42 protein-coding genes and 1 tRNA gene (2 of these 43 cut by a window edge) are annotated in these 57671 nt (G+C 70.6%); 20 read left to right on the forward strand and 23 right to left on the reverse strand.

The window, feature by feature from the left end:
- The 7 genes from KF837_05755 to KF837_05785 form a co-directional block, all read left to right on the forward strand.
- Nucleotides 1–828, forward strand: partial view of a hypothetical protein gene (locus KF837_05755; GenBank protein ID MBX3226794.1) — the final stretch only. Its footprint begins 3240 nt before the window's first position; the window shows 828 of its 4068 coding nt (coding positions 3241–4068); the start codon falls outside the window, past its left edge; its stop codon occupies nucleotides 826–828.
- Nucleotides 829–1129: 301 nt separating this feature from the next.
- Nucleotides 1130–4531: a DISARM system helicase DrmA gene (drmA, locus tag KF837_05760; protein MBX3226795.1), complete on the forward strand. Its 3402-nt coding sequence runs from the start codon at nucleotides 1130–1132 to the stop codon at nucleotides 4529–4531.
- Entirely contained in the window at nucleotides 4532–6427 is a 1896-nt protein-coding gene (locus KF837_05765) for a DUF1998 domain-containing protein (protein ID MBX3226796.1), read from the forward strand.
- Nucleotides 6424–7185 (forward strand): DISARM system phospholipase D-like protein DrmC, encoded by a 762-nt coding sequence (drmC, locus tag KF837_05770; protein ID MBX3226797.1) that lies wholly within the window; start codon nucleotides 6424–6426, stop codon nucleotides 7183–7185. Before KF837_05765 ends, drmC begins: the two co-directional genes overlap by 4 nt.
- A gap of 171 nt (nucleotides 7186–7356) precedes the next feature.
- Nucleotides 7357–7743, forward strand: a complete 387-nt coding sequence (locus KF837_05775) for a hypothetical protein (GenBank protein MBX3226798.1) — start codon at nucleotides 7357–7359, stop codon at nucleotides 7741–7743.
- Nucleotides 7744–7854: 111 nt separating this feature from the next.
- Nucleotides 7855–9972, forward strand: a complete 2118-nt coding sequence (locus KF837_05780; protein MBX3226799.1) for a M13 family metallopeptidase — start codon at nucleotides 7855–7857, stop codon at nucleotides 9970–9972.
- An 82-nt stretch (nucleotides 9973–10054) separates the two neighbouring features.
- On the forward strand, nucleotides 10055–10723 hold the full coding sequence (locus KF837_05785; GenBank protein MBX3226800.1) for a diheme cytochrome c-553: 669 nt from the start codon (nucleotides 10055–10057) through the stop codon (nucleotides 10721–10723).
- 8 nt (nucleotides 10724–10731) lie between these two features.
- Here the strand turns inward: KF837_05785 and asnS are convergent, their stop codons facing one another.
- Both asnS and KF837_05795 read right to left on the reverse strand, forming a co-directional pair.
- Nucleotides 10732–12105 carry an asparagine--tRNA ligase gene (gene asnS / locus KF837_05790; protein MBX3226801.1) on the reverse strand — a complete coding sequence of 458 codons (1374 nt, stop codon included), beginning with the start codon at nucleotides 12103–12105 and terminating at the stop codon, nucleotides 10732–10734.
- Nucleotides 12102–12572 (reverse strand): acyl-CoA thioesterase, encoded by a 471-nt coding sequence (locus KF837_05795; protein ID MBX3226802.1) that lies wholly within the window; start codon nucleotides 12570–12572, stop codon nucleotides 12102–12104. The genes asnS and KF837_05795 overlap by 4 nt, the downstream gene beginning before the upstream one ends.
- Before the next feature lie 27 nt (nucleotides 12573–12599).
- Here KF837_05795 and KF837_05800 point away from each other — a divergent pair, with 27 nt between their 5' ends.
- Nucleotides 12600–13664, forward strand: a complete 1065-nt coding sequence (locus KF837_05800) for a pyridoxal-phosphate dependent enzyme (protein ID MBX3226803.1) — start codon at nucleotides 12600–12602, stop codon at nucleotides 13662–13664.
- A gap of 23 nt (nucleotides 13665–13687) precedes the next feature.
- Here the strand turns inward: KF837_05800 and KF837_05805 are convergent, their stop codons facing one another.
- The 4 genes from KF837_05805 to KF837_05820 form a co-directional block, all read right to left on the reverse strand.
- Complete coding sequence (locus tag KF837_05805; protein MBX3226804.1) at nucleotides 13688–14896, reverse strand: S1 family peptidase; 1209 nt, start codon at nucleotides 14894–14896, stop codon at nucleotides 13688–13690.
- A gap of 149 nt (nucleotides 14897–15045) precedes the next feature.
- Nucleotides 15046–15930: a hypothetical protein gene (locus tag KF837_05810; protein MBX3226805.1), complete on the reverse strand. Its 885-nt coding sequence runs from the start codon at nucleotides 15928–15930 to the stop codon at nucleotides 15046–15048.
- Between the two features lie 17 nt (nucleotides 15931–15947).
- Complete coding sequence (locus tag KF837_05815; protein MBX3226806.1) at nucleotides 15948–16463, reverse strand: hypothetical protein; 516 nt, start codon at nucleotides 16461–16463, stop codon at nucleotides 15948–15950.
- 156 nt (nucleotides 16464–16619) lie between these two features.
- Nucleotides 16620–18065, reverse strand: coding sequence for a hypothetical protein (locus tag KF837_05820; protein ID MBX3226807.1), 1446 nt, complete (start codon nucleotides 18063–18065; stop codon nucleotides 16620–16622).
- A 94-nt stretch (nucleotides 18066–18159) separates the two neighbouring features.
- Here KF837_05820 and KF837_05825 point away from each other — a divergent pair, with 94 nt between their 5' ends.
- Nucleotides 18160–19863, forward strand: coding sequence for a hypothetical protein (locus tag KF837_05825; GenBank protein MBX3226808.1), 1704 nt, complete (start codon nucleotides 18160–18162; stop codon nucleotides 19861–19863).
- A 7-nt stretch (nucleotides 19864–19870) separates the two neighbouring features.
- Here KF837_05825 and KF837_05830 read toward each other — a convergent pair whose 3' ends face one another.
- Together KF837_05830 and KF837_05835 are read right to left on the reverse strand one after the other, a co-directional pair.
- Complete coding sequence (locus KF837_05830; protein MBX3226809.1) at nucleotides 19871–22006, reverse strand: putative metal-binding motif-containing protein; 2136 nt, start codon at nucleotides 22004–22006, stop codon at nucleotides 19871–19873.
- Nucleotides 22007–22022: 16 nt separating this feature from the next.
- The gene (locus tag KF837_05835) at nucleotides 22023–22166 is read right to left on the reverse strand and encodes a hypothetical protein (GenBank protein MBX3226810.1); all 144 of its coding nucleotides are present in this window, start codon (nucleotides 22164–22166) and stop codon (nucleotides 22023–22025) included.
- 47 nt (nucleotides 22167–22213) lie between these two features.
- On the opposite strand from KF837_05835, the gene KF837_05840 reads away from it, so the two are divergent.
- The 3 genes from KF837_05840 to KF837_05850 are packed head-to-tail and all read left to right on the forward strand — an operon-like array spanning nucleotide 22214 to nucleotide 26095.
- Complete coding sequence (locus KF837_05840; protein ID MBX3226811.1) at nucleotides 22214–23146, forward strand: arsenic transporter; 933 nt, start codon at nucleotides 22214–22216, stop codon at nucleotides 23144–23146.
- The gene (locus tag KF837_05845) at nucleotides 23136–24302 is read left to right on the forward strand and encodes an ArsA family ATPase (GenBank protein ID MBX3226812.1); all 1167 of its coding nucleotides are present in this window, start codon (nucleotides 23136–23138) and stop codon (nucleotides 24300–24302) included. Before KF837_05840 ends, KF837_05845 begins: the two co-directional genes overlap by 11 nt.
- Before the next feature lie 38 nt (nucleotides 24303–24340).
- Entirely contained in the window at nucleotides 24341–26095 is a 1755-nt protein-coding gene (locus tag KF837_05850; protein ID MBX3226813.1) for a hypothetical protein, read from the forward strand.
- Here the strand turns inward: KF837_05850 and KF837_05855 are convergent.
- The 4 genes from KF837_05855 to KF837_05870 form a co-directional block, all read right to left on the reverse strand.
- Nucleotides 26073–28403 carry a protein kinase gene (locus KF837_05855; protein MBX3226814.1) on the reverse strand — a complete coding sequence of 777 codons (2331 nt, stop codon included), beginning with the start codon at nucleotides 28401–28403 and terminating at the stop codon, nucleotides 26073–26075. The genes KF837_05850 and KF837_05855 overlap by 23 nt on opposite strands.
- Nucleotides 28403–29905 (reverse strand): hypothetical protein, encoded by a 1503-nt coding sequence (locus KF837_05860; GenBank protein MBX3226815.1) that lies wholly within the window; start codon nucleotides 29903–29905, stop codon nucleotides 28403–28405. The genes KF837_05855 and KF837_05860 overlap by 1 nt, the downstream gene beginning before the upstream one ends.
- A gap of 7 nt (nucleotides 29906–29912) precedes the next feature.
- The gene (locus KF837_05865) at nucleotides 29913–30962 is read right to left on the reverse strand and encodes a dipeptide epimerase (GenBank protein MBX3226816.1); all 1050 of its coding nucleotides are present in this window, start codon (nucleotides 30960–30962) and stop codon (nucleotides 29913–29915) included.
- Nucleotides 30963–31357: 395 nt separating this feature from the next.
- Nucleotides 31358–33505, reverse strand: coding sequence for a Zn-dependent oligopeptidase (locus KF837_05870; GenBank protein MBX3226817.1), 2148 nt, complete (start codon nucleotides 33503–33505; stop codon nucleotides 31358–31360).
- 104 nt (nucleotides 33506–33609) lie between these two features.
- On the opposite strand from KF837_05870, the gene KF837_05875 reads away from it, so the two are divergent.
- Complete coding sequence (locus tag KF837_05875) at nucleotides 33610–36534, forward strand: hypothetical protein (protein MBX3226818.1); 2925 nt, start codon at nucleotides 33610–33612, stop codon at nucleotides 36532–36534.
- Nucleotides 36531–37763 carry an outer membrane protein transport protein gene (locus tag KF837_05880; protein ID MBX3226819.1) on the forward strand — a complete coding sequence of 411 codons (1233 nt, stop codon included), beginning with the start codon at nucleotides 36531–36533 and terminating at the stop codon, nucleotides 37761–37763. The genes KF837_05875 and KF837_05880 overlap by 4 nt, the downstream gene beginning before the upstream one ends.
- Here KF837_05880 and KF837_05885 read toward each other — a convergent pair.
- The 5 genes from KF837_05885 to KF837_05905 all read right to left on the reverse strand — a co-directional run bounded on the left by KF837_05885 (nucleotide 37720) and on the right by KF837_05905 (nucleotide 41233).
- Entirely contained in the window at nucleotides 37720–39087 is a 1368-nt protein-coding gene (locus KF837_05885; GenBank protein MBX3226820.1) for a hypothetical protein, read from the reverse strand. The two genes, KF837_05880 and KF837_05885, sit on opposite strands and share 44 nt — an antisense overlap.
- 554 nt (nucleotides 39088–39641) lie before the next feature.
- Complete coding sequence (locus KF837_05890) at nucleotides 39642–39917, reverse strand: XRE family transcriptional regulator (GenBank protein ID MBX3226821.1); 276 nt, start codon at nucleotides 39915–39917, stop codon at nucleotides 39642–39644.
- A gap of 51 nt (nucleotides 39918–39968) precedes the next feature.
- Nucleotides 39969–40361: a type II toxin-antitoxin system RelE/ParE family toxin gene (locus KF837_05895; protein ID MBX3226822.1), complete on the reverse strand. Its 393-nt coding sequence runs from the start codon at nucleotides 40359–40361 to the stop codon at nucleotides 39969–39971.
- Between the two features lie 138 nt (nucleotides 40362–40499).
- Nucleotides 40500–40814, reverse strand: a complete 315-nt coding sequence (locus tag KF837_05900) for a hypothetical protein (protein ID MBX3226823.1) — start codon at nucleotides 40812–40814, stop codon at nucleotides 40500–40502.
- Nucleotides 40811–41233: a PD-(D/E)XK nuclease family protein gene (locus KF837_05905; GenBank protein MBX3226824.1), complete on the reverse strand. Its 423-nt coding sequence runs from the start codon at nucleotides 41231–41233 to the stop codon at nucleotides 40811–40813. Before KF837_05905 ends, KF837_05900 begins: the two co-directional genes overlap by 4 nt.
- Before the next feature lie 203 nt (nucleotides 41234–41436).
- On the opposite strand from KF837_05905, the gene KF837_05910 reads away from it, so the two are divergent.
- Nucleotides 41437–41613 (forward strand): hypothetical protein, encoded by a 177-nt coding sequence (locus KF837_05910; protein ID MBX3226825.1) that lies wholly within the window; start codon nucleotides 41437–41439, stop codon nucleotides 41611–41613.
- Nucleotides 41614–41980: 367 nt separating this feature from the next.
- On the opposite strand, the gene KF837_05915 is transcribed toward KF837_05910, so the two are convergent.
- Together KF837_05915 and KF837_05920 are read right to left on the reverse strand one after the other, a co-directional pair.
- Nucleotides 41981–45451 (reverse strand): UvrD-helicase domain-containing protein, encoded by a 3471-nt coding sequence (locus KF837_05915; protein ID MBX3226826.1) that lies wholly within the window; start codon nucleotides 45449–45451, stop codon nucleotides 41981–41983.
- Entirely contained in the window at nucleotides 45448–49341 is a 3894-nt protein-coding gene (locus KF837_05920; protein MBX3226827.1) for an exodeoxyribonuclease V subunit gamma, read from the reverse strand. The genes KF837_05915 and KF837_05920 overlap by 4 nt, the downstream gene beginning before the upstream one ends.
- Before the next feature lie 163 nt (nucleotides 49342–49504).
- On the opposite strand from KF837_05920, the gene KF837_05925 reads away from it, so the two are divergent.
- Nucleotides 49505–50182, forward strand: coding sequence for a DJ-1/PfpI family protein (locus tag KF837_05925; protein MBX3226828.1), 678 nt, complete (start codon nucleotides 49505–49507; stop codon nucleotides 50180–50182).
- A 232-nt stretch (nucleotides 50183–50414) separates the two neighbouring features.
- Here KF837_05925 and KF837_05930 read toward each other — a convergent pair whose 3' ends face one another.
- From KF837_05930 to KF837_05945, 4 genes are all read right to left on the reverse strand, one after another.
- A complete protein-coding gene (locus KF837_05930; protein MBX3226829.1) occupies nucleotides 50415–51434 on the reverse strand; it encodes an endonuclease/exonuclease/phosphatase family protein in 1020 nt (339 codons plus the stop codon).
- 148 nt (nucleotides 51435–51582) lie between these two features.
- Nucleotides 51583–53016, reverse strand: a complete 1434-nt coding sequence (locus KF837_05935; protein MBX3226830.1) for a hypothetical protein — start codon at nucleotides 53014–53016, stop codon at nucleotides 51583–51585.
- A 12-nt stretch (nucleotides 53017–53028) separates the two neighbouring features.
- Nucleotides 53029–54642, reverse strand: coding sequence for an SBBP repeat-containing protein (locus KF837_05940; GenBank protein MBX3226831.1), 1614 nt, complete (start codon nucleotides 54640–54642; stop codon nucleotides 53029–53031).
- A gap of 97 nt (nucleotides 54643–54739) precedes the next feature.
- Nucleotides 54740–54816, reverse strand: a tRNA-Arg gene (locus KF837_05945).
- Between the two features lie 85 nt (nucleotides 54817–54901).
- Here KF837_05945 and KF837_05950 point away from each other — a divergent pair.
- The 4 genes in view from KF837_05950 to KF837_05965 are tightly spaced (at most 8 nt apart) and all read left to right on the forward strand, a layout consistent with a single transcriptional unit that may run on beyond the window.
- The gene (locus tag KF837_05950; protein MBX3226832.1) at nucleotides 54902–55894 is read left to right on the forward strand and encodes a GDP-mannose 4,6-dehydratase; all 993 of its coding nucleotides are present in this window, start codon (nucleotides 54902–54904) and stop codon (nucleotides 55892–55894) included.
- Nucleotides 55891–57117 carry a class I SAM-dependent methyltransferase gene (locus KF837_05955; GenBank protein MBX3226833.1) on the forward strand — a complete coding sequence of 409 codons (1227 nt, stop codon included), beginning with the start codon at nucleotides 55891–55893 and terminating at the stop codon, nucleotides 57115–57117. Before KF837_05950 ends, KF837_05955 begins: the two co-directional genes overlap by 4 nt.
- Nucleotides 57114–57602: a dTDP-4-dehydrorhamnose 3,5-epimerase family protein gene (locus tag KF837_05960; GenBank protein MBX3226834.1), complete on the forward strand. Its 489-nt coding sequence runs from the start codon at nucleotides 57114–57116 to the stop codon at nucleotides 57600–57602. Before KF837_05955 ends, KF837_05960 begins: the two co-directional genes overlap by 4 nt.
- An 8-nt stretch (nucleotides 57603–57610) precedes the next feature.
- Nucleotides 57611–57671, forward strand: the start of a protein-coding gene (locus KF837_05965; protein MBX3226835.1) for an NAD(P)-dependent oxidoreductase. It continues 842 nt past the right edge of the window; only the first 61 of its 903 coding nucleotides appear in the window; it begins with the start codon at nucleotides 57611–57613; its stop codon lies beyond the right edge, outside the window.

The following is a 57671-nucleotide window of genomic DNA, read 5'->3' on the forward strand; positions in this document are numbered from 1 at the left end:
AAGCCGGAGCGAGACAAGCTGGCCGACAACCCCGACGGCCGTACACGGAAAGCGAACTGGTGGCGGTTTGGGCGTCTGACGCCTGCACTGGAGCGCGCGATCGCTCCGCTCAAGCGATGTCTCGTGAACTCCCAGGTCACGAAGCACTTGGTCTTCGCGTTCCAGCCGACGAACCGCGTCTTCTCGCACACGCTCTATGCGTATCCCTTCGATGACTACTCGCGCTTCGCCGTCGTGCAGTCGCGCGTCCATGAAGGCTGGGCGAGACTCCTCTCCTCTTCGATGAAGGGAGACCTTCGCTATGCGCCGTCTGACTGTTTCTCGACGTTTCCGTTTCCCGCCTTCCGGTCGCTCGAAGGCCCCGGCAAGGGCTTCTACGAAGCGCGTGCCGAGTACATGCGCACGGAGAACGTCGGCCTCACGACGACCTACAACCGCCTGAAGGACCCCGACGTCGCCGACGCGCGGATCGAGGAGCTCCGCGCGCTCACGCTCGCGATGGACCGCGCCGTGCTCGCCGCGTACGGCTGGAGCGACCTCGAGCCGCCGCCGTTCACGACGCCGCGGACCGACGAAGAGAAGAAGGCCGCGTCGCTCTTCGAGGACACGGTCGTCGACCGCCTCTTCGCGCTCAACGCCGAGCGCGCCGCCGCGCAGGGCTCCGCGGTGAAGACCTCCGCGTCCGCGGCCGGCGATCCGGCGACCGACACCGCTCCGAAGAAGAAGCGCGCGGCGAAGCGTCCCGCTGCGCCGGCGCGCGAAACGGACACGGCGGGAACCGTGACGGGCCGAAAGCAGGCGACCGCAAAGAAGAAGGCCGTCTCGTGATCTCTCCGCCGGTCCTCCTCTCCACGTCACGCGAGCCCGGACCTTCGACGTGCGCCGCGCCTCCACCGCGCGGTCTCTCTTCTTGGGCATGCGAGCCTCCCCGGCATTTCGCGCGCGCCGCGTCTCCGATCCGAGTCCAGGTGCGGGCGCTCTCTCCCGTATCCCCCGAGCCTGTCCGGCCTTCGGTGCGTCCGAGCATGCATTCGCTGCGTTCGACGTGCGCGGCGCCTCCCGTCCCACGCCGCGCCGACCTCGCGGTCGCGCGAGGCGCGCCCCTCTTCTCACGAAGGAGCACGATGCGATGAGCAGCGCTGTCCGCACCCACCTCGTCCACGCCCTCGAGGCCGATCTCGTCGGCCCCTTCGACCCCGCGCACCCCGACGAGCTCCTCCCGCTCGCTCCCTCGCGCTGGTACGTCACCGGCTTCCTCGTCCCACCCGCCGCGCGCGAAGCCGAGGAGGAGCCCGAGGACGACGAGATGACCGCCGGCCCCGACGAAGACGACGTCGAGACCGGCGGCGCCGCCGACGAGACCGCGCCGAAGCAGAAGGCGCTCCTCCCTTCGTCGGTCGGGCTCTCCGTGCTGCTCCCGCCAGGACCACCCAGCGACACGGTCGACGTCGAGCTCTCGTGGGCCGAGTACGCGCACGTTGAGGTCGCCAAGGCCGAGGGGAGGAAGCGCCCGAAGAAGGCGTTCAAGCGTGTCCCTCGTCCGCCCGTCGTCGTCCCGGTCCGCCTCGATCCGGACGTGCTCCGAAAGGGCGTCGACGTCACGGGCGCGCCCGGCATGCGCCTCACGGGCAAGCTCGAGACGACGTCGGACGTTCGCGGCCTCGATCCCGGCACGCGCGCGCTCGCGCTCTTCCTCGTCAACGATCGCGCCGTCGTCGATCCGAAGGACAAGTCCGAGCGTGAAGAGAAGATCGCGTTCCAGGTCGCGATGGAGATCCGCTTCGCCGCGGGCATCGTCGCGCGCACGAACCGAACCGGCGAAGGGGCCCGCGACTTCGACGATCGCGTCGCCGACCTCCAGTTCCGCGCGCGCTCGGAGTGCGGCGTCGGGCACGGCGTCTCCGTCGAGCCGAGCGGTCCAGAGGAGGGTGGCCGCGTGCCGGGCGTCCGCATCCGCTGGCTGCCGTGCGCGGTGGTCCGTCGCGTCGTGACGAACGACGACACCGGGCGTCCGATCGAAGTCCGGATGGAGCGGCTCGCCGAGCTCGGCAAGGGTGAGGATCCGTTCGCGCTCTCCGCCGCGCTCTCGCCGATCGTCGAAGCGTATGGCGACTGGATCGCGACGCAGCGCGCGATCGTCGTCGGCTCGTCGGCCGACACACCGCGAGACGCGACGAAGCACGCGCTGATGGATCAGGCCGAACGCGCGCGAGGGCGCATGCGCGAGGGGATCGCGCGGCTCGAGAAGGACCAAGCCGCGCGGCTCGCCTTCGCGTGGACGAACGAGGCGATGGCGATGCAGGCGCGGAAGGCGCGCCCGAACGACGAGCCCCGCTGGCGCCTCTTCCAGCTCGCCTTCGTGCTCCAGTGCATCGAGGGCGTCGTCGACGACCAGCACGTCGATCGCGACGTGGTCGACCTCATCTTCTTCCCGACCGGCGGCGGCAAGACGGAGGCCTACCTCGGCGTCATCGCCTTCACGCTCCTCCTGCGCCGGATCCGCGGCGCCTCGCGCCCCGATGGCGGCCTCGGCGTCGCGGTGCTCCTCCGCTACACGCTCCGCCTCCTCACGCTCGATCAGCTCGCGCGCGCCGCGCGCCTCGTCTGCGCGCTCGAGATCCTCCGCCGCGCCGATCCCGCGCGGCTCGGCGACGTACGCTTCGCGATCGGGCTCTGGGTCGGCAAGAGCGCGACCGCGAACACGTTCGCGGAGGTGAAGAAGAAGCTCGAGGAGTACAAGGCGTCCGTCGCGCGGAGCCCGCGCTCGCCGTTCCCGCTGACGCGGTGCCCGTGGTGCGACCGCCCGATCGACAAGGACAGCTTCCGTCTCGTCCCGAAGGACAAGCCCGCCGATGTCGTCGTCTCCTGCCTCGACCGTCGCGAATGCCCCTTCGGCGAGTCGCGATCGCCGGACGGGCTCCCCGTGCTCTTCGTCGACGAGCAGGTCTACGGCGAGCTCCCCGCGTTCCTCCTCGCCACGGTCGACAAGTTCGCGATGCTCCCGTGGCGCGGAGAGACCGGCCTCCTCTTCGGTCGCGCCACCGCGCGCAAGGAGCGCCGCTACTACGGGCCGCTCGCTCCGGCGCCGAAGGGCAGCGTCGTGCTCCCCGACGGTCTGCCGCCGCCGGAGCTCATCGTCCAGGATGAGCTGCATCTGATCTCGGGTCCGCTCGGGACGATGTGCGGGCTCTACGAAACCGCGATCGATGCGCTCGCGTCGCGACCTCCGCCGGCCGGCGCCGGGGGAGGTGCGCGCGTACGGCGGCCCAAGGTCCTCGCGTCGACCGCGACGGTGCGGCGCGCCCGCGAGCAAGTGCGCGCCCTCTTCGGTCGCTCGATGGCGCTCTTCCCACCGCCTGGCGTGAACGAGGGCGACACGTTCTTCGCGAAGGTCGTCGACGACGAGGAGTCGGGCCGTCTCTACGTCGGCGTCGCGGCGACGGGGCGCCCGCTGAAGCAGATCCTCATCCGCACCTACCTCGCGCTCCTCGCCGCCGCGCGCCACGAGTACGACGACTCCGGTCCGCCGAAGCAGACCGCGGACGCGTACATGACGCTCGCGGGCTACTTCAACAGCCTCCGCGAGCTCGGAGGAATGCGCCGCCTCGTCGACGACGACGTCCGCGCCCGCGCCTCCCGCATCGATGAGCGGAGGCCCGACGATCATCCAGGACCGCATCCGTGGTTCGGGCGCCGGCCGGAGCTCCGCGAGCCCGTCGAGCTCACGAGCCGCGAGCCCACCGCCCGCATCGCGCAGTCGAAGGCGCGCCTCGAGGCGCCGTGGGCGACGGAGGAGGCGCGCGTCGACGTCCTCCTCGCGAGCAACATGATCTCCGTCGGCGTCGACATCGATCGCCTCGGCGTCATGGTCGTCGCCGGCCAGCCGAAGACGACGAGCGAGTACATCCAGGCCTCGAGCCGCGTCGGGCGCAAGGTGGAGTATCCCGGGCTCGTCGTCACCTGCTTCAACATGGGCAAGCCGCGCGATCGCTCTCACTACGAGCGCTTCCGCACCTACCACGAGTGCTTCTATCGCTTCGTCGAGGCGCAGAGCCTCACGCCGTTCTCGGGTCCGGCGCTCGATCGCGGGCTCGCCGGGATGCTCGTCGCCATGACGCGGCTCGGAGCGGGGGCGCTCACGCCGCCGGAGGCGCTCCGTGACCTCCCCGCTCACCGTGCCTTCGCGGACGCCTGCGTCGAGGCGATCGCGACGCGCGGCTCCGCGTTCCGCGACGGCATGACGAAGGCGGAGCAGGAGCTCCTCCGCGACACGCTCCGGAGCCGCGGACGCGCGATCCTCGACGCCTGGCAGTCGATCGCCGCCGACGTCGCCGCGGGGAAGGGCGCGCGCGCCTACTCGCCGTACGACAAGGACAAGGGCGCCGGCAAGGCCGTCCTCTACACCGCGCTCGAGGGGAACGATCGCGACAAGGCGCCCGAGGAGAAGCTCTTCGCCGCGCCGACCTCGATGCGCGACGTCGAGCCCTCGGTGCATCTCTGGGTCGAGCGCAGGCAGTTGGGAGGACGCTGAATGGCCGCACGGAAGGGATGGGGAAAGAAGGAGGTCGTCCACCAGCCGGACGGCACGATCCGCCGGAGCCAGGTCGTCACCACCTTCGGGCCGGGCGCGATGGTCGACCTGATCGGCGACGCGATCCTCGTCGGCGGGCTCGACTACTGGCTCTACGGCGCGAAGACCGTGATCCAGGAGCCGCGGCTGCGCGACCACCTCGCCGAGCGCCTGCAGCGCATCGGTATCATGCTCAGCTTCGAGAACGCCTTCCGCGAGCCGCCCGCCTGCGACGACAAGGCGCCGTCCAAGCAGGTCGGCGTCTCGACGCTGGAGTTCCCGCAGTGGTTCGTTTGTCAGAGCCCGAGCTGCCGTTCGCTCGCGATGAACAAGGCGCTCGAGCTCAAGCGGCGTCCGGGGTCCGACGACAAGCACTACGTCCATCAGTGCAACCGCTCGACTACGTCGGAGGCGATTCCGGTCCGCTTCGTCGGCGCCTGCCGCCGCGGGCACGTCCAGGACTTCCCGTGGCTCTCGTTCGCGCACCTCGGCAAGGAGCGCTGCGGGATGCCGGACCTCGCGCTCGTCGAGGGCAAGACCGGCGACTTCTCCGAGATCAAGGTCGAGTGCCGCGGCTGCGGCGCGACCAGCTTCCTCGTCGCCGCGATGCGGAAAAACTCCGGCCTCACGTGCGACGGGCAGCGCCCGTGGCTCGGCGGCGATCACGAGGGATGCACCGAGGACCTCCGCCTCATCGTCCGCACCGCGAGCAACTCGTACTTCGCGCAGGTGACGAGCGCGCTCTCGATCCCGGACGAGAAGCGCGAGCTCGAAGAGGCGGTGCGGAAGCTCTGGCCGACCCTCGTCGCGGCGACCGCGGAGACGCTCCCTCACTTCCGCAAGATCCCCGAGGTGAACGCGGGCCTGACCGGGTACGGCGACGACGCGGTGCTCTCCGTCGTCGAGGCGATCAAGACCGGCGCCGCCCCGCCGCGCGAGCCGCTCCGCACTGCTGAGTACAAGCTTTTCGTCAACGCTCCGAAGGAGCAGCCCGGCGAGCTGCCGCCGCGCGAGGAGCCGTTCTGGGCCCGGCGTCACGATCCCGAGGACGGGCTCCCCGACGGGATCCACTCCCTCGTCGTCGCGCCGAAGCTCCGCGAGGTGCGCGCGCAGGTCGGGTTCACGCGCATCGTCCCGATGATGCCAGACATGCAAGGGACCTACGAGAGCGGCGTCCGCACCGCGCGGCTCTCGCTCGCGCAGGACTGGCTCCCGGCGACGACGATCCAGGGCGAGGGCGTCTTCGTCCGCCTCGACGAAGCGAAGGTCGCCGCCTGGGAATCGAAGGACGTGGTCCGCCGGCGCGAGGACGCGCTCCGCGCCGGCTACGACGTGTGGCGCCGCGATCTCGAGAAGCGAGCCGGGGAAGGGGAGGCCGTCCCGCCGTTTCCGGGCGCGCGCTTCTACCTCCTCCACTCGCTCGCGCACCTGCTCATCTCGGCGATCTCGCTCGAGTGCGGCTATGCCGCGAGCGCGATCCGCGAGCGGATCTACTGCGCGAGGCCGACGGACGAGACCGGCGTCGGACAGCTCCCGATGGCCGCGATCCTGCTCTCGACCGGCACGAGCGGGAGCGAGGGCACCCTCGGCGGGCTCGTCGAACAGGGCCGCGCGATTCGCTCGCACGTCGTCCGCGCCTGGGACCTCGGGGCGCTCTGCTCGAGCGATCCGGTCTGCGCGCTCCATTCGCCCGCGGACGATCCCGCCGAGCGGCACCTCGAGGGCGCGGCCTGTCATGGCTGCCTCTACGTCGCGGAGTGCTCGTGCGAGTGGTTCAACCGCTACCTCGATCGAGCGCTCGTCGTCCCGACGCTCGGCCACGACGCCGAGCTCGCGTTCTTCTCCGTCCGCCCGTGAAGGTCGCCGATCTCTCGACCGCGGACCTCGTGAAGCTGTGCGACCTCGTGCGTGCGGGAGCTCTCTCTTGCCCGCTCACCGAGACACCGCTCCGCGCGCACGGCTTCGGCGCGTTCGCGGCGTCGATCGCCGCGAGCCTCGCGTTCGAGTCGCGCGCTGGGCTCCTCTTGGCGCTCGATCTCCTGATCGAAGAGCGGACGCGCGCCGAGCGGCCGCCGCTCGAGCTGGTCTGGACGGGCCCCGATACGACGTCGCCGCAGACGCGCGACACCGCCGTCGTCCTCGCGGAGCTGTGCCGGCGCGCGCGGCGCCGCGTGCTCGTAGCGGGCTACGTGTTCGCGCAGGGTGAGAGCGTCCTTCGCCCACTCCATGACGCCCTCGTCCGCGGGCTCGACGTGCGCCTGTTCCTCCACGTGCCGGAGGGCGCCGCGAGCGAGGTCGACGTCCCCGCGCACGCGGCGCGCTGGGTCCGCGAGTTCGTCCGAAGGAACTGGCCCTTCGGCGAGCCGTTACCCGTCTTCTTCCACGATCCGCGTACGTCACGCCGCGACGGCAAGGTGTTGCTCCACGCGAAGTGCGCCGTCGCGGACGGCCGGCACGCGCTGGTCACCTCGGCGAACTACACGAGCTTCGGCCAGACCCGCCACATCGAGGTCGGCGTCCTGATCGACGACGTCGGATTCGCGGGACGGCTGGAGGGCCAGTTCAACGGTCTGGTCTCACAGGGGTTGCTGCAGGAAGTCGCGCTCACGGCTTGAACGACGACCGGATCATCCGTGCCGACTAAGGAGGACGAGCGGCGCCCCACCGGTGTTGCTAACTCGACGATTTCAGGAGCGCCTTCGCGTTGGGAGGGGCGGCACGAACCGTGCAGTCTGGCTGTCGTGCGTACCGTCTTTCTCGCCGGATGCCTTGGGCTGGTCTCTCTGGTGGGCTGCGCCGGTGGCAGCGAAGCGGTCGAGGAGCAGGGGGAGACGCAGAGCGATCTCGTCACGGTTCCCGGCGAGGGGAGGCTCTCCGTCCTGGTCGCGATCACGCAGGGGGCGACCGGGATCCCCGCCAGCGTGACCCTGAAGTGTGGCGGCGCCGGCGGGCGGGATGACCTCGCCGGGGAGGCCGACGAGGAAGGGATCCTCTTCCCGATCGTGCGTCCGGAGGACTGCGTCATCGTCGCCACGATCGCCGCGACGGAGCCTGAAGAGGAGGCTACGAAGATCGAGCTTCGCCATCCCGGAAAGGCCAGCGCGGAGACGGTGCTGAGCGGCTCGCTCGACGGTTACGAGGTCACCGCGACGTTCGGCGATCCCCTGCAGTAGCCGCTGGCGTCTGAAATTTCCGTTTGGGAGGCATCCTTTCCGAGACGGATACGCCGGTGTTCATGAACTTCGTATGGCGCGGGCGCGATCCCCGCGCTACGGCGTGCGCGCATGAACCGTCGCTCGCTTTCCCTGTGCGCCCTGCTCCTCGCAACCCTCGCCGCGTGCGCCGAGACGGCGCCGTCGGCAGGCACGACGGACACGACCGCCGCGAAGGTGGCGCCGAAGGAGACCGAGCGCGCGCGCACCGGACCCAAGCCGAAGCTCGGGAGCTTCGGCGTCGACACCGACGGCATGGACCTGTCGGTGAAGCCCGGCGATGACTTCTACAAGTACGCCGGCGGCAAGTGGCTCGCGCAGGCCAAGATCCCCGCCGACAAGACGCGCTGGGGCGCCTTCGACGCGCTCGGCGAGAAGTCGCGCGTCGACGTGCACACGATCCTCGACGAGGTCGCGAAGGGACAGCACCCGAAGGGATCGGTCGCGCAGAAGGTCGCCGACTTCTACGCCGCGTACCTCGACACCGACGCGATCGAGAAGAAGGGCATGAAGCCCGCGCAGGCCGATCTCAAGGCGATCCAGAAGCTCAAGACGTCGAAGGACGTCGCCCGCCTCATCGCGACCCCCGGCATCCCGCTCGCCGGTCCGATCGGGATCGGCATGACGATCGACGCGAAGGACCCGAACCAGTACGTCCTCGCCGCGGGCGCGGGCGGGCTCAGCCTCCCCGACCGCGACTTCTATTTGAAGGACGACGCGCGCTTCAAGGAGATCCGCGCCAAGTACGAGGCGCACATCGCGAAGGTGCTCGCCTTCGGTCACGACAAGAAGAAGAACGCCGCGCGCGACGCGTCGGACGCGAAGGCGATCCTCGCGCTCGAGACGAAGATCGCGGAGCACCACTGGGACCGCGTGAAGCGGCGCGACGCGGAGAAGCGCTACAACCCGAAGACGATCTCCGCGCTCGAGAAGGAGATCCCGAAGTTCCCGTGGCGCCTCTACGCCGACACGGCGGGCTTCAAGGGGCAGGACCGCGTCATCGTCGGTGAGCTCGACGCGATGCCTGCCCTCGCGGAGCTCTTCGCGTCGACGCCGGTCTCCACCTGGAAGGCGTACCTCACGTACCACTACCTCGTCGCCTCGTCGTCGATCCTGCCGAAGGCGCTCGACCAGGAGGTGTTCGAGTTCTTCGGCAAGACCGTCGGCGGCACCCCGCAGCAGGCCGAGCGCTGGAAGCGCGCCACCGGCGCCACCGGCGGCGTCCTCGGCGAGGCGGTCGGGCAGCTCTACGTCGAGAAGCACTTCCAGCCGCGCGCGAAGGAGCAGATGAAGGAGCTCGTCGAGAACATCCGCAAGGCGTACGCCGCGCGGATCGAGGCGAACGACTGGATGACCGCGCCGACGAAGAAGGCCGCGCTCGAGAAGCTCGCCGCGTTCCGCCCGAAGATCGGCTACCCCGACAAGTGGAAGGACTACTCCGCGCTCGACGTCCAGCCCGGTGACGCGTGGGGCAACCGTCGCCGCGCGAGCCTCTGGAGCCACGACCGCGCGCTCGAGAAGTTCGGCAAGCCCACCGACAAGGACGAGTGGGGGATGACGCCCCAGACCGTCAACGCGTACTACAACCCGCTCTACAACGAGATCGTCTTCCCCGCCGCGATCCTCCAGGCGCCGTTCTTCGATCCCGACGCCGACCCCGCCGTGAACTACGGCGGCATCGGCGCCGTCATCGGCCACGAGATGGGCCACGGCTTCGACGATCAGGGCGCGAAGTACGACGCGAAGGGCGTGCTCCGCAACTGGTGGGCGGAGGCCGACCTCGCGACTTTCAAGAAGCGCACCGATGCGCTCTCGGATCAGTACTCGCAGTACGAGCCGCTCCCCGGCGTGAAGGTCAACGGCAAGCTCACCCTCGGCGAGAACATCGGCGACCTCGGCGGCAGCAACGTCGCGCTCGAGGCCTACAAGATCTCGCAGCAGGGCAAGGAGCGCTACACCGTCGACGGCTTCAACAACGAGCAGCGCTTCTTCCTCGGCTACGCCCAGGTCTGGCGCGCGCTCTCCCGCGACGAGGCGCTCAAGAACCAGGTCATGACCGACCCGCACTCGCCGCCGATGTACCGGACCAACGGCATCGTCCGCAACCTCGACGCCTGGTACACCGCGTTCGACGTGAAGCCGGGCGACAAGCTGTTCATCGCGCCCCAGCAGCGCGTGAAGATCTGGTGATCGCTCGCGCTTAGGATCTTCTTAAGGGCGGCTTCGGATCGACGTAGGAACGAGCGCGGCGGTTAGGACGCATGGTCTTTCCATGCTCGACCGCGCCCGCTCGTTCCTCGCCGTCTCTCTCCTCCTGGTCTTCGCCGGCTGCACCGAAAAGAAGGAGACGAAGCCCGTCGCTCCGCCCGCCGACGCACCCGCCACCGTCGCGAAGGCAGAAAAGGTGAAGCGCGGCGGCTACCTCGTCGGCATCGGCGGCTGCGGCGACTGCCACACGCCGATGACGTTCGATCCTGCGCTCGGCATGCCGGTCCCGCAGATGGACCGCATGCTCTCCGGCCACCCCGAAGGCGCGCCCGATCCGACCGGCGAGCCGGGGAAGGGGGACCAGGCCGTCATCGGTCCGACCTTCACCTCGTTCAAGCTCCCGTTCGGCACCGTCTACACCGCCAACCTCACGCCCGACGCCGAGACCGGCCTCGGCCTCTGGAGCGAAGACGACTTCATCCGCGCGATGCGCACCGGCAAGCACCGCGGCGCGGAGGCGGGGCGTCCGATCCTGCCGCCGATGCCGTGGATGAACGTGGCGCAGGCCTCGGACGAGGACCTCAAGGCGATGTTCGCGTTCCTCCAGTCGATCCCCGCGATCAAGAACGCGGTCCCCGAGCCCAACGTCCCGCCGCCCGTCATCGCGGCGATCCAGTCGGGCTACGACAAGATCGCCGCGCAGCAGAAGGCCGCCGCGCCGCCGAAGCTCTGAGTCCGAAGCTACGGCGCGAGGCGGTTCAGCATGCGCGGGAACGGGATCGTCTCCCGCACGTGGGACAGGCCACAGATCCAGCTCACCGTGCGCTCGATGCCGAGGCCGAAGCCGGCGTGGGGGAAGGTGCCGTAGCGACGGAGGTCGAGGTACCAGTCGAAGGCCTCCTTCGGGAGCTTGTGCTCCTCGATCGAGCGCTCCAGCGCCGCGAGGTCCGTCTCGCGCTCGCCGCCGCCGATGATCTCGCCGTAGCCGTTCGGCGCGAGGACATCCATGTTCAGCGCGAGGTTGGGGCTCGCCTTGTCCTTCGCGAAGTAGAACGCCTTCAGCTCCATCGGGTAGCGATGCACGATGAGGGGGCGATCGAACTGCTTGGAGATCACCGTCTCCTCGTCGCCGCCGAAGTCGTCGCCGACCTTCGCCTCCGGGTGGCCGTTCTTCTGCAGGATCTCGATCGCCTGGTGGTAGGTGATGCGCGGGAACGGCGCCTGCACGTTGCGCAGCATCGCGAGGTGGCGCTCGAACCACTCGGGATCGTCGGCGCGGTCCTTCTTGTCGTCGGCGGCGAGCTGCTCGAGCTCCTTCTTCCGCACGTCGAGGACGCGCTGCACGACGTAGGAGAGGAAGCTCTCCGCGAGCTTCATGTCGCCCTCGAGGTCCATGAAGGCGACCTCGGGCTCGACCATCCAGAACTCGGCGAGGTGGCGGCGCGTCTTCGACTTCTCGGCGCGGAAGGTGGGGCCGAAGCAGTAGACCTTGCCGAACGCGGCGGCGCCGGCCTCCATGTAGAGCTGCCCCGACTGCGTGAGGTAGGCGGGCGAGCCGTGGTAGTCGGTCTCGAAGAGGGTGGAGGTGCCCTCGCACGCGTTGGGCGTGAAGATCGGCGCGTCGATGAGGGTGAAGTCGTTCTCGTCGAAGAAGTCGCGCACCGCCTTGATGATGGTGTGCCGCACGCGCATGATCGCGTGCTGCCGCTTCGAGCGGAGCCAGAGGTGGCGGATGTCCATGAGGAAGTCCGTCCCGTGCTCCTTCGGGCCGATCGGGTACTCCTTCGCCGGCTTCGCGAGGACGCGCACGTCCTTCACGTCGAGCTCGTAGGTGCCCTTGATCTTGCCGTGCTCCTTCACGAGCCCGACGACGTCGAGGCTCGACTCCTGCGCGATGTGGTCCGCCGCGGCGAACAGCTCCGGGCTCACGTTGCCCTTGAAGACGACGCCCTGCACGATGCCGCTGCCGTCGCGGATCTCGAGGAAGTGGAGCTTGCCGCTCGAGCGCTTGTTGTAGAGCCAGCCCTGGATGCGGACGGTCTCGCCGACGTGCTCGGCGAGCTTCTCGATGCGGACGACTATCGGTGAATCAGCGGGCGCGGCGGCCTCGGTCATGACCGTTTTCCTACCATGAGCCGCGCGTTGCGTCGCGCCTCGCCGGCGGCCTGCGAGACCTCGGTCTCCGGCGAATCGAGCAGGAGCGGCGGGATCGCGGTCGGCTTGCGCGCCTCGTCGATCGCGACGAACGTGAGGCGCGCGGTGACGCAGGGCCAGCGCTTTCCGCTCGCCGGGTGCTCGCCCTCGACCACGACCTCGATCTCCATCGAGGTCCGGAACGTGGCGGTGAGCCGCGCCTCGAGGCGCACGACCTCGCCGACGCGGACGGGGAGCTCGAACTTGAGGTCGTCGACGAAGGCGGTCACGCACATGCGCCCGGAGTGACGCTGCGCGCAGATCGCGGCGCACAGGTCGACCCACGCCATGATCTGCCCTCCGAACACGCCGCCGAGGGCGTTGGTGTGCTGCGGGAGGACGTATTCGGTCATCTGCGTGACGCTGGCGGACTGCGGTCGCGGTTCCATGAGGCGAGCAGGCTATCGTGAGGACCGATGCTCCGCACGCGGCCGCTGCTCTTCGACGCGTTCCCCGATCTCGAGGCGGGGACGCCGTGGATGCCGCTCGCGCACGTGCCCACCGCGGTCGAGAGCTGCGACGCGATCGCGCCGTGGCTCGGCCGCAGCGGCGTCTTCATGAAGCGCGACGACCTCGTCTCGCCCCTCTACGGCGGCAACAAGGTGCGGCGCTGGGAGTTCGTCCTCGCCGACGCGCGGCGGCGCGGGGCGCGGCGCATCGTCACGATCGGCGGCCTCGCGTCGACGCAGGCGATGGCGACGACGCTCTTCGGCAAGTCGCTCGGCTTCGACGTGACGGTGGTCCTCTTCGAACAGCCGGTCACCACCTTCGCGCGCGAGTCGCTCCGCGCGCTCGTCCACGCGGGGGCGGAGCTCGAGTACGCCGGCGGCTACGCGGCGACGGCGTGGAAGGCGTGGCGCGCCAAGCGCCGCGCGGGCGCGGACGGCTACTTCATCATGCCGGGCGCGAGCGGCGCGCTCGCGAACCTCGGCTTCATCGACGCGTCGCTGGAGCTCGCGCAGCAGGTCGAGCGCGGCGAGGCGCCGAGGCCGGACGTCATCGTCGTCCCCACCGGCTCCGCGGGCACCCTCGCCGCGCTCGCGCTCGGCTGCGCGCACCTCGGGTGGAGCACGGAGATCATCGGAGTACGAATTACGACCGCGCTCGCGACGAACCGCGCGATGGTGAAAGCGGTATTGCGAAATACCGACAAGGCACTGGCGGCGCGGGCGCGCGGGTGGCGGCCGCAACGTGGCAATGTCCGTTATGGCCTTTACGGAGCCGCGCTGGGGAAGGGATACGGCTATCCGACCGAAGCCGCGATCGAGGGCGCGGAGCAAGTGCGCGCGCTGACCGGCGCCGTGGGCGAGGTGACGTACAGCGGCAAGGCGCTCGCGGCGCTGCGCGAGATCGCGCGGACGCGCCCGCGCGCGACGATCCTGCTCTGGAACACGCTCTCGACCGCCCGCCCGCCGGCGCCGCCGGACGCGCCGGTGCCGGCGTCGCTGCGCTGGGCCTTCGAGGGCGACGTGCGCGTCTGATCCGATTCGATCCCGAGAGAGCCTTACTCGGGGCTCCGCTCGACGTTGCCCTCGACGTGCAGCTCCCACGGGGCGGCCGCGCAGCCCGCGTTCTTGTTGCGCACCTCGAGCGTGATCCACCGCGCGTCGTCGACGCTCATGAAGGACTCGTCGCCCCACGAGCGGGTCACGACGTCTTCCTCGTCGGCGGCCTCCTCGCTCCGCGCGGTGCTGAGACCGCAGGCGACGCGTCCGCCGTGGCCGCCCGTCCCGAACGGATCGAGCTTGAAGCGGCTCTCGTAGACGAAGAGGTCGAAGTCCTCGCCCGGCGGCGAGGTGAGCGTGGCCGTGAACTTGAGGGGCACGCGCTGGAGGCCGCCGTCGAGCTCCTTCACGCGGAACTGGACCGCGTCGTTGCAGGTGCCGCTCGCGGTGAGCTCGTCGCTCCCGCGATCGCCGGCGACGGCGCCGAGCTCGCGCGGCTCGCTGCAGCGATCCTCCTCCCACGAGGCGCGCATGCGGCCGATCCACGCGATCGTGAGGTCGACGCGCGCGAAGAAGTCGACGTCCCCGCGGCACGCGCCCACGCCGACGACGGAGTCGCCGCAGACGAGCGGCGCGCCGGAGTCGCCGGACGCGAGGCGGCCCGAGCCGCCGCGGAACGTGAACGCGTCGAGCCTGTCGCCCTGGTACTGCATCGAGGCGCTGCGCTTGGCGCCGATGGTCGTCGCGCCGTCGGCGTCGTGGCGGCCGAAGCCGACGACGGTGCACGTCTCGGAGGCGCGCGGCGCACGCGCCTCGAGCGAGAGCGGCGTGACGCCGTCGACCGGCGCCTTCAGCTTCACGAGGCCCACGTCGAGGTTGGGCAGCCGGCAAGGGTTGAGCAGCCCGATCTCGTGGAAGGGCCTGCGAGGGTTGTAGTCCGGGAAGACCTTGGCGCCTTCGACCGAGTGACGCGCCATGCCGGCGGTCGCCTCTTCGACCGTCGCGGCCGCCTTGCCGTCTCCGGTGTAGAACTCGGTGGGGGTGCCGTGCTGCCGCAGGCACTGCGCGGTGGTGAGGACCAGGTCCGGCGCCACCAGCGTCCCGTTGCACATCGAACCGCCCGGAAACACGAGCATTCCGACCGCCGCGAAGCCGTCCTCGGCCGAGCGCCCGGCCTGGATCGCGTCGGCGGAGGAGTCGGACGCCTCCTCTTCTACGGCGCAGGCGGCGAGCGAGAGGGCGAGGACGGTGGCGAGCAGGCGACGCATGCTTCGTTTCTGAAGCACGGTTGGTGCCGGCGACCCGACAACGGGCGAGCCCGGAATACATGGGTTTTCGCGGGGTCGGCGCCGGCGTTCCGGGCGGGGAGGACCGTCGTTTCAGATCCGGGACGATCGACGCGATCGTGATCCGGCGCTCAGATCTCGCCGTAGGCGCGGGTGACGAGGCGGCGCGCCACCGTCTGGATGCCGGTGTGCTCGTAGTAGTTGTTGCTGACGTCGAGGGCGGCGGCGACGAGATCGAGCTTGTCGTCGGCGACGTCGACGTACTCGCGCACCTTCGCGAGGATGCCGTCCTGGCTGATCGCGTTGTTCTGGATCTTGGCGTCGATCGCCGATTTTGCGCCGTCGAGCGTGGAGGTGACGAGCTGCTTCTTGTTCCCGATGTCGCCGGGGAGGTAGCTGGCGATCGTGCGGAAGACGCGGTTGTTCGCGAGCTCGCCCTCGGTGATGCCCTGCACCGCGCTGATGACCTTCGACACGCCGTCGGGGCCGAGCGGCAGGACGACGTCGAGCGCGATCCACGCCGAGAAGCGCATCGCGTCCTCTTTGCTCGCGTTCAGGAGCGAGCTCACGAAGTCGCCGACGCTGTCGCCGGGGAGGCCGTTCATCGAGCAGAACGCGGCGAGCTCGGCGGCGAGCTTCACGCCGGCGTCGATGGCCTGGACCGTGTCCGGCTTGGGCGTGATGTCCTTGAGGAAGCTGAGGAGCTCGAAGCGCTGGCCGGCGAGGCTCGCGAGCGAGGCGGCGCCGGCCATCGTGCTCTCTGAGTCGACGAGCTTGAAGATCGTCGCCGCGCGCTGGTAGCCGGTGCTCTCGTCGAACCAGAGCTGGAGCGCCTTCACGCCGACGGCCTGGACGACCTCGGGATCGGTCTCGCCGGTGACGGACTCCACCATCTTCTCGAAGCTGGTCACGTTCTGCCACTCGCCCGGGGCGAGGTAGTCGAGGACGCCGAGGACGCGCGTGGTGAGGCTCGTCTCGGGGAGCGCCTGCAGAAGGGTATGGATCGAATCGCTCATTGGAGTGGACCTCGTGCTCAGAGCGCGGACAGGCCGCGGAGATCGAACTTGGAGATGACGCCCTTGCGAGCGTCGTGATCGAGCGACTGGCTCGACACGCTGACCTGGTAGCGATCCTTGACGAGGATCATCGTCTTGTTCTTGCCGAAGGTGGCGACGGGGTGCGCGTCGACCTTGTCGGCGGCGCCTTCGAATTTCTTCTTGTCAGCGTCTTTCCCGTTGAGGTCCGTGACGGCGAGGAGCGCGATCTCCTTGCCGTCCTTGGAGAGCTTCGCCTCCGCGTACCCCTCCTTGTCGGCGGTGAACACGCGCGACGCGCCCTCGGTGCCGTCGGGCGGGAAGAACTTGTTGAAGCTCCCCGTCTCGGCCTTCGGCGCCGACGACGTGGGCGCCGACTCGGCGGCCTTCTGCGCGCTGGCCGCCGCCTGCTCCCAGCGGTCCTCTTTCTTCTGGCAGGCGCCGACCCCGAGGAGAACGACGAGCGCCGCGACGCCGAAGAGCCGCTTCGAAACTGCGTGAGTGATCGAGTGCATGCGAAGGGTCACGGCGCTCGCGCAAGCAGCCGCCATGCCACGCCGAGCGCTCGTCATCCCGCACACTTGGCGCCCCGTTGCTGCGTCGGCGCGACACCAACCATCGCTCGGAGGCGACGATAGACGACCGTGAGCTCAGTCTTCGTCGCGGCGAGGCTACGGGCCCCCGACGTGGTCGAACGTGGAGTCCTCGAAGAAGACGCGGTCGTCCTGCGGCGCCTCGGGGCGGAGGGTGACGCCCTTCGTCGTCCGCGTCGGCCATTCGTCGGGCGGCGTCGGCGGCACCACGTCCTGGAACCAGCCGACGATGACGCCGTTGTCCGCGATCCCGAAGAGCTGCTCCAGGCGCCATGCGCTCTCGCTGGGACGTGGAATCGGGAGGCGGACATAGGCAAAACCGCGCGTCGGGTGCCAGAGCGCTCCACGCATCCGATCGCTGATGGATCGCGGAACGTTCTCGCCGTCGGCGGTCGCCTTGACGGAGCCCACGATCATTCCCGCAGCGTTGACCCCACGGCAGTCGATCGCGTGAGGGTTGCTATCGGGACCCGGCATGATGGTGAACCCACGGGCGGTCGGGATACCGCCGTCGTCGTCCGGCGTCTGGATCGCGGGAACGCCGCGGAAGCAACGGCTCGGGCCCTCGTAGCCGCTCGACGAGGAGTCGACGATCCCGATGACCTCACCGTTCACACCGATCGCGCGGCCGAAATGGTTTTGGTAGCCGTCGATGTCGAGGAGCACGCGCGTCCCATCGGGCTCCCAGAGGAAGCCGCGCCACGTGGTCCAGTCGTAGAGCGTTCCCACGATACGTCCGCCCGAGTGCATTCGCTCGATGGAACAATCTCCTTCGTCGCCGGGATCGCACGTGCGCAGCACGGCGCCGTCCTTCCACGTGAAGCTGAGCCACTGCGACCGATCGCCGTCGAGGTACTGGGCGAGCACAGTTCCGTCCGCGGCGAGACCGCGAACGAGCGCGTACTCCGCGCCGGCCGGCGGCGTGATGACGACCTCCTCGCCGCTCGCCTTCACGAGGACGAGCTCTCCGTTCGTCCGCTCCCCGACGCGATTCCCCGCGCTGTCGACGTCCGCCCAGCCGACGTCCGGATCCACCTCGGTGGTGTACAGCGTTCCATGAACGACGGTGCCGAGCCCGTCCTTCACGTTCACCTGAATGACGAGCGACCTCTCTTCGCCGGCCGCGACGACGGAGCCGTGCACCTCGTCGGTTCCTACGTAGCCGGGCGAGGGGGCGTAGCGGATCACACCGTCCTTGACGGTCGTCTCACCGTGCGCGGCAGGCTCGATGGTGAGGTTCGTCCCCGCTTCGGGAGCTTCGGCGATCCGAATGGAGACCGGGACATCGCGGATCGTGACCATCGTGAAGACGAGCGGCGCCGGGCCCGAAGCGTCGGCGGGCGCGCCGCCGTCGTACTGCGCCGCGGATGAGTCACGCGGCGCGGCGTCCGCTGTGCCGATGACGCCGGAGTCGGGGTCGAGATTCGACGGCGTCGCCGGATCGTCGTCCGCGCACGCGGTGGCCAGCGCGATCGTCCCAAAGGTGGCGCTGGCGAAGAACACAAGCCTCGAAGAATGGATCATGCGATGCACGAGTACAGTTGTTGTTAGTCAAATGCAACTGCAATCAAGATGCTATAGTCATGCGTGCCAAACGATGAGAAGGCTCAAAGCGACCATGCTCCTCGCGTCGACGCCGACGCTCGTCCTGATCGTGCTCACGGCCTGCGACGAGAGCTCGTCGTCGATGCACGAGAGCGTCGACGCGGGGCACCCCCTCGACGTCGTACGCGCGCCGGAGCCGGCGCGCGTAGACGCCTCCGTACTGGACGGCGACGGAGGTGCTCGCGACGACGCCGCGACGGCGCCCGATGCATCGCCGGACGTCGTCGAGCTCATGGATGGCGGTCAGATCTCCGCCGTATCGTTCGTCGTGGCGCCGCGGATGCAGGCCGACGTCTCGGTGCCGCTCCTCGAGGGAGAGCTGGTCGAGATCCTGTCGGCGCCCGCGGGGATCGAGACGACCGTCGACGCCGGCACGATTCGGCTACGTCTGTCACGAGTGTTCACGGCAGGAGCGGTGACGTACCGTGCGCTCTCGAACGGGAGCAGTCGCAGCGGGCGCCTCGACGTGCGGGCGGACACGAGCTCCTTCGCGACCATCGACGGTGAGCTCTACCGGGTGCGCGAGGTCGCGAGCGACAAGCCGAGCACGCCAGGGGCACGTCTCGGTCTCTGGAGCGGGAGTGACGCGCGCGCGATGGGGACTTGGGAGTCGGCGAGCACGACGTCGTCGGTGTTGATCGAGGGTGGCGCGCTGCAGTTCGGAGGTCCGGGGACGGCCTTCCGGCATGCTGACGCGACGACGACGTTCGGGAGCCGTGACGGCCGGCCCGCTTGGTACGAGGGCGGCGCATGGACCACGCTGCCTTGGGGTGACGCGGCGGGCAGTCTCTTCGACCGCCGCCACGACTGGCACGCGGCGGCGGTACGTGACGCGACGAGGTTTGGTGACGACGAGCTTCACGCCGTTCGCTGCTCCACCGCGAGCTACGCGGACTGCGCTCGCGTTGGCCCGGACGACGCGACGGAGAGCGAAGCTCACGCCGTCGACACGACGGGACGAGTCGTCGGCTGCGGCAAACATGAAGGTCATCGTCGTCCTTTCACGTCCGTCGGCGACGCCGGGACGGGGGCGTGGGAGCCCACGGGCCTCCATGGATGTTTCCACGGGTTCCGCGACGATGGCTCGATCGTGGGCGAGGTGACCGAGCCGGATGGGGAGCTTCGCGCGCTTCATGTCGGGACGTCGGTCGCGCGTATCGTCTTCGCGCGCCGCCTCGGTGGCTGGCTGGCAGGAGGCCGCGGCGGCCTCTTCGGCGGCACGATCGATTATGGCGGTCACCTCCTCGCCGCCAAGCTGGAGCCGTGGCCGTCGATCGTCGGCGTCTCGCTGCAAGAGGCGCCGGAGCCTCAAAATCCAGCGCTCGCGCACGCGTGTGGGCATGGGGAATCAGGCCCGTTCTCGACGCTCGTGGCATCGGCGACGCCCGCGGAGGCGCCGACGTTCCGACGATCGCACACCTTCTACACGATCGCGCGTCCGCCGTTGGTGGGGGACCCCGCCTTCATCGCGCTCGACAACACGGTCGACGGCGAGCTGACGCTCCACTTCCAGGAGCCCATCGCGGTGCGCATGACGGGCCCGAACGGCCATGACGTGCCCATCGATTTCGCGGACCGGACCGGGCGCTGCCCAGTGCTCCGGCAGTTCGTTCAGTTCCACCCGCACGCGGTCGGTCGTCACGTGATCGAGCTCGGCCCAGGTCGCAGCGCGAACGTGCACATGGTCTACGAGCGGGGATCGTCTGTGGAGCCGTAGTGAGCGGCTACGGCTCCAGCACCCGGACGTCGAGGGCCCACTTGCCGGTCGCGCCGTTGTAGCCGTCGATCTGGACGTAGTAGGTGCCGGGGTCGAGGGTGATGTCGAGGAAGCTGCGGCCGGGGCCGGTGCCGACGTGGCAGGCGGAGCTCAGCTCGATGCCGGGGCAGGGCTCGCCTTGGCGGAGATCGAGGATCGTCTGCATGTCCGAGCCGCTCATGTCGAAGACGACGCGGCGGCGCTGGGTGAGGACCAGCTTGCCGAGCTGGTCCTTCGCCGTGCCCGCCGGCTGGCCGGTCTGGTCGCAGCCGGCGCTGAAGTCGGCGGTCATGTCCGTCGTGTCGCCCGTGAAGTAGCCGCCCGTGTCCGGGATCGGGAACGCGTCGGTGCAGCCGTCGCCCGCGGTGATGACCGTCGGCGGGACGGTGGGGCGGACGAGAGGGAAGAGGAGCGCGGACTCGGAGAGCTGATCGCCGACCACGACGCGGTACTCGCCGGCGGGCTGGTTGCGGCGCGAGACGCGCTGCGGGGTCGAGCCCTGCGTGCACGCGATCGCCGCGTCGCACGCGGGGGGGCTGAGCGAGACCATGCCCTGATCGATGAACGGGAAGCGGCCGATGACGAGCACGTCGCTCGGGGCGTCGAGCGTGAGCTTGAACGCCGCGTCGGCGAAGCCGGGGCCGCAGCCGTTGTCGATCGCGTCCTCGTGATCGGTGAGGCTCACGAGCTTCGTCTTGTTCGGCTCGATCTCCGGCGCCGTCGCGCACGACTCCTCCGGGAGCGGATCGGTCGGGGGAGACGTCTTCACGATGATCGACGCGTCGATCTGCGTCGTCGCCGCGACGCTGACGACGTGGACGCCCTTCGCGAGCCGCCGCTTGAAGAGCGGGGAGGACTCGCCGGCGCGGCACGCGAGCTCGTCGGTCGTGCAGCTCGCCGGATCGCGGAGGCTCACGATCGGCGCGCCCGTGCCGAGCGTCCGCGACGCGAAGATGCGCACGTCGCGCTCCTCCGTGAGCTCGAACGAATACGTGAGCTCGCCGCCGGTCGCGTTCGCGTGGCAGTCGGAGGAGAGATCGAACTTCGCGTCGATGAGCGAGACGGCCGCCGCCTGATCGAGCGCGATCGGCGCGGGCGACGCGCAGCTCTCGTTGGCCGGAGGATCGGTCGGCGGGAGGAACGCGACGCCGAGATCGACGATGGACTCGTTGCGCGTCGCGACGACGGCGTAGACGGTGGAGCCCGCCGCTTGCCTGCGCGCGATCGCGCGCGCGTCGGCGACGTTCGGGACGCGCTGGCACTGGATCTCCTGGCTCGCGTCGCCGCACGCGCGCTGGAGCGTTAGGCCGACCTCCGCGTTGAGCGACGAGTTGGTGCGGGCGCGGACGAGGACGTCGCGCGCGCCGTCGGCCGGGACCCTGATCGCCACGACGATGTCCTGGCCGCTCGTCGACGTCGCGCAGCTCGTGCCGTAGTCGGGCTTCGTCGCGACCGTGCTGAGGAGGTACGTCCCCGCCGTCGCGATCGTGGTCGCGGTCGCGCACGTGTCGTTCTCGGGCACCGAGCACGGCTGTTCGTCGATCCGGCCGTCGCAGTTGTCGTCCTTGAAGTTGCCGCAGATCTCGGCCTTCTTGCTGCTGACGGTGGGATCGGTGTCGTCGCAGTCGCCGCCGCCGTTGCAGTGGTAGTCCGGGTCGCCGTCGCCGTCGACGTCGCGCAGGACGTGCTCGCACGACTGGGTGCCCTCGACGCAGCGATCGATCGTGCAGCCGTCGCCGTCGGAGCAGGTGACGACCGGGCCCGGCGCGCAGCCCTGACGGAGGACGCAGCGCTCGCTGCCGTTGCAGTAGGCGCCGTCCTGGCACTGCGCGTCGTCGGGCGTGTTGCGGCAGCGCCCGAGCTCCTGATCGCAGCGGTCGAAGGTGCACGGGATCTGATCGTCGCACTGCCCGTCGTCGTTGCACGGGCCGCCGATCGTGGGGTCCACGCCGCCCGCGTCGACGACCGGCGCCTCCGCCTCCGCCTCCGGCCCCGCGTCGAGCGACGCGACGAAGCGGTCGCGCACCTCCGTGCCACATCCGGCCGGAGCGAACGCGAGGACGAGGACCGACGACAGCGCCGAAGCGCCGAGCAGAGCCTTCATGCCCATCGAGCGGATCTCAGATCATCTTGGCGAGCGGGATCTCGTGGCCCTTCGGGCACACCGCCTTGTACTCCTGCTCGGCCTTCGCGGCCGGGATCTTCACCGTCGCGCCGCAGTCGGGGCACTTCACCTCGACGATGTCTTCGTCGCCTTTGGACATGCCGAGAAGCCTAGCACCCCGCCTTCCGATCCTGATACGCCGGGGCTGTGAAGGCGCTGCTCCCGCTCCGCGCCGTCCTCGTGACCGGGAAAGGCGGCGTCGGCAAGACGACGGTCGCCGCCACCCTCGCGCGGTACTTCGCCGCCTCGGGCAAGCGCGTCCTCGCGACCGAGATCGCCGGCGACGACGATCCTTCCTCTGCGCTCGCCGCCGCGCTCGGCGCGAGCACGATCACGGAGGAGCCGCGGGAGATCGCGCCGAACCTGTGGCTCGCGTCGCTCTCACCGTCGACCGGGCACCAGCGCTTCCTCCGCGACGTGCTGCCGATGAAGGTCCTCGCCGACGCGGCGATGAGGGCGGGCGCGATCCGCCGCTTCCTCTCCGCCGCGCCGACGTTCCCCGAGATGGGGATCCTCTACCGCCTCCTCGATCTCCAGCGCGCGAAGCGGAAGGACGGCTCCTGGACCTACGAGACGATCATCTGCGACCTGCCCGCGACCGGGCACGCGCTCGCGCTCGCGCAGGTGCCAGAGGCGCTCCTCAAGGTCATCACGAGCGGTCCGATCGCGGCGGCGGTGAAGGAGGGGCTCGCGTTCCTCCTCGATCCGAAGCAGGTCGGCGGCGTCATCGTCACGCTGCCGGAGACGCTGCCGGTGAGCGAGGCGATCGAGCTCGCGGAGGGCGTCGCCAAACATCGCATCCCGCTCGCGCGCGTCGTCGTGAACCGCGTCCCGTTCGATCCGTTCGACGCGGAGGAGCGCGCGTTCCTCGATCGCGCGCTCGCCGGGCGCCCGCCTACCCTCGGCGTCCGCACGCTCGAGCGCATCGATCGCGCGCGCGCGGCGATCGAGCGCCTGACGGCGTCGGTCGCGATCCCGGTCGAGACGATGCAGGACGTGTGGCTCGACGGCCCGCGCCTCGCCGAGGAGATGGCCTCGCTCCTCTCGGTGGAGCAGGCCTCGGTGGAGCATGCCCGATAGCCGCCCGCCGGACACGGCGCCGGTCCTCCCGATCGAAGACGCGACGTTCCTCGAGCCGCTCGTGCGGAGCAAGCGCGTGATCGTGTGCTGCGGCGCGGGCGGCGTCGGCAAGACGACGACCTCGGCCGCGCTCGGCGTCGCGGCAGCCGTGCGCGGCCGGCGCACGCTCGTCCTCACGATCGATCCGGCGCGGCGCCTCGCCGAGGCGATGGGGATCCCCGCCGGCGCGCGGGAGCCGACGCCGGTGCCGCGCGAGCTGCTCGCGAGCATCGGCGTGCCGGCGGCGGGGACGCTCGACGCGTGGATGCTCGCGCCGGAGGTCGTGTTCGAGTCGATGGTGCGCCGCCTCGCGTCGAGCGAGGAGCGGGTGCAGGAGATCTTCTCGAACCGCCTCTACCAGGCGCTCACGAAGGTCATCGCCGGGATGCAGGAGTACACCGCGGCGGAGGCGCTCTACGAGCTGTCGCGCGGCGATCGCTACGACCTCGTCGTCCTCGACACGCCGCCCTCGCGCAACGCGCTCGCCTTCCTCGAGGCCCCGCGGAAGCTCTCGCTCTTCCTCGACGAGCGCGTCATCAGCGTGTTCCTCCCGAAGAAGGGCGGCGGCTTCCTCCGCGCCGCGTCGGACCTCGTCGATCGCGTCTTCACGAAGGCCTTCGGGGAGGGCTTCTATAAGGACGTCCAGGACTTCCTCGGCGCGTTCTCCGGGATGTTCGGCGGGATGCGCGAGCACGCGGAGGCGGTCCGGAACCTCCTGTTGTCGCAGGACGCCACGTTCGTGCTCGTGACGAGCCCGGAGCCGTCGGCGCTCGCCGAGGCCGGCTTCTTCCGCGCGAAGATCACGGAGCTCGGCCTGCCGTTCGCGGGCTACGTGCTCAATCGCAGCTGGGCGTACACGCGCGGGTTCGTCGGACCGGAAGAGATAGCGCTCGACGCAGGAGCGACCGATCGCGAGCGGGGCGCCCTCCACAAGCTCGGACAGCTCGCCGACGGAGAGCGCTGGCGCGCGCGGCGCGATCGCGACCTCCTCGCCAACCTCCGCATGGATGCGCCGGAAGGGGCCGCGATCGCGACGCCGCATCTCGGGGGCGCCGTCGAGGACCTCGCCGGTCTCGCCGAGCTTGCACGTAATCTCGTTCACCTCGAAAACGCCTGATAGGATGCGGCTTCCCCGATCGTCGGGGCTCCGCGAGGATGAAGGCCGTCGACTTTTACACGCTGCCGCGCGCGATCCAGGACCGCTTCGTCGGTTCGGTCATGAGCGGCTTTCCTCCGGCGCCGATCCTGGCGTCGAAGGGCGGCACGTCGACGAAGCTCCGCTGGGTCGGCGTGAGCGCGGCGTCGTTCGTCGCGCTCCTCGTCACCGCGCGGATCGCGTTCGGCGATCTCGAGTCGACGCTGTCGCTCCACTCGGCGAAGGTCATCCCGCTCTACTTCGTCTTCGTCTTCGGCCTCGGCTTCGGGCTCCTCCAGGCCTTCGCCCGCGTCGTGCGCGAGCGCGCGCTCCCGTACTCGGCCGGCATCTACCTCTTCCCCGCGTGCCTCATCGACGCGCGGCACGATCAGTTCAAGGTCTACGAGACGCGCGACCTCACCGCGGTCGAGCTCCAGGGCACCTCGATCCGGATCGCGTTCGCGGGCGGTCACTCGTTCCTCTTCCCGCTGTCCTCTCCGTCGCAGGGCCCGGACCTCGTGAAGGAGGTGCAGACCGCGCGCGACCGCGCGATGCACGCGAACGCGACGGAGGACCCGAAGGAGCTCGTCGCGGTCGATCCGCTCCACAACCCGCGCTTCGCGAGCCCGGTCGGTCCGACCGAGCAATACGAGCTGAGGCGCCCGCCGTGGAAGAAGCTCGGGCCCGTCATCGCGGCCGGCATCGCGATCGTCCTCGGCCCCACGATCTGGGCGCTCCGGAACCGCGGGAGCGACAACAAGATGTACGCGCGCGCGACGCAGGTGAACGACACGCCGACGTACCGCCTCTACATGCTCCACGGCTCGCGGCACCAGGAGGAGGTCGGCGAGATCCTCCTCCCGCGCGCGGAGCTCGTCGACGCGAAGGTCTCCGGCAACGTCGACCCGCTCCTCAAGTACAAGGCCGAGCACCCGCGCTCGAAGATCGCGAACGAGATGAACGCCGCGATCCGCACGGCGATGCTCGCCGCGCTCGAGCGGGCGAAGCAGCCGGGCACGCTCGCCGCGCTCGAGGAGTTCAACAAGCGCTACCCCGAGCACGGGATCGAGCCCGAGTACCGCGCCGCCGTCCACGCGGTCTACGCGCGCGAGCTCGAGGCCTACAAGAAGAAGGCGCCGAGCAAGGACAAGGCGGCGATCGCGTTCATCGAGCGCCTCTTCGCGTGGGCGGAGAAGAACGGCCCGAAGGTCGAGGTGCGGTTCAAGCGCAAGGCGAACACGTCCCTCGAGCGCGCGGACCAGTTCATCCTCAAGACGCCGACGTTCATGGGCGTCGTCACCTATCCGTCGCGCTTCTTCGACGACAAACACTCGACGACGCGCGAGGCGACGCTCGGCAAGTCGCTCGCGGCGCAGTTCGACGCCGGTCTCGCGCCCGAGCTCTTCGAGGTGACGATGGGCTCGGTCGTCACCGAGCCGGAGCTCCCGGAGCCGAAGGTCCCGACCCTCTTCATCACCCACTCCGCGGAGTGGTCGGGGCACAACTACACCTCGAGCCGCCCGCGCGGCAGCTACGTCGGCCTCAACTTCAACATGGACGCCTCGTTCGTCATCCCCGGCGACGCGAAGCCGTACAAGTTCAAGGCGGAGATCTTCCGTCACGCCGCGACGCACGTGCTGCACGGAGACGGCACCCCGTACCTCGGCCCCGGCGAGGCGGAGGAGAAGGTCTACGAGACGATGGCGACGGAGGCCTTCGACCAGTTCGGCAAGCGCCTCCTCGCGGGCTTCTTCACGCCCGAAGGGAAGAAGTAGCGCGCGCCGACCCGAGCGCGGCGCGGACCTCGGCGGCGCGGGCCTCGACGCGCGCGCGGATCGCCTGGACCTCGGGCCGCGCGCGGACGCGATCGAGGAGGGGAGCGCGATCGAGCCAGACGACGTCGACGCTGCCGGCCGCGTCCATCTGCGCGACGGCCTGCACGACGCGGTCGTCGGCGCCGAGGATGGCGGCGACCTCGGCGTCGACGCAGGCGCCGAAGGAGATGCGGCGGTTCGAGCGCTTGCCGAGCACCGCGAGCGCGGTCTTCATCGTCGCGTCGGTGCGCGCGCGCCCCTCGACGAGATCGAACGTCGCGACGACCGCGGCCTTCATCGAGAAGTCGGGCGTCGCCGCGAGCTCCGCCGCGAGCGCGGCGCGTCGCTCCGGCGTGGGGCGGTAGTAGACGCAGCGCATGCGGTTGACCCAGTAGTCGGAGCCCGCGCGCTCGGGCGCCGTCGCCGCGCCGAGGATCGCGTCGCTGCGCTCGTGCTCCCCCGCGAGCGCGTGCGCGAGCGCGATGTACCAGCGCGCGTGCGTGAGCGTCGGATCGACGGTGACCGCGGTGTAGAAATGCGCGAGGCCCTCCGCCGTCCCGGTCGTCTCGAGGAGGAGGAGGCCGCGGAGGTAGTGCGCCTGCGGGTGATGCGGCGCGATCGCGAGCGCGTCGCCGATCGCGCGCGCGGCGGCCGCGTTGTCGGCGATCTGCATGCCGAGGCTCGCGGCGGCGAGGTGCGGCTCCGGGCGGTCGCGCGCGATCTCGAGCGCGCGCTCGGTCGCGCGGCGCGCCTCCGCCTCGTCGGCCGCGTCGCCCGCCGCCATCCCGAACGCGAGCGCCGACGCGTAGGCGGAGAGGATCATCGGATCGTCGGGCGCGCGCGCGAGGGCCTCGCGGAGGCACTGCTTCGCCTCGTCGACGAGGTTGCCCCAGCGCCGGCGGAAGAGGTGCGAGCCCTTCAGGTAGAGATCGAGCGCGGCGGCGTCGTGGCGCTCGAGCTCGCCCTCCTTCCGCACGACGAGGAGCGCGTTCGCGAGCGCGCGGCTCATGCGCTCCGCCGCGCCGACGAGGTCCTCGAGCGCGCACGCGAGCGTCTCGCGGAAGAGGACGAGCCCGTCGGCGGTGCCGGTGACGGCGAGCTCGATCGCGACGTTCCCTTCGTGGTTGGCGATCGATCCGGTGACGACCGCCTCCGCGCCGACGTCGCGTCCGACCTCGGCCGGCGAGCGCCCGATCGTCCCGGCCGCTTCGATCGCGCCGCGCGACGTCGCGCGGAGCGGTCCGGTCGCGAGCGCGTCGATGAGGAGCGCGCTGATCCCTTCGCCGAGGTGCGCGTCGGCGGGACCGCCGCGGTTCTCGAAGGGCAGCACCGCGACGATGCGCGCGCGCCTCCGCGACGGCGCACCGGCGGCGAGGACGGTGCTCGACGGCGTCGGCAGGGCGGCGTCGAACGCGGCGATCACCTCGCGCGGGTGGGCGAAGCGCGCGGCGGGGCGGCGGGCGAGGCAGCGGCTCACGACGCGGTCGAGCGCGATCGGGACCTCGGGCCGGAGGCTGCTCGGATCGGGCGGCGTCACGAGGAGCGGCTGGAACAGGCCCTCGCGGCGGCCGCGGAAGAGGCGCGTGCCGGTGAGCATCTCGAAGAGGAGCGCGCCGAGCGACCACACGTCGGCGCGGAGATCGACCGGCTCGTCGGCGAGCACCTCCGGCGCCATGTAGCCGGGCGTGCCGCTCATGCCGCGGATCGCCTCCGCGCCCGTGACGAGGTGCGCGATCCCGAAATCGGAGAGGAGGATGCGCCCGTCCTCCGCGAGGAGCACGTTCGAGGGCTTGAGGTCGCGATGGAGCACCCCCGCGTCGTGGGCCGCGCCGAGCCCGGCCGAGACCGCACGCGCGACGCGCGCGACCTCCGCGAACGGCAGCGGACCGGTGAGGTCGTCGGCGAGCGTGCGTCCGACGACGAGCTCCATCGTGATGAACTTGCTCCCCTCGTGGCTCCCGATGTCGAAGGTGCGGAGGACGTTGGGATGCGTCACGCGCCGCGCGAACTTCACCTCGCGGCGGAGGAGATCGACCTGCTCGGGGCGCGCGGCGTACGTCGCCTTGAGGAGCTTCACCGCGACGTCCTCGTCGAGCTCGGTGTCGTGCGCGAGGTAGACGTTGCCCATCCCCCCGCCGCCGAGCATGCCGAGGACCTGGTAGCGCGCGCCGATGAGCGGCAGGTCGTCGCGCGGCGCGGGGAACTGCGCGCCCGTCTCTCCCGTCGCGGTGTCGAGCTCCGTCTCGTTGGTCTCTTCGGGCCCCCCCATCAGCGGAGGAGCCGCGCGATACGGAGGTAGTTGAGCGGACCGCCGGTGCCTGCAAGATACACGTACTTGTCGGTCGTCCTCGTCGCGCGGATGCAGGTGAGCTCGGTCGTCGTGCCGGCGCGGTACGCCGGATCGGCGCCGCCGTCGGGCAGGTAGCGGTCCCACGCCGCCGCGCCGTCGCGGCACCCGGCGGTGAGCGGACGTCCGTCCGCGTCGACGGAGAGCGCGCGGACCTCTCCGTTCGAGCGGATGCCGGTCGCGCCGCCGAAGCTCGGATCGACGCCCGCGTCGCCGATGCGGACGATCCCCGCGCCCGCGTCGGCGGTCTTCGCGACGTAGGTGCCGGCGGGGTGGAAGGCGATCGCGGCGGGCGTGCCCTCGTCGAGCGAGCGGAGGACGAGGCCGGCGCTCGTGCCTTCGTGGAGGAAATACGACGTGACGCCGGCGCTGACGTGCGGCGCGGCGACGAGGTAGTGATCGATCGCGATCGGCGCGAGGAGCGCGGCGAGCTCGCCGGAGACCGCGCTCGGGAGCTGGCGGTAGCCGCCGGTGCCGTACGCCGGATCGGACGCGCCGCCCGAGTCCATGCGCGCGATCGTGAAGGGGCCGGGGTTGCCGGTGCTGTCTTCCTCGACCTTGGTGACGGCGTAGATCGAGGTCGGGAGCACCGCGAGCGCGATCGCGGTGGCGTACTTGGCGCCGGGGGCCGTCTTCACGATCGCGGGGCCTCCGCCGGCGAAGGTCGCGTCCCAGGACTTCCCGTCCGTGCTCGTGCGGACGACGATCGGCGACGAGGCGTTCAGCGCGCTCGCGTAGCCGCTGAAGTACACCTGGCCGTTGTCGGTCACCGTCATCGCCCAGAAGGTCTGCGACGCGGGCTTCGTGAGCGGTCCGTAAGCCGCGTCGCGCACGCCGTCTTTCGTCCATCGCGCGAGGCCGCTCGCGGCGTCGACGTAGAGCGCGCCGTCGGACGCGAAGGCGACGAGGGTGGGCGGGATGTCGAGGTCGACGAAGCCGTCGTTGCCGAAGGTCGGATCGAGCGTGCCGGGGCGCGGCGGATCGATCGTGATCACGGTCGCCGCGGTCGCGAGCTTCTCGCTCCCGGAGAGGAGGGCGACGTCGAGCGAGACCGCGCCCTCCGGCGCGTCGTTCGCGACGTTGATCGTGAGGGTCGCGCTCGACGAGCCGGGCTCGATCGTCGCGGCCGGCGCGCTCACGCCGGCCGGGAGGCCGCTCACCGCGACGACGAGCGCGCCGGGGTGCGCGCCGCGGACGATCGAGACCGGGATCGTCCCCGACTCGCCGCGCGGGATCGCGGCGGTGGTGCCGAGCACGAGCGACGGCTGCACGACCGAGGCCTCGAGGACGGTCGTGACGTCGCGGCTCGCGTCGACGCCGGCGTCCTCCTGCGGCGTCGCGGGCGCCTCGGCGTACCCGTCGCCGCAGGCCCACGCGAGGACGAGCGCGATCGCGACGACGACGCTTTTCGTGAGGCGGCGCACGCCCCGACTATACCAGCGCTCCGCGAAGCTCGCGCAGACCGTGGCCGCGCTCGATCGGGGCGAGATCGATGCGCTCTCCGTCCTGGGCGTAGCCGCCCGCGAACGGATCGGCGGCGAGGAAGAGCGGCGTGTCGAGGTCGATGATCGTGAGGCCGCCGCGCCCGGCCGCGATGCACGCCGACGTCCCCATCGCGAGGCGCGTCTCGACCATGCCGCCGATCATCCGATCGAGGCCCTCCTCCTCCGCGCGCGCGAGGATCGCGAGCACCTCGAAGATCCCCGACTTCATGATCTTCACGTTCACCGCGTCGGCGGCGCCGCGCGCCTTCGCGATCGCGACGTCGGCGGCGCACGTCACCGACTCGTCGATCGCGACGCGGACGCCGGCGCGCGCGCGGAACGCGGCGAGGTCGTCCCAGCTCCGGACCGGCTGCTCGAAGAGGTCGACGCGCGCCGCGCGGACGCCGGCGGCGAAGGCGAGCGCGTCGTCGAGGGTGAAGCCGGCGTTCGCGTCGACGAGGAGGCGGGCGTCGGGGCGCGCGGCGCGGACGGCGAGCACGCGCGTGACGTCCTCTTCCACGTTGGTGCCGACCTTCACCTTCAGGGTGGAGAAGGCGGCGAAGGACGCGGCCTCGCGCCGCGCATCGTCAATCGTGCCGGTGGTGATCGTCACGTCCGTGACGATCTCCGTCATGGATCCGCCGAACATGACGTGGAGGGGGATCCGGCGGACCCGCGCGCGGGCGTCGACGACGGCGGTCTCGATCGCGCAGCGCGTCGATGGCGTCGCGTCACCGAGACGCGCTCGGATCTCGGCGGTGTCCTCGAGGTCGACGCCGGCGAGCTCGACGCGCGCGCACGACGCGAGGACGGCCTCCTGCGTCTCGCCGTTGAACGCCGGGAAAGGGGCGCCCTCGCCGAGGCCGGTCGGGCCGCCGTCGGTCTCGAGGGTGACGAGCACGTTGCGGGCGTGCTCCTGGGCTCCGCCCGCGATTCCAAAGGGTTTTCGCATGGCGACGTCGAGCGGGCGCGCACGGACCTGCGCAATGCGAGGCATCGCGCCAGCATCGGGTTGCGCGTCGCGATGCGCAAGGTCAGCGGGAGGATGGATCGAGCGCCAGACGGCCGCTGAGGCGTCTTTCGCCCGCACGATTCCGAGCTCTTACGTAAGCGCACCAGTAATTTCCGACGTTTGTGTACGTGTGCCTACACTGTGGTCCTGGCATCCTCTTCGCAGGGAAGGAGAACATCATGAAAGCCTACCTCGAGACGCATGACCTCCAGAGCACGCTCGGCGCGCTCGGCTGGCTCGCCGTCGTAGCCGCCGTCGTCCTCGGCGCCGCCTCGTAGTTTTCAACGCAGGGGCTCCGCCCCTGCACCCCGCTCGCACGATGCAGAAAAACGTCAGAACGTTTTTCTGCCGCGTGCTCGCCTCTTCGATGCCCGGACAAACTATTCCAGCAGGAACGCTTTGTAGGCCGCGTCGCTCGGCGCGCGGCCGAGGAAGCGTTCGACGAGCTTCGCCGCCTCGTCGCTGTCGCCCGGGGCGAGGATCATCGCCCGGTACTCCGCCGCCGTCTTCGGGTTGAGGAGCCCCTCCTTCTTGAAGCGCGTGAAGAGGTCCTGCGCGATCGAGAGCGCCCACTGGTAGCCGTAGTACCCGGCGTCGTAGCCGATGAGATGACCGAAGCTCGCCTGGAAGTGCGTGCCCTCGACGTACTTGAACGGCGTGTACGCGTCGTTGATCTCGGCGAGCACCTTCGTCGTGTCGAAGGGCACCGGGCGCGTGTGGTACGCCTGATCGAGCGCCGCGAGGTAGAGCTGGCGCTGCGTCGCGAGCCCGCGACCGAAGCCGCGTGAGCGGAGCATCGCGGCGTGGAGGTTCGCCGGCAGCGGCGCGTTGGTGTCGTGGTGGCGCGCGAAGAGCGCGAGGGTGTCCTTGTTCCACGCCCACTCCTCGAGCATCTGCGACGGCGACTCGACGAAGTCGCGCGCGACGCTGGTGCCCGCGAACGACGACAGCTCCGCCTCGCTGAGGACGTGGTGGAGGACGTGGCCGAACTCGTGGAAGAAGGTGACCGCGTCCTGGTGGCTCATGAGCGCCGGCGCGGCGCCGCCCGGCTTCGGGAAGTTGCACTCGATCGCCGCGATCGGCATGAGGCGGGATCCGTCTTCCATCCGCGCCGTGTCGCGAATGCCGAATACGGCGGCGTGCTTGTATTTGCCTTCACGCGGATAGAGGTCGAAATAGAAGCGGCCGAGGACGGTCCCCTTCGCGTCGAGGACCTCCATCGGCTCGACGTCCTGGTGCCAGGTCGGCGCGCCCTCCGCGCGGCGGAACTTGATGTCGAACATCTTGGAGGTGATGTCGAGGAGCCCCGCCTTCACGCGCGTGACTTCGAAGTATTTGCTGACCTCCTTCGAGTCGAGGCCGTATTTGGCATTCCGGACCTGGTCCTCCAGGTAGAGGCGGTCCGACGGCGGGATCGGCTCCGACTCCTTCACCCCGAGCTTCGCGCGCGCTTTCTTGAACTCCGCGATCTCGGCGTCGCCCTTCTTCGCGACGTGTTTCTTCAGGCCTTCGAGGAACGCGGCGACCGTCTTCGGGTCCTTCGCCATGCGCTCTTCGAGGATGTAATCGGCCCACGTCGCGTAGCCGAGGAGCTTCGCGCGCTCCTCGCGGAGGGCGAGCATCTTCTCGATGACGGCGACGTTCTTGTCCGCCGCGCGATTCTCGAATTGTTTGTAGAGCGCGAGCGCGAGCTTCCGGTCTTTCGCGTAGGTGAGGACGGGGAAATAATCGGGATAGTCGGTCGTGATGACGACCTTGCCGTCCTTGTTCGGCGGACGGGAGACGAGCCACTCCTTCGGCAGCCCCTCGAGCTGCTTGGGCGTCGCCTCCACCGTGAGGTGGGACTGCGCGAGGTTCGTGTCGAACTCGAGCGAGAGGTCGGTGAGCTGTTTGTTCAATTCGCGGAGGCGCTGCTGCCCTTTGTCGTCGAGCTCGAGGCCGTTGCGGCGGAAGTCGCGGAGCGTGCGATCGAGGAGGCGCTTCCTCGCGCCGCCGAGTGCCTCGTTCTTGGCCGCGTAGCGCTTCATCACGTTCGCGATGCGCTTGTCGAGCCAGAGCGCGGTGTCGATCGCGTCGATCTTCGGCTCGCAGAGCTTCGCCTTCTCGCGCACGCCGTCGTCGGGGTGCGAGACCGCCATCAGGGCGGGGAAGTCGCCGGCGTTGCGGAGCGCGAGCTTCGCGCGATCGAGCTTCCCCGCCGTCGCCTCCCACGTCAGCGCGACGTCGTCCTTCGTGTCGAGGCCGCGGATCTCGCGGAGGAGCGACTCCGCGCGCGCGATGCTCCGATCGCAGAGCTGCTCGATGCCGGCGCGCGCGAGCTCGTCGCTCCCGGGCCCCGCGGTGCTGCGGCCGAGGCCGAGGACGACGGGGTCCACGTCGAGCGGCGCGAGCTCGGGCGGCGGGGCCGCCGGTGGAACGCTCGCGGTCGGCGGCGGCGTGAGCGGCTTCGCCGGCAGCTCCGCGGGCGGGCTCTCGTGACCGCAAGCGGCGAGGAAGAGGACGGGGACGCAGGCGCGGAGCAGCTTCATCGCGGCGCACCTTAGTACAATCGCCGTTCTCGACACGCGAGCGATGCTACCTTCGCGAGGTGCGGGATCGGCGGAGGTGGGACGTCTTGGAGACGAGAGGCCCCGTGAAGCGCGCGTGGCTCCTCCCGTTCGTCCTCGCGGTGGCGTGCGCCCCGGAGATCAAACAGGACGATCCGCCGCCGGAGGCGATCTTCGTCAAGTTCGATCCAGGCGCGGAGGTGCCCGTCGTCCCGACCCCGAACGATCTGGCGAAGGACGCGACGACGGGCCTCCTCGTCGTCTCCTCGAACGACGCGACGCCGCTCGCCCAGCGCGAGTTCAACACCGATTACCTCGGCGGCCTGAACGGGTTCCCGTACGAGAGCACGGCCGAGGTGTTGCTCAGCGGCGCGCTCGATCCGGAGACCGTCGACGCGGAGAGCGTCGTCGTCCTCGATCTCACCGACGGCGGCGCGCCCGTCACCACCGTCACGCCACGCTACGACGAGACGAAGATCGCCATCTCGATCGCCGCTCCGGCAGGCGGCTGGACGCGCGCGCATCGGTACGCGATCGCCGTCATCGGCGGCTCGAGCGGGAGCGGCGTCAAGGGCGCGAAGGGCCAGCGCGTGATCGGCTCCCCCGCCTGGGTCCTCGTCTCCGGGAAGTTCCCCCTCTTCGAGTGCGATCCCGCCAATCCGGACGAGTGCAAGCCCGCCGTCGACATCATCCCGTCGAGCAAGACCGATCCCGCCGAGAAGTTCGCCGATCAGGTCGCAAAAGCAAAACGCCTCGACCAGCTCCGCCAGGGCTACGCCCCGCTCCTCGAGAGCATCGCGCAGGCGAAGCAGGTCGCGCAGACCGACATCCCGGTCGTGTGGACGTTCACGATCGTCGACGCCGCGGAGCCCACGTTCGATCCGGGAAGTCGCGTGATCCCGTTCCCGAACGACGCGGTGCGGACGGGTCCGGACGGCACGGTCGCGCTCCCGAACCCCACGACGGGCGAGCCGCTGACGCCGGAGGACTGCGCGAAGGCGCTCTCCGATCCGAAGGGCGACCGCCAGGTGCAGCTCACGTGCGGGCTCAACACGCTCGACGGCTTCTCGACGCAGACCGCGCCGGTGAGTGAGAACTCGGCCAAGCTGGGCGCGCTCCAGCAGGACGCGCTCATCGATCCTGCGACGCTCGGCCCGGACACGGTCGGCCTCGTCGCGGTGGCGCCGGGAGTCCCCGCCGGCGCGCGGACCACGCCGCGCATCACGCCGTGCCTCAACTGCCTCTCGAGCGCGGACGAGAGCGGCACGAAGCAGACCTTGCCGCAGCAGCTCCAGCTCAAGCTCGAGGCGCCGCTCGACGAGAAGACGACCTACCTCGCGTACGTCACGCGCGGAGTGAAGGACGACAAGGGCACGCCGCTCGCGCCCCCGCCCGCGTTCGCGTTCATCCGCTCGCGGACATCCCTCGTCGACGGCGACAAACCCACGCTCTCGAACCTCACCATCGAACAAGCGAAGAGGCTCGAGCCGCTCCGCCTCGCGATGGAGCCCGCGCTCGACGCCCTCGAGGCAGAGGGCGGCCCGAAGCGCGCCGACCTCGCGCTCGCGTGGATCTTCACGACGCAGTCGGAGGCCTCGACCCTCGAGCAGCTCGCAGAGGTCCCGGCCAAGGCGACGGGCCTCCCCGCCGGCCCCGTCGCCGTCCGCGACGTGACCGCGCAGCTCAGCGCCGTCGCGACGGCAGGCGGGATCCCCATCGACGGGATCGCGAAGTTCTTCGCCGGGTCCTTCCTCACGCCCGTGCTCGTGACGTCGCCGAGCGGTGCGTTCGATCCGGCCAAGCCGGTCGTTCACCGCGTCGACTTCCTCATGACGGTGCCGAGCTCGCCTGCGCCCGCGGGGGGCTACCCGACCACGATCTTCGGCCACGGCTTCACGCGCTCCCGCAACGACGCCCTCCCGATCGCGAACGCGCTCGCGAAGGCGGGCCAGGTCACGATCGCGAGCGACGTCCTGTTCCACGGCGACCGCACCTCGTGCACCGGCTCGCAGACGGCGACGAAGCAGACGACGGACGACGCCGCCTGCGCCGATCCGGCGACGCAGCGCTGCAACGGTGAGCCGGTGCTGGGCCTCTGCGTCGCGCGCAACGACGCGGCGCGGAACCCGTGCGCGCCGGGCCCCTCCGGTGACGGGTTCTGCGCCGGCGTCGGACAGGGCCGCTGCGCGTCGGACCTGAAGTGTCAGGCGGGCGATCTCGCGCGCGATCCGACGGGCAAGCCGCTCATCAGCGGCTGGAACATGTTCAGCCTCACGAACTTCTTCGCGACGCGGGACAACTTCCGGCAGCAGGTGATCGATCTCTCGCAGCTCGTGCGCGTGATCAAGAGCCCGGGCCCGACTGGCCTCGCGGGCCAGTCCACGATCGCGCTCGACGGCACCAAGCTCGGGTACGTCGGGCAGAGCATGGGCGGCATCCTCGGCACGCTGTTCAACGCCGTCTCGCCCGACACGACCCACGTCGTGCTCAACGTGCCGGGCGGCGCCCTCCCGCAGATCATCCTCAACGCGCCGTCGTTCGCGGAGCAGAAGGCCGCCCTCCTCGAGACCCTCGCCGACGGCGGGATCAAGCCGGGAACGCCCGAGTTCGATCAGTTCCTCGGCGTCATCCAGTGGATCCTCGATCCCGCCGATCCCGCGAACATGGGCTACCGCCTGACCCATGGCATCGACGTCTCCGGGACCACGACCCCGAACGCGAACCGCAAGGCGTTCATCCAGTTCATCGAAGGCGATCAGACCGTCCCGAACATCTCCAACTTCGCGCTCGTCCGCGCGGCCGCGAACAAGGACTTCGACCCCACCAGCGCGCCCGGCTTCGGCTGCGTCGCGCCCCTCTTCTGCTACGAGTTCACCGAGGCCGGCGACTCCTTCACGACGACGAGCGTCCCCCTCACCGCGCGGCACGGCTTCCTCCTCGCCCCGACCGCGCTCACGGCGAAGGCCCAGACGCAGGCCGCGACCTTCCTCGCGACGGGCAAGCTTCCGTGACGAGACGGCTCGTCGCGCCGTTTGCGCTTGGTGTGCTGCTCTCGACGACCGACGCGCGAGCGGCCGGCTTCGCGCTCGACGTTCACTCCGCGCGGCCCACCGGGATGGCGACGGCCGTGACCGGCTTCATCGACGACTCCTCGGCCATCTTCTACAACCCGGCCGGGATCGCGCGCGGCAAGGTCCTCGACGCCCAGGTCGGCGCGACGCTGATCATGCCGAGCTTCAGCTACACGAACCGGAGCGGGCAATCGACGAGCACCGACTTCCGCATCGTGCCGCCTGTCAACGCGTACGTCTCCGGCGGCATCACGGACGATCTCTCCGTCGGCCTCGGCTTCTTCTCGCCGTTCGGCAGCACGCTCTCCTGGCCGGACGGCTGGGAAGGCCGCCGCCAGATCACGGACATCTCGATCCAGACGTTCTTCCTCAACCCGACCGTGGCCTACAAGCTCGGGCCCGTCCGGATCGGCGCCGGCTTTCAGCTCGTGCGCTCCACCGTGCGGCTCCAGCGGCGGCTCGCGTTCGGCGAGCGCGAAGGCGGCGTCGATCTCGGCGGCGCGACGTGGGGGTTCGGCGGAAACATCGGCGCGCAGGTCGACGCGATCCCGAAGCGCCTCCACCTCGGGGTCCACTACCGGAGCGCGGTGAAGCTCAATTACGACGGACTCGCCGACTTCGACAACGTCCCGGAGCCGCTCGCGAACGCGATCTTCGATCAGCCCGTCTCGACGTCCCTCCTCACACCCGACATCCTGTCGATGGGCGCCGCGTTCCGCCCGGTGCCGTCCCTCCTCATCGCCGCCGACGTGGTCTGGTACGGCTGGGCGAACCTCCGTTCCATCGATCTCACGTTTCCCGAGGACGCGAGCGGCACGCTCTCGAGCTCGCGGCCGAAGCGCTGGAGCAACGTCGCGAACTATCACGTCGGCGCGGAGGGCGAGGTCTCCCCCGAATGGCGCGTCCGCGGCGGCCTCGTCTACGATCCGACCCCGTCACCCGGCGACACGCTGACGCCCGACAGTCCGGACGCGGACCGCATCAACTTCGCGGTCGGCGGGAGCTACATGCACACGTCCGGCGTCCACGTCGATCTCGGCTACCGCCTCGTCATTCTGCTCAAGCGCGAGAGCACCGCGCGCGAGCTCCCCGGTGACTACCAGGGAACCGCGAACCTGCTCGGCATCACGGTCGGCTATCGGAGCGGCGGCGGCGAGCGCGGGCAGTAAGGAGCGCGGCCGCGACGGCGAGCGCGATGAAGCCGAAGCCCGAGCTGCTACCCGCGCTGCCCGTCGAGCTGCAGCCGGGCTGTGTCGTAGCCCTCTTCTTCTTTGCGGGGCTGCTCGGCTCCTCCGCCGGCAGCTCGGACTCGGACTCGGACTCGGACTCGGCGGCCGCCTCGTCCTCTTCCGGCGGCGAGAACTTCTCGGCCGGAGCGCTTGCAGCGTCCTCGCCGGCGTCCGGCGTCGGGGCGTTCGCCTGCGGGAACGGCTTGCACTCGTCACCGGAGCAGGAGCGCACCGTCGTCGCGCCGGCTTCCTTGAGCCAGCCGCCGACCTGGTGACGGGCGAAGCCGTCGACGCGCGCGAAGTGGTTCGTGCTGGGGAGCGTCGCGGTCGGACCCGCGACCGTCACGTTCGACGCGACGCCGACGATCGCGGTGCCGTCCGCGTCGAAGAGCGGCGCGCCGAGGTCGCGATCGGAGCAGATGCCGAGCAAGCCCGGCTCGGTGGTCGTGACGACGTACGACTGCGCGAGCGCGGTCGCCGACTCGGCGGTGAAGGGCGAGCCCTCGTGCTGCACGGCGTCGGCCGGCGCGAGCTTGGCCGGCTTCGTGCGGAGGCGCGGCGCGGCGAGAGCGGCCTCGTCGCAGCCGTTGCTCACGGCGAGGACGGACGCAGCGGCGGGGGACGGCTCCAGATCGATCGGCGCGGCCGGGATGCCGGCGATGTCCTTGGAGAGGACGATGATCGCGACGTCGGCGACGTCCGCGCCGCCCGCGCCACCGCGAGCGCACACCCCCGTCCCGCACTTCTTGAGGAAGCTCGGATGAATCTTGATCTCGGCGATCGTGTCCACGAACGCCTCGGTCGCGTCGCCGGTGCTCGCGTTCGGCGTCGTGTCGGCCTCGGCATCCGCGCCGCCGTCCTGGAGCTCGTCGGTCGCGTCCACCGTCGCGTCCGCGTCCGCGTCCGCGCCCGCATCACCAGCGTCGCTCGCGTCGGTCGTCGCGTCCGTGCCGGCGTCGGCGTCGGTCGGCGCTTCGTCTTGCGTCTTGTCGTCGAGGTTGGCCTTGCGGAACGTGAGGCTCTTCCCGATCGCGAACGCGGGCTTGTTCGTCACGCAGCGCGCGGCGACGAGGAGGTGCTTCGGACCGACCTTCGTCGCGGTGCAGCCGCCCTCGATCGCGACGACGGCGCCGAGGACCGTCGGCCGGGACGAGGTCACCTGCGGCGCGCTCTCTCCGACGTCTTCACCCGCCGCGAAGCACGCGGTCCCGAGCGCGGCGGCAGCCCCGACGAACGCCAATCCCCAGAAGCGAGTCGAGAGCATGGAGAGGGTAGGTGCAAGTCGTACACCAACAACGACCCGCGCCGAACGGCCTGAGATCAACGCATTACGCGCGATTTCGACGGCCCCTGGATCCTCGAGAGCTCAGCGGGTGGTGTCCGCTTGCTCTAACCGCGCAGGTCCACGGCGAACGTGCGCCGCAATAACTCTGCCCATGGGCGGTAGCGACCGCGTTGCGGAGGGAGCGCGTTCGCGTCCGCGTCTGCATCCGGTGGCGCGTCGGTCGCCTCGGGCGGCTCGCACGATGCGCGAGCGGAGCTTGCTCGCGGAGGCGAGGACGGTCGACGGGGCGTAGGTTCCGTCGGAGAAGGGCTGCTTGAGGGCGATGCGAACGAGTCCTTCGGGACCACGGGTGACGCTCTTGGGCGATGGGCGGACGGAGGATGTACTCGAGGAGAGCCTCGCGCCTGGGCGAGCGAACCATTCAGGCCGAAGCACATCGCGCATCTTCGCGCGCTTTTCGTGAGCACCGCCTCCAGAGCTTCCTTCGAGATGGGTTCACGTGGCATGGGCGTAGCGGCTCCGACAGCTCGGCGTCAGACTGCGACGGCGAGCTTCTCCCCGATCGCCGCGCAGTAACGCTGCAGCGTGGAGAGCTTCACATCGCCGCCCGCCTCGAGCTTGCTCACGACCGAGGCGGAAGTGCCCATCCGGGCGGCCACGACGGTCTGCGAAAGAGCCTTCTTCTCGCGGAGCGCGGCGAGCTTCCGCGCGAGCTTCCGGCGGGTCTCGGCTTCGCGAACCAAGTCCGGGAACGCCGGGTTCTTCCGGGTGCGCTCGTCCACGATCTCGGCAAGGAAGTCCTTCGGCATGCATCCAGTGTGAAGCGCGGAAAACATATCGTCAACGCCATAGCCTGGAAGCTATGAGCGCGGCCGCGTGGCGCGCTTCTTCACCGCGCCACGCTCGCGCCAGTCACGGAGGCGTTCCTCGGCCAGGTCGAGCTCGCGCGGCGGCGTCTTCTGGGTGCGCTTCTCGAACGCCGAGAGAGAGAGGAGCACTTGGCTGTAACGCCCCTCGGTCGCGAACAGCACGCGAAAGCTCCGCGTGGTGGCGTCCGCGCGGACCTCGTAGACGTCCCCGCGGAGATGCTTGCCGGCGACGAGGCCGCGCTCGACAACCTCCTTCATGCCCGCGACGACGGCGGCCAGCTCGTCGTCGGTGAGATCGTCGAGGAATGCCTTCACGGGGCGCCCGCCGGCGCGGGTCCGATAGTCACGCCACTGGCGGCGAGGCTTCTTGTCGTCGGCGCCCACGCTGGCATCCTACGCGAAGCCGATCAGGCCGCCAGGTTGACCACGAAGGCCTGCAAAGCCCGTTCGCCAGACCTTGGCCTGGCCCGGGCCAGTCCAACGCATCGGCGCTCGCGATCTCCGCCCGCCCCGACGAGCTCGTCAACGCGCGTTCGAGCTACCGCTTCGCGAGCGGCAGGACGAAGCTCGAGGGCAGGTAGCCGTCGCGCCGGAGAGGTGTACGCGGCTGAAGCCGCCTTGCTCGTCGAGGATCCGGGCGCGGACGCCCTCCGGGATCGGCGCGACGCCGTCGATCGCGACGTGCTTGCCGTAGAGGAGGCGCGCGTTCGGAGCGACGACAATGCCCTCGCGAAGATGGAGGCGCGCGTCGCGGGCCGCGTACGCGAGGACGGCGCCGACGACCAGCAGCGCGCCCGCGATCGCGACGCCGATGTCGCCCCAGTACAGCGGCGTCAAACGGAGAGGAGGACGCCGCGCGCCTCTTCGCCCGTCGCGGCGGCGATCGCGCGCGCGTAGATCGCGATCTGCCGCGCGTACGCGTCCTTCCGTTCACCGATGGCGAGGTCTGTCTTGAAGTCGATCACCGTCCATCCCTTGCCGCGCTCGAAGAAGGCGAGGTCGGCGATGCCCTCGAGGATGGTGCCGTCGTCTTCATGCAGGATGACGTCGACTTCGCGCTCGACGCGCTCCGCCGCCCGCGCGCGCGAGGAGCGGGTGGGCGAGGGCGCCTTCGCGGTGGCGCTCGCGGCGACGATCTCGTCCTCCGTCCCTTGTCGAGCGTGTCGTTGGTGCGCCCCGGATTGTCGAAGACGCGTGTGGTCGCGCCGTTGCGCGTGGCCGCACCGCGTGCGGAGGTCGAGGAAACCGCGGCACAAGGGGCTCACGCCGACGGCGCCCGACGTGCGGGCCGCGAGAGTTGAAGCGTCATGGACGCTCCAGGCAAGCCGGCGTGGGAATCCCGCCGAAGCCGCGAGGGAGGGTCAGCGTGCGAGTGGCGTTGCCCATCACTCCATGTCACCCGCGCTTGCGACAGAGCGCGTCGTTTGGAATGTGGATCAGCGCCGGAGCGTCGCGCGGAATGCCTCTGCAGGTGCGCCGCCCGTGGGTCCGCGTTGGGCTCGGCGCCGGGCCGGTCGGCGAGCGCGAGGGCGAGGACGTGGGCGGCACGCTCGAGGCGACCGACCAGGCGGAGATGAGCGATCGGGAGAACGAGATGCCGAGAAGGAGCCAGCCGCGCGCGACGGGGATCACGTAGACGCACGCGTCGCCTTCGCGAAACGTGCGGCGGCGCGTTGAACGACGCGCATCGCATCGAGCGTAGCTCTTCGTCGAGCCGCTGCCAGGCCAGGCGCCTCATGGCGTCGAGATAGATGCCCAAGAGGCCACAGCTCCTCGCCGAGTTGACCGTCGTGCGGAAGAAGTCCTTCATCGCCGTGTGCGGATCCGGGTCCAGCACGAAGCGGCTCAGGCTTGCGGCACACCAGATCGATTTCGGCGGACCGCTCTCGAAGTACGTCGCTCGCGCGACCGTCGGGTTTGGCTTGGAGGAACTTCCGGACCGAGAGCGCACCGATTCTATCGGCATTTCTGGTCGCAAACGTCGATGGACCAGTACAGCGGCGTCAAACGGAGAGGAGAACGCCGTGCGCCTCTTCGCCGGTCGCGGCGGCGATCGCGCGCGCGTAGATCGCGATCTGCCGCGCGTACGCGTCTCTCCGATCGCCGAGGGCGAGGTCTGTCTTGAAGTCGATCACCGTCCAGCCCGCGCCGCGCTCGAAGAAGGCGAGGTCGGCGATGCCCTCGAGGATGGTGCCGTCGTCTTCCTGCAGGATGACGTCGACCTCGCGCTCGACGCGCTCCGCCGCCCGCGCGCGCGCGAGGAGCGGGTGCGCGAGGGCCGCCTTCGCCGTTGCGCGGGCGGCGGCGATCTCGTCCTCCGTCGCCGCGACGAGGCGGCCCTGGATGCGCGCGACGTCCGCGAGCGTCGCCTCGTCGGCGTCGAGAGGCGCGGCGGCGAGGACCGCGTGCACGAGGATGCCGAAGCGCTTGCCGTGCGGACGCGCCCTGCGCTCGGCGTCGGTGGTGACGATCTCGATCGGCGCCCCTGCCTCCGTCGCGTCTTCTTTCGCTTCCGTCGCGGTGCGGAGCACGACGCTCGGCTTCGCGGCGCGCTCGATCGTCTCGGCGCGCGCGCGCTTCCACGCGGCGTGACGCTCCTCGCTCGCGGCGGCGGCGGGGCCCTTCTTGAGGACGCGCTCGTGGCGGAGACCGGCCTGGTCCTGCGCGTCGAGCGCCAGCGCGTGCGGATCCCAGATGACGATCGCGTGCTCGCCGACGCTCGGGCGATGCAGGCCTGGCATCACCGACCACTCCGCGTCGCGCTCGACGTTCTTCGGGCGCTCGAAGACGCTGTCGTCCCCGAGCTTCGGGCACCCCGGCGCGCGGCGGGCGGCGCGGCGCTCCTCCGGCACCGGGTAGAGGACGGGCGTGAGCGGATCGAGCCACGACTTGTTCTCGTCGTCGCCGCGATCGTCGCCGACGACCGGCACGACGAGCAGCTCGCGCGCGCGCGTCGTCGCGACGTAGAGGAGGCGATGGGCCTCCTCGCGGTCCTGCTGCAGGATCTCGTCGCGGCGCTCGAGCAGCTCCTTCGGCGACGCGCCGCAGAGCGGGACCGCCCAGAGCTTCCGCGCGGGATCGACGAAGCGCGACGGCTCGCGGAACGTCGCGTTGGCGGTCGGATCGACGAGGACGACGACCGGGAACTCGAGGCCCTTCGCCTTGTGCACCGTCATGATGCGCACGCCGTCGGTGCCCTCCTCGACGACGGGCGCCTCGTTGACGCCCCCGCGCTCGGAGTCCTCTTCGAGGCGGAGCACGAACCCGCGGAACGACGTGACCGCGCCTTGCTCGAAGCGCCGCGCCATGTCGAGGACGCGCAGGATGTTGCCGAGCGCCTGCTCGCCGGCGGGCCAGATCGCGACGCCGGCGTGCGCGCGCGTCGCCTCGAGGAGCTGGCCGATCGTGTCGGCGACCGAGCGGCGGTTTCGCTCGAAGTGGAGGCGGCGGAGGACGTCGAGCGCGTCCGCGACCGGCTGGGTGAGGTCATCGAGCTTCGCGGCGTCGCGCTTGCGGAGGGGGTGGATGTGGCGCTGCTGGTGCTTGAACGCGAGGAGCGCGTCGTCGGCGATGGCGAAGAAGGGGCCGTGGAGCGTGGCGTAGACGGAGAAGGTGTCGTCCGGCCACTCGATCGCCGCGAGCGCGTTGCGGAGCGCGATGACCTCCTCGCGCTCGTGGAAGCTCCGCCCGCCGACGAGGACGTGCGGCACGCGCCGCGCCTCGAGCGCGCGCACGTACGGGCGCGTCACGTCGGCGCCGAAGCTCTGGAGTCGCTTGAAGAGGAGGCAGACGTGCTGGGACCGGATCGGGACCGGGGTGTCGGAGCCGCGCTCGGTGATCGTCCAGCCGCTCTTGGTCACGAGCCAGTCGACGAAGGCGCCGACCGCGTCGGGGAAGGACTCCTCGATTTGCCATTGGACGATCTTGCCGTAATCGCCATAAGGGCGCGGGACCGGTAGTCCGATGATCGTGGGGCGCCCCTCGGGATCCGCTCGGTACGGCGCGAGCGGGACGTATTCGGCTTGGGAGGCGACCGCGTCCGATTCCCGTTTGGGCATCAGCGGCTCGAAAGCGGCATTCACGAAATGCTGAATCGAGGGGGCGCCGCGGAAGCTCGTCGTGAGCTGCAGCGTCGTCGCGCCGTCCTTCTCGAGCCGCTTCTTGATGGACTCGTAGAAGGAGACGTCGGCGCGGCGGAATCGATAAATGGATTGTTTGGGGTCGCCGACGAGGAAGAGCTTCCCGGGGACGACGCGGGTGCGCCCGGGATCGCTCTCTTTCGGATCGTCCGCCGCGAGGAGGAAGAGGATCTCGGCCTGGAGCGGATCGGTGTCCTGGAACTCGTCGACGAGGAGGCGCCCGAAGCGGCGCTGGAGCTCGGCGCGCACGGCGTCGTTGTCGGCGAGGAGGTCGCGCGTGAGGACGAGGAGGTCGAGGAAGTCGAGCTTGCCTGTCTTCTGCTTCCGCCGCTCGTATTCTTCGACGATGCCGCGGAGCTCGCGGCAGAGCGCGGCGGCGAGCTCGGCGTCGGCGACGTCGAGCGTGCGATCGAGGTCTTCTTTCACCTTCGCGCGGCGATCGAGGACCTCCTGCCGGAGGAGGCCCTCCGCTTTGTTGAAGAACTGCCCGGAGCCTTTCCAGCCCCAGAGCCGCTGTCGCGCGAGCGCGCGCAGCGCCGCCTCCGCCGCGTCGTGATCGCGCGGCTCGCCGCTCTCCTCGCGGCGCTCGATCTCCCAGACGACGCGGCCGATCTCCTTGAGCGACTTCGTGAGCCAGCTGTCGGGGAAGCCCTTGCTCGCGAGGTCGCCGAGGCCCTTCAGCTCCTCGATGACGAGGTCGAGCGCGCCCTTGCGGTCGAAGGCGGGCGCCTCGTAGGGCGTGGGGAAGTCGCGCTGCTCGACGAGGTTTCGTCCCGCTTTTCGCAGGGCGGCGCGGGGGCCGTCCTGGTCGCGCTCGCGCGTGGCGCGGCGGAGGACGCGCGTGACGCCGGGGACCTCGCGCGAGGGGCGCGCGAGCGTGGCCTGGAACCACGAGGTGAACGCGTCGTCGTAGAGGCGCTCCTGCTCGTCTTCGGCCGCGACCTCGAAGAGCGGATCGATGCGCGCCTCGACCGGCCGCTCGCGGAGGAGGTCGGCGCAGAACGCGTGGATCGTCCCGATGCGCGCGGCCTCGAGCTGCTCGAGCGCGTGATCGAGGCGGTCTCGCTCGGCGCCCTCGGCGAGGCCCTGGCGCGCGCGCTCGATCTCGGTGCGGAGGCGGAGCTTCATCTCTCCGGCCGCCTTCTCCGTGAACGTCACCGCGACGAGGTCGTTCTTGCCGCTCGCGAGCGACGCGGCGCCGGTGCGGAGGAGCGAGAGGATGCGCTCCACGAGCGCGGTCGTCTTCCCGGTGCCGGCCGCGGCCTCCACGACGAGCGTGGCGCCGAGGTCCTCCGCGATGCGGCGGCGCGCTTCGGCGTCGACGAGCGGCTTCATCGCTGCTTCCTCAGCTGGGCGAGGGCCTTGAGCGGGCCGACCTCGGGCTTCTTCTTCGTGCGGACCTCTTCGTACGGTCCGCAGATCGGCTTGAAATCACACCACGTGCAGGCGCTCCCCTTCTTCTCGATCTTCGGGGCGGCGGGGAGGAAGCCGTTCGCGAGCGCGTCGCCGATCGTCTTCGCGACGAGCTTCGCCGCGGCGCGGGCGTCGTCGTCGAGGCGCACCGGCACCTGTTTGAAGTCGCCGGTCGAGGTGCAGTAGTAGAGGACGCCTTCCTCCACGCGCGCGCCAGGGAACAGCTTCTCGAGGGTGAGGGCGTAGAAGACGGGCTGGAGCGTCTCGCCGCCGCCGATGATCATCTCGTCCTTCGCGCGGACCTTGCCGGTCTTGTAGTCCATCGCGCGGAGCGCCCCGTTCTTCTTGCGCTCGACGAGGTCGATCGATCCGCGGAGGAGGAGGCCGCCGTCGATCGCGACCGGCTCGTCGGTGCTCTTCGTGTCCTGCGCGCGGCGGTCCTTGAGGCCGAACGAGAGCTCGAAGTGGGCGGGGATCCACTCCGTCTCCTCCGCCATGCGCCGGACCTGCTCGCGCAGATCGGCGGCGATGCTCGCGACCGCGTCGTCCCAGACGCGATCGATCGCGGGCTTGAGGTCGTCCTTGTACTTCGCCGCGGTGTCGCGGAGGACGACCTCGAGGCGGTCGCGCACGGCGTCGAGCGACGACGTCTTGATCGGGAGCCTGCCCTCCGCCGCGAGCTCGGTGAGGAGGCGGAAGAGGACGTCGTGGGTGAGGGAGCCGCGGGTGAGGGCGTCCATCTCCTCGATCGCCTCTTGCTCCTCGCGCGGCGCGAGCTTGTGCACGGCGGAGAGGAAGAAGCGGTACGGGCACGCGGCGAAGTTCTGGAGCGCGGTCGGCGAGAAGGAGCGCTTCGTCGTCGCGTGGTCGGCGATCGCGAGCTTCGCCGCCTCCGCCGGCTTCACGAAGCCGTCCGAGCGGGTCATCTGGCTCCCGTCCCAGCGCGCGAAGCGGAACCGGAGCGCGCGCGCGAGGTGCGGGTTCACGTCGGCGGCGCCGACGAGGTAGTGGCCTTCGCCCTCGCTCTCGGGCTTCTGCAGCACGTCGTCGAGGAGCGCGAGATCGTACTCGGCCTCGTCGATCGCGTCGCTCCGGTCGCGCGGCGCGGGCCAGCCGATGCGCGCCTCGGCGGTGGCGGCGGCGCGCTGCGCGAGGTGCTCGAAGTCGCCGAGGCGTCCCTCCGCGACGCGCAGCACCTCGAGCCCGTAGAAGGACGGCGTGCGCGGCCGCGCCTGCTCGACGTCGACGCGGGGGTACGAGATGACGACGCGGCGCGTGGCGGCGCCGATCGCGAGGCGGAGCGCGAGGCGCTCGCGGTCGGTGCGCTCCTTGTTCGTCGCGAGGTCGGGCGAGAGGCGCGCGCGGGCTTCGTCGAGGAGGAGCGGGTCTTCGACGACTTTCTGCGGGAAGATCTTCTCGGCGAGGCCGGGGACGAAGACGACGTCGAAGGAGAGGCCGCGCGCTTCGTCGGTCGTCGCGACGAAGACCTTGCCGTGCCGTCGCCCCGTCTCCGGCACGCGGAGCTGCGAGAGGCGCGGCTCGAGCACGAGGCGCACCTCCGCGATGTCGATGTCGGCGACGCGCCCCATCGGCTGGAGCTCGGCCAGGACGGAGAGGACGCGATCGGGATGCCGCAGCGCGCGAGTGGCGAGCGCCGTCAGCGCATCGAGCCACTGCGACCAGCTCGCTTTCATGGTCAGGGGCTTCGCCCCCGACACCCCCTGCTCGTCACCAGGGCCCCCGAAGACGGGGGCGCTTCGCGCCGCATTCGCGGCCTCGGTGACGAGCGTGCTCGCCGGTACCCCCTGCTCGTCACCAGGGCCCCCGAAGACGGGGGCGCTTCGCGCCGCATTCGCGGCCCCGGTGACGAGCGTGCTCGCCGGTACCCCCTGCTCGTCACCAGGGCCCCCGAAGACGGGGGCGCTTCGCGCCGCATTCGCGGCCCCGGTGACGAGCGTGCTCGCCGGCGGTCGCTGCTCGTCTCCTGGGGCGGGGCTTTGCGCGGCGTTCGCGGCCCCGGTGACGAGCGGGACCTTCGTCGGGACGCGGTTCGGGAGGGCGTCGAGGTCGTGGATGAGTGGTAGCGCGAAGCGGCGGAGCGCCTCGAGCGCGGCGAGCTCGCGCGCGGATCCTTCGGCGAGGTTGTCCTCGTCCTTGCGCCGGTACGCCTCCACGTCGGCCTCGAGCTTCTTCGCGAGCCCGGCGAGTCGCGACTCCCACCGCTCGGCCGATCCGATGACGGACGCCTCGACGAGCAGGCGCTCCCAGTGTCGCGGCGCGCGCAGCGTACCGCCCGCGACGGCGCGGTCCTCCTCGGCGTCGGCGGGCGGCGTGGGCGGCGGCTCGGTAGGCGCGTCGTCGGTCGCGGCGCCGGCGCCGGCGCCGGTCATGCCGCGGAGCGTGTCTTCATCGGGCACCGCGACGCGCTCGGCGCGCGGCCGCGGCGGCGGTGGCGCGCCGGAGGCCTCCTCGGCCGGCACCTCGCCGAGCGACAGGTACTCGGCGAACCGCGCCGCGGAGAGCCCTTCGTGCGCGCAAGCGAGGAGCGCGAGGAAGGCGCGCCCGCTCGGATCGGGCCGCTTGCTGCCGCGCGCGAAGAACGTGGGCACCCTCGCGCGCCGAAACGCCTCCGCGACATGCGCCCCGTACGCCGGCGCACGCAGCAACACCGCCATCCGATCGAGCGGCGTCCCGCGTGAGGCCTCGGCCAACACGATACGTGCAATCTCCACGCATTCGCGGCTCTCACCGGGCGCGGAGAGGACCGTCACCGCATCGGCAGGCACGACCCCGGCGGCGGGGGCGGCTTCGAAGAGCCCGTCCCCCAGGTACGCCAGCGGCGGCCGCGCGGCGGCGGCCGGCCGCTCGACCGTCGTGCTGCCGAGGGCTGCTTGCGTGAGCGCGAGAGCGCGTTCGTCGCCCATGGGGACGACCGCGAGCGTGTCGACGCTGTCCGCGACGAGGGCGGCGACGAAGTCACGCTCGGCCGCATGCTCGAGCGCGAGGTCGACGAGGAGGAGCGCGCGCCTCGTGCCCGTGCCCGCGGCGTTCGTGTCCGCACCTGCGGCGGCGGTGGTGCGGGAGGTAGCGTCGTCGGCCTTGTGGTGCTCCTGATTGGGGGGCGTGGTCGCGGCGGCGGAGCGGGTGAGGCGCGTGGCGATCGCGAGTGTCTGTGCGCGATCGGCGAGATGGGCGGCGGCGAGCTCGGTCTCGTAGGCGCGGAGGAGCGCGGCGAGGTCTGCGTCGGCGACGTGCTCGACCTTGGCGAGGCGGAGCTCACCGAGCGTGCGCGCGAGGGCACGCGGGAGCCCCGGGCGATCGGCGATCGGCGCGAGCCGCCCGAGCGCGCCCGCGTGGTCGTGGACGACGCGCGCGCAGATAGCCTCGAGCGCGAGCGGGCTCGCCGGCACGAGCCCGAGGCGCGCGAGCTCGACACGCGCCCTCGCCGCCGCGATGCTCGCGAGCGTCGCCCGTTGCCACCCAAGCGCGGCATTGCCGCGAACGCCGAGCCGCGCGCCCACCGGCGCCGCGTCGGGTGACGCGGGGTTGCCGCGAACGCCGAGCCGCGCGCCCACCGACGCCGCGTCGGGGGACGCGGGGGTGGCACGAACGCCGAGCCGCGCGCCCACCGGCGCCGCGTCGGGGGACGCGGGGTTGGCACGAAGCACGACGGCGCGACGTGCGACTTCTCCTGCCGCTTCGAGTGAGGCGGCGACGATGGTGACGTGCTCGTCGGCGCGCGCGGCGAGCCAGCTCGCTGCACGCGCGATGCGCTCCTCCGCGCTCGAGCTCTGGAACGTCACGCTCGCCATCGCGGCCATATCGATACATCGGCGGACGCGCGTCAGCCAGCGGAGCTTCCTCCACGAGTTGCTCGCGAGTTGTGCGCCGGTTACGCCCGAGTTGCCCGCCGGTTTTCCACAACCCACACGCAGGCGTGGCGGCGGCGTTCGGGCGTGATGGCATGATGAAGGGATGGCGCGAACGCACGTCGGGATGCTGCTCTTCCCCAAGCTCACGCAGCTCGATCTCACCGGGCCCCACGAGCTCCTCGTGCGCGTGCCCGACGTCGAGGTGCACCTCGTCTGGAAGAGCACCGCGCCGCTGCGCGCCGACTCCGGCCTCGTCCTCGCGGCGAGCACGACCTTCGATGCGTGTCCGCCGCTCGACGTCCTCTTCGTTCCGGGCGGGCCCGGTCAGATCGCGGCGACGGCCGACGATGGCGTCCGCGCGTGGGTGCGCGAGCAAGGGGAGCGCGCGGCGTGGGTCACCGGCGCCTGCACCGGCGCGTTGCTCCTCGGCGCGGTGGGGCTCTTGCGCGGCTATCGCGCTACGACGCACTGGGCGTATCGCGATCTGCTCCCGCTCGTCGGGGCGACGCCGGGAGAGGGGCGCGTCGTCGTCGATCGAAACCGCATCACCGCGGGCGGCGTGACGGCCGGCCTCGACTTCGGTCTCACGCTCGCGGCCAAGCTCGCCGGCGCGATGTGCGCGCAGCAGATCCAGCTCGAGCTCGAATACGATCCGTTACCGCCGTTTCGCTCCGGTCACCCCGACGTCGCCGGCCCCGAGCTCGTCGCCGCCGTCCGCGCAAAGAACGCCCCGCGCTACCGCGAACGCGAGGCGCAGCTCCGCGCGCTCGCGACGGCGTAGCGCGGGGCGCGGGCGCGGAGCGCGATGCGCGAGGTCGCGATGCTCGAGGTCGCGATGCGCGAGGTCGCGATGCCCGAGGTCGCGCGTTGCTTCGTAGTTGCGGCGGCGTGGTGAGGACGCCCGCGAGCAAGACGACCTTGCAGCGCCCCACGTGAGGACGTGGAAGCGAAGCGATGACGTCGTGCGGGCCCAAAGAAAATGATTCGAGCCGCGTCGATGCGGGCGGGCTCGCTTATTCGTTCGCTGGGGCGCTTGCGTCCGCGTCGGGGGCGGGGGCTTCGGGCTCCGTCGCGCCGGCGTCGGGGGCCTCGACCACGACGGGCGGCTCCTCGGGGACCGGCAGCGCGAAGTCGCGGACGACGGCCATGTGCTGCATGTTCACCGCGCCGCTGTCGCTGCGGCGGACCGGGGCGACGTTCGCGAGCGGGTCGAAGTTGCGGCTGTCGAAGACCATGCCGTGCGTGAAGCTGACGCCGCCGACGACGGCCGGCGTCTCGAGCGCGTCGAGCGCCGGGCTCGCGAGGACCCAGTCGTAGGGGCTGCCGCGCGACGCGCTCGTGCCGCCGTTGCCGCGCGTGTCGACCGGGTAGGGGCCCTGCGTCTTGAAGAGCGAGCCGAACGTGCGGATGCACTGCTCGGTGCGGGAGCCGGTGTTGAAGTCGCCGCCGAGGACGACGTAGTCGCCGGCCGGGATCTCCGCGCGGACGCGCGCGACGATCGCGTTCGCCTCCGCCTGCCGGCGGCTCGCGCCCGACGTGAGGAGGTGCACGCTGATCGTCCAGAGGTCGCGGTCGCCCGGCACGTCGATGCGCGCCCAGGCGAAGGAGCGCGTCGACGTCTGCGGGTCGGCCCACTGGCCCTTGGCGACGATCGGATAGCGGCTCACGACGCCGTTCGGGATCTGCGCGGCGCCGGTCTCGCGCGACCACGTGTACTCTGCACCGAATGTGTCGTGCACGAACGTGGTGAGCTCGGCGGTGGTGTTGCGGCCGTAGTTGAACTCCTGCATCAGCGCGACGTCCGGCTTCAGCGCCTGGAGGATGCGCGCGCCCTCGCCCGGATCGTACGACTGACGGTTGCCGCTCGTGAGGTTCGACGCGACGACGCGGAGCGTGGTCGTCGTGCTCGTCGCCGCGGCGCGCGGCGCGGTCTCGTTCGTCGACGCCGCGACCTGCGTGGCCCCCTGGTCGACCGGCGCCGCGCATGCCGCGAGCGCGAGGAAGGCGAGGGCGAAGAACGAGGGACGGCGCATCGGGCGACACTCTCGTCGCCCCGCCCTGGATCACCGAGTCTCCAATGGGTCTAACTCACGAGAAAGAGCGGCCAATCGGCGTCTCTTGGAGCTCCAACGGTCGGTGTATGGAGTGCGGGGTGGGAGGCCTCGGCACACGCGCTGCGGGTCAGCGCCGCGCGTTCACCTGGATGGCGCCGACGTATTCGTACGTCCCGTAGCGCTGGGCGTTCGCGTAGACGCGGAGGTCGTAGCTGCCGTCGGCGGGCAGGGCGCAGCGCACCGCCGCGGGCGGGCTCACCTCGCACTTCGTTCGCTCGCCGCCTTGCTTCGGCTGCACGTCGGCGAGCAGGAACGCGCCGCGAGGGTTGTCGAGGAGCACGTCGATCGCGCCGTCCCGCACCGTGACCTGCGACTGATCGGGCGATCGGAACGCGAGGCCGTACGAGAAGAGCGCGGGCGCGACGACGGGGCGGCGGAAGAACTCGGCGCGCGAGAGCGGCTCCTCGAGGAGCTGCCACTTCGCGTCGTCGGGGAAGTGCGAGACGATGAACTGCTCCGGCGGCGTGAAGAGGTACTCGGTCGAGTACTGCTTCTCGAACTTGCCCTCGCTCACCGGCCCGGCGTCCCACGTCGCGTCGATGAGGTACCAGGCGCCGTCGATCTTCGCCGCGTTCCAGGCGTGGCCTTCGCCCTCGAGCGGCGCGGACTGCGAGCGCGCGTCGCCGACGACGTAGTGGATCTCGTCGCCGCTCGCCTTGCCGAGCAGCACCATCAGCTTCGCGTAGCCGGCGCACACGCCGACGCGGCTCGCGAAGACCGCCTGCGGATCGTACGAGCCCGCCGGGACGTCGTGCGCCGTGTACCCCGCCGCGTCGTAGGCGACGCGATCGGCGACCCAGTCGTGGAGCGCCTTCACGCGCAGCTTCGGGTCGGGCTCCCGCTCCGCGATGTATTTCCCGACCGCCTCGATGCTCGTCTCCGCCTCGCGCGGCATCGCGGCGACGACGGGGTGGAGGGTCGGCTTCGCGGGCGCGACCGGCGCGGGCGTCGGCGCGGGCTTGAGGGTGGGAGCGGGCGTGGGCGTGGGCGTCGGCTGGACGTCGTCGCGCTGCACGTCGCGGTCGCGGTAGGGGTTGTGGCTCGCGGCGGAGTAGAGCCACTCCACCGCGCCGGCGCACCCGAGCAAGCCGCGGCGCACGGACTCCGCGGTGGGGCCGTGGTGGCCGTCGAGCATCCAGTCGCCGCGCGTCGAGAGCGCGAGGAAGGCGCGCTGCGGGAAGCACGCGAGGAGCACGACGAGGAAGAGCCCGTTGATCGCGAGCGTGCGGAGGATGAGCCGATCGCCGAACGTGAGGAAGCGGCGCTTCGGCGCCTTCGCGCGCGACCGCCGGAGCGCGGCGATCCCCTCCCACGCGAGCGGCAGCCCCGGGAAGAAGAGGAGCGCGCTCGCGACCGGCAGCCACGTCGCGCGGTTCGCGTACGCCGCGAGCGACGACGCGAGCCACACCGACGCGAGCGGCGCCGCGACCGTGACGACGACACACAGCGCCTTGAACGCGAGCGCGAGCCAGAAGAACGTCCCTCGCTTCGCGGGCTTCACCGGCACGACGCCCTACGGCTGCAGCTGCATGAGGAACGCGCCGGTGCCGGGCTCGGTGACGCCCGGGAGCGAGCCGCTCATCGTGATGGAGCGGCCGCCGAGATAGATGCGGCCCGCGCCGTCGACGTCGAGCGCGTAGGGGTTGTCTTGCCCCGGGCTCCCGAGCTGACGGGTCCAGCCTTCGGCGCCGTCGAGGCCGTACCTCCGCACGAAGACGTCCCAGCTGTCGCCCTCCGCGGCGGGGACGTCGCGCGTGAAGCCGGCCACCAGCACCGCGTCGGGCGCGAGCGCGATGGTGGAGAGGCCGTGGTGGAGCGGGTCGACCGACTTCTGCCAGAGGACGTCTCCGCTCGGGCCGAGCTTGCGGACCTCCGTGCCCGCCGCCAGGTAGACGTGACCGTCGGCGGCGACGCGCAGCGAGCCGCTGTTCACCGCGCAGCCCTCGTCCTCGAAGACCTTGGTCCAGAGCGCGGCGCCGCCCGGAGCGTACTTGCGAACGACGACGCCTCCTCGGCCGCTGACCCCGGCGAGCGGGCCGTTCAGCTGTCCGAGCAGCACGGCGTTGCCTTCGCCGTCCACCCCGACGCCGCACGCGGAGTCCGAGCTGTTGTCGTTCTCACCGGCCTTCTGCCCGTTGAGGACGTCGCCCCAGATCGTGTTCCCGGCGCCGTCGATCTTGCGCACGAACAGATCGGGATCGGCGCGCTCCGTGCCTTGCTGGCCCGCGATGACGAGGTCGTTGCCGCTGACGGCGATGGCCGTGACCTCCGAGCCGTAGCCCGCTGTCTTCAGCTGGAACGATCCCTTCAGGTCGCCGTCGGCGCCGTAGGTGCGGACGAACCCGCCGCCCCTGCGCTCGGGATCGGTCTCGTCTCCGAGGAAGTGCAGCGCCTGTCCCGCGACGTAGATCGTTCCGGCGGCGCTCGTCGCGACCGCCTTCGCGTGCTCGGTGCTGCCGGCGCCGAACTGGCGCGTCCACGTCTCCTGGCCGTTGGCGTCGTACCGCCGGACGAAGGCGTCGCCGTTGCCGCCTTGCTCGAAGCCGGGGAACGCTCCCCAGGTGATCCCCGCCACCACCGCCCCGTCGTCGGGACCGACGGCGAGCGCGCTCACCTCGTCGGAGGACCCGAGGCCGAACTGACGCGTCCAGATCACGTGCTCGGCGCTGCGCTTCGATTGCGCGGCGCCGCCGCCCACCAGCACCGCGAGCCAACGTGAGAAGCCGAGCGTCTCCACCGTGACGGACGTGTCGGTGACCGCGCCCTCGAGGAGCGTCCATTCGCCGCCCGCGACCTGGCGGCCGACGGCGACACGTTTCTCCTGCGGATAGGGCCCCGCGACGGGGAGCGTGACCTTCACCGGGAGGAGGAAGGTGAGCCCCTCCGGCTCGAAGAGGTAGCCGCCGCGGATGGCCTCGGTGCCCTCCGGCGGCGCGATGGCGCCGAGCCCGGTGATCGTGATCTCGACCTCGGTCGTCAACGCCCCCGGCGGGATGTCGATGCGCACGCCGACGCTCGTCGTCACGGCGCCGCCCGCGGGCCCCACCGTGCTCGCCCCGACCTTGCCGACCGGAGCGGCGGCGTCGGAGCTCGGGCCCGCGTCGGAGGAGCACGACGGCAGCGACACCGTCAGACAGAGCACCAACGCTGCGAGACACGCGAACCTCTCTCCGGGCATTGCCACGATGGTGCCTCGGCCGAGGGGTTGGCGGCAAGCGAGGGGATGGCGTCCGCGGCAGGATTCGAACCTGCGACCACCGCTTTAGGAAAGCGATGCTCTATCCAGCTGAGCTACGCGGACGGGAGAGAGGACGGCACTCTAGCCGCAGACGCGCCCGGTCCCAAGCGCCGTGGCGTTCGCGGGAGGCCCGGTGTAAAGGGAGGCCGTGAATCAAGCGCCGAGCTCCGATCCCGCGTTCTGGCGCGACCGGCCCACGTTCGTCACCGGGGCGACCGGGCTCGTCGGGGGCTGGGTCGTGAAGCGGCTCGTCGAGCTGGGGGCCGACGTCGTGTGCCTCGTGCGTGACTGGGTCCCAGAGAGCGAGCTCGTGCGGTCGCGGGCGATCGAGAAGGTCCGCGTCGTCCGCGGCGACGTGCGCGATCAGGCGCTGCTCGAGCGCGCGCTCGGCGAGTACGAGATCGCGACGGTGATGCACCTCGCGGCGCAGACGATCGTCGGGATCGCGAACCGGAACCCGGTCTCCACGTTCGAGACGAACATCGGCGGGACGTGGGCGCTCCTCGAGGCGTGCCGGCGGAGCCCGAAGGTGTCCGAGATCGTCGTCGCGTCGTCGGACAAGGCCTACGGGGAGGCGAAGGTGCTCCCCTACGACGAGTCGACCGCGCTCGACGGCGTCCACCCTTACGACGCGAGCAAGTCGTGCACCGACATCATCACGCGCTCGTACGCGTCGACGTGGGGCGTGCCCGCGGTGACGACGCGGTGCGGGAACTTCTTCGGCGGCGGGGACTTGAACTGGAACCGCATCGTGCCGGGGACGATCCGCTCGATCGTGCGGAACGAGCGGCCGATCATCCGCTCCGACGGGAAGTTCACGCGCGACTACTTCTACGTCGAGGACGGCGCGGCGGCGTACACGCTCGTCGCGGAGAAGCTCGGCAAGGACCGGTCGCTCAAGGGGCACGCGTTCAACCTGTCGTACGAGAAGCCCATCACCGTGCTCGAGCTCGTCGACCGCGTCTCGAAGGCGATGGGGTCGAAGCTCGAGCCCGTGATCGAGAACCAGGCCTCGAACGAGATCCGCGAGCAGTACCTCGACGCGAAGAAGGCGCGGACGATGCTCGACTGGGCGCCGACGTTCGCCCTCGACGAAGGGCTCGCGCGCACGATCCGCTGGTACCGGGAGCACCTCGCGTGAGCACGACGACGAAGACGTGTCGGTCGTGCGGCGGCGCCGAGCTCGCGCCGGTGCTCTCGCTCGGGAGCACCCCGCTCGCGAACGCGCTCCTCACCGAGGCCGACCTCGACGAGCCGGAGCCGAAGTTCCCGCTCGAGCTCGTCTTCTGCCCGGCGTGCACGCTCGTCCAGATCACGGAGGAGGTGCCGCCCGAGACGATGTTCGGGGAGTACCTGTATTTCTCCTCGTTCTCCGACACGATGCTGAAGCACGCGGAGGCGATCGCGACGCGGCTCGTGAAGGACCGTGCGCTCGGGGACGAGAGCCTCGTCGTCGAGGTCGCGAGCAACGACGGGTACCTGCTGCAGTTCTACGCGAAGGCCGGCGTGCCGGTCCTCGGCGTGGAGCCGGCGAAGAACGTCGCGAAGGTCGCGGAGGAGAAGGGGATCCGCACGGTGGCGCGCTTCTTCGGGCGTGACCTCGCGGCGGAGCTCGCGGCGAAGGGGGAGCGCGCGGACGTGATCCACGCGAACAACGTCCTCGCGCACGTGCCGGACCTGAACGGCGTCGTCGCGGGCTTCGCGACGGTGTTGAAGGACGACGGCGTCGTCGTGGTCGAGTGCCCCTGGGTCAAGCCCTTCGTCGACCACTGCGAGTTCGACACGATCTACCACGAGCACCTCTGCTACTTCTCGCTCCACGCCCTCGACGCGCTCTTCGCGCGGCACGGGCTCGTCATCCACGACGTCGAGAAGCTCGCGATCCACGGCGGGTCGATCCGGATCTTCGCGTCGCGCGGGGGCGCGCGGTCGGACCGCATGAACGCGGTCCTCGCGGAGGAGAAGGCGGCCGGCGTCGATACGCGGGCGTACTACGAGACGTTCGCGGCGCGCGTGAACGCGCTGAAGCTCGAGCTGGTGAAGAAGCTCGAGGACCTGAAGAGCCAGGGCGCGCGCGTCGCCGCGTACGGCGCGGCGGCGAAGGGCGCGACGCTCGCGAACTTCTTCGGCATCGACCGGAGCCTGGTCTCCTTCGTCGTCGACCGGAGCACGTACAAGCAAGGACGCTTCATGCCGGGGACGCGCCAGCCGATCCTCGCGCCGGACGCGCTGCTCGAGAAGATGCCCGATTACTGTCTCCTCTTTACGTGGAACTTCGAGGCCGAGATCCTCGAGCAGCAAAAGGCTTATCGCGAAAAGGGCGGGAAATTCATCGTCCCTATTCCGAGCGTGAGGATCGTATGAAGCTTCCGGACGGGGTCCGCGTCGTCAAAGGCGAGGCGATCGAGGGCGTGAAGGTGATCCCGCTCCGGCGCATTCCCGACGAGCGCGGCACGATCTTGCACGTGATGAGCTCGAAGGATCCACATTTCCAGCAGTTCGGCGAGATCTATTGCTCGACGGTCTACGAGGGAGTCATCAAGGGCTGGCACAAGCACCGCGAGATGACGCTCAACTACGCTTGCCTCCACGGGCGCGTGAAATGTGCCCTCTACGACGATCGCCCCGCGTCGCCGACGAAGGGCTCGCTGATGGAGGTCTACCTCGGGCCTGATTGCTATTCGCTGTTGGTCATTCCGCCGGAGGTCTGGAACGGCTTCAAGGGAATGAGCGATCCGATGGCGATGATCGCCAATTGCTGCACCCACGCGCACGATCCGTCGCGGAGCGAGCGGCTCGATCCTCACTCGAGCACGATCCCGTACGACTGGGCGCGCAAGGACCACTGAGCGGTCCGATGCGCGTCTTCCTCACGGGAGCGACGGGCTTCGTCGGCGCGCCGGTGACGGAGCGCCTCC

The organism is Labilithrix sp., assembly GCA_019637155.1.
GTDB lineage: Bacteria > Myxococcota_A > Polyangia > Polyangiales > Polyangiaceae > Labilithrix.

Coding starts and splice junctions, on each gene's coding strand:
- drmA (MBX3226795.1), top strand. CDS start 1,130: ATGAGCAGCGCTGTCCGCACCCACCTCGTCCACGCCCTCGAGGCCGAT.
- KF837_05765 (MBX3226796.1), top strand. CDS start 4,532: ATGGCCGCACGGAAGGGATGGGGAAAGAAGGAGGTCGTCCACCAGCCG.
- KF837_05780 (MBX3226799.1), top strand. CDS start 7,855: ATGAACCGTCGCTCGCTTTCCCTGTGCGCCCTGCTCCTCGCAACCCTC.
- KF837_05785 (MBX3226800.1), top strand. CDS start 10,055: ATGCTCGACCGCGCCCGCTCGTTCCTCGCCGTCTCTCTCCTCCTGGTC.
- asnS (MBX3226801.1), bottom strand. CDS start 12,105: ATGACCGAGGCCGCCGCGCCCGCTGATTCACCGATAGTCGTCCGCATC.
- KF837_05795 (MBX3226802.1), bottom strand. CDS start 12,572: ATGGAACCGCGACCGCAGTCCGCCAGCGTCACGCAGATGACCGAATAC.
- KF837_05800 (MBX3226803.1), top strand. CDS start 12,600: ATGCTCCGCACGCGGCCGCTGCTCTTCGACGCGTTCCCCGATCTCGAG.
- KF837_05805 (MBX3226804.1), bottom strand. CDS start 14,896: ATGCGTCGCCTGCTCGCCACCGTCCTCGCCCTCTCGCTCGCCGCCTGC.
- KF837_05810 (MBX3226805.1), bottom strand. CDS start 15,930: ATGAGCGATTCGATCCATACCCTTCTGCAGGCGCTCCCCGAGACGAGC.
- KF837_05815 (MBX3226806.1), bottom strand. CDS start 16,463: ATGCACTCGATCACTCACGCAGTTTCGAAGCGGCTCTTCGGCGTCGCG.
- KF837_05820 (MBX3226807.1), bottom strand. CDS start 18,065: ATGATCCATTCTTCGAGGCTTGTGTTCTTCGCCAGCGCCACCTTTGGG.
- KF837_05825 (MBX3226808.1), top strand. CDS start 18,160: ATGCTCCTCGCGTCGACGCCGACGCTCGTCCTGATCGTGCTCACGGCC.
- KF837_05830 (MBX3226809.1), bottom strand. CDS start 22,006: ATGAAGGCTCTGCTCGGCGCTTCGGCGCTGTCGTCGGTCCTCGTCCTC.
- KF837_05835 (MBX3226810.1), bottom strand. CDS start 22,166: ATGTCCAAAGGCGACGAAGACATCGTCGAGGTGAAGTGCCCCGACTGC.
- KF837_05845 (MBX3226812.1), top strand. CDS start 23,136: ATGCCCGATAGCCGCCCGCCGGACACGGCGCCGGTCCTCCCGATCGAA.
- KF837_05850 (MBX3226813.1), top strand. CDS start 24,341: ATGAAGGCCGTCGACTTTTACACGCTGCCGCGCGCGATCCAGGACCGC.
- KF837_05855 (MBX3226814.1), bottom strand. CDS start 28,403: ATGGGGGGGCCCGAAGAGACCAACGAGACGGAGCTCGACACCGCGACG.
- KF837_05865 (MBX3226816.1), bottom strand. CDS start 30,962: ATGCCTCGCATTGCGCAGGTCCGTGCGCGCCCGCTCGACGTCGCCATG.
- KF837_05870 (MBX3226817.1), bottom strand. CDS start 33,505: ATGAAGCTGCTCCGCGCCTGCGTCCCCGTCCTCTTCCTCGCCGCTTGC.
- KF837_05885 (MBX3226820.1), bottom strand. CDS start 39,087: ATGCTCTCGACTCGCTTCTGGGGATTGGCGTTCGTCGGGGCTGCCGCC.
- KF837_05890 (MBX3226821.1), bottom strand. CDS start 39,917: ATGCCGAAGGACTTCCTTGCCGAGATCGTGGACGAGCGCACCCGGAAG.
- KF837_05910 (MBX3226825.1), top strand. CDS start 41,437: ATGCCTCTGCAGGTGCGCCGCCCGTGGGTCCGCGTTGGGCTCGGCGCC.
- KF837_05915 (MBX3226826.1), bottom strand. CDS start 45,451: ATGAAGCCGCTCGTCGACGCCGAAGCGCGCCGCCGCATCGCGGAGGAC.
- KF837_05920 (MBX3226827.1), bottom strand. CDS start 49,341: ATGGCGAGCGTGACGTTCCAGAGCTCGAGCGCGGAGGAGCGCATCGCG.
- KF837_05925 (MBX3226828.1), top strand. CDS start 49,505: ATGGCGCGAACGCACGTCGGGATGCTGCTCTTCCCCAAGCTCACGCAG.
- KF837_05930 (MBX3226829.1), bottom strand. CDS start 51,434: ATGCGCCGTCCCTCGTTCTTCGCCCTCGCCTTCCTCGCGCTCGCGGCA.
- KF837_05960 (MBX3226834.1), top strand. CDS start 57,114: ATGAAGCTTCCGGACGGGGTCCGCGTCGTCAAAGGCGAGGCGATCGAG.